The organism is Streptomyces sp. NPDC046215 (assembly GCF_040646215.1).
GTDB classification, from domain to species: domain Bacteria; phylum Actinomycetota; class Actinomycetes; order Streptomycetales; family Streptomycetaceae; genus Streptomyces; species Streptomyces stramineus.
The window spans coordinates 1-50222 of record NZ_JBEYZW010000051.1; the positions used below are offsets into that span (position 1 = coordinate 1).

The 50222-nt window shown below is 72.2% G+C and carries 46 protein-coding genes and 1 rRNA gene; 24 read left to right on the forward strand and 23 right to left on the reverse strand.

Annotated elements, in window-relative coordinates; all coding sequences use genetic code 11:
• Window positions 1–213: 213 nt before the first annotated feature.
• The 3 genes from ABZ951_RS21695 to ABZ951_RS21705 all read left to right on the forward strand — a co-directional run bounded on the left by ABZ951_RS21695 (window position 214) and on the right by ABZ951_RS21705 (window position 2720).
• The gene (locus ABZ951_RS21695; RefSeq protein ID WP_344086545.1) at window positions 214–1455 is read left to right on the forward strand and encodes a GNAT family N-acetyltransferase; all 1242 of its coding nucleotides are present in this window, start codon (window positions 214–216) and stop codon (window positions 1453–1455) included.
• A gap of 155 nt (window positions 1456–1610) precedes the next feature.
• Window positions 1611–2204 carry an NAD(P)H-dependent oxidoreductase gene (locus ABZ951_RS21700; RefSeq protein ID WP_344086542.1) on the forward strand — a complete coding sequence of 198 codons (594 nt, stop codon included), beginning with the start codon at window positions 1611–1613 and terminating at the stop codon, window positions 2202–2204.
• Window positions 2205–2372: 168 nt separating this feature from the next.
• Entirely contained in the window at window positions 2373–2720 is a 348-nt protein-coding gene (locus tag ABZ951_RS21705) for a helix-turn-helix domain-containing protein (protein ID WP_344086538.1), read from the forward strand.
• Window positions 2721–2750: 30 nt separating this feature from the next.
• On the opposite strand, the gene ABZ951_RS21710 is transcribed toward ABZ951_RS21705, so the two are convergent.
• Window positions 2751–3515, reverse strand: coding sequence for an SDR family oxidoreductase (locus tag ABZ951_RS21710; protein WP_344086535.1), 765 nt, complete (start codon window positions 3513–3515; stop codon window positions 2751–2753).
• Between the two features lie 136 nt (window positions 3516–3651).
• Here ABZ951_RS21710 and ABZ951_RS21715 point away from each other — a divergent pair, with 136 nt between their 5' ends.
• The gene (locus tag ABZ951_RS21715) at window positions 3652–6816 is read left to right on the forward strand and encodes a BTAD domain-containing putative transcriptional regulator (protein ID WP_344086532.1); all 3165 of its coding nucleotides are present in this window, start codon (window positions 3652–3654) and stop codon (window positions 6814–6816) included.
• Between the two features lie 304 nt (window positions 6817–7120).
• Here ABZ951_RS21715 and ABZ951_RS21720 read toward each other — a convergent pair whose 3' ends face one another.
• The 8 genes from ABZ951_RS21720 to ABZ951_RS21755 all read right to left on the reverse strand — a co-directional run bounded on the left by ABZ951_RS21720 (window position 7121) and on the right by ABZ951_RS21755 (window position 16141).
• Complete coding sequence (locus ABZ951_RS21720; protein ID WP_344086529.1) at window positions 7121–7663, reverse strand: hypothetical protein; 543 nt, start codon at window positions 7661–7663, stop codon at window positions 7121–7123.
• An 88-nt stretch (window positions 7664–7751) separates the two neighbouring features.
• Window positions 7752–8801: a methyltransferase gene (locus ABZ951_RS21725; RefSeq protein WP_344086526.1), complete on the reverse strand. Its 1050-nt coding sequence runs from the start codon at window positions 8799–8801 to the stop codon at window positions 7752–7754.
• Between the two features lie 170 nt (window positions 8802–8971).
• Window positions 8972–9808: an NAD(P)H-binding protein gene (locus ABZ951_RS21730; protein WP_344086523.1), complete on the reverse strand. Its 837-nt coding sequence runs from the start codon at window positions 9806–9808 to the stop codon at window positions 8972–8974.
• Between the two features lie 51 nt (window positions 9809–9859).
• A complete protein-coding gene (locus ABZ951_RS21735) occupies window positions 9860–10891 on the reverse strand; it encodes a histidinol-phosphate transaminase (protein WP_344086519.1) in 1032 nt (343 codons plus the stop codon).
• Between the two features lie 11 nt (window positions 10892–10902).
• Complete coding sequence (locus ABZ951_RS21740; RefSeq protein WP_344086516.1) at window positions 10903–12483, reverse strand: FAD-binding oxidoreductase; 1581 nt, start codon at window positions 12481–12483, stop codon at window positions 10903–10905.
• A gap of 37 nt (window positions 12484–12520) precedes the next feature.
• Window positions 12521–14287, reverse strand: a complete 1767-nt coding sequence (locus tag ABZ951_RS21745; RefSeq protein ID WP_344086513.1) for a thiamine pyrophosphate-binding protein — start codon at window positions 14285–14287, stop codon at window positions 12521–12523.
• On the reverse strand, window positions 14274–14990 hold the full coding sequence (locus ABZ951_RS21750; protein WP_344086510.1) for a hypothetical protein: 717 nt from the start codon (window positions 14988–14990) through the stop codon (window positions 14274–14276). The genes ABZ951_RS21745 and ABZ951_RS21750 overlap by 14 nt, the downstream gene beginning before the upstream one ends.
• Window positions 14991–15163: 173 nt before the next feature.
• Entirely contained in the window at window positions 15164–16141 is a 978-nt protein-coding gene (locus tag ABZ951_RS21755) for a 3-oxoacyl-[acyl-carrier-protein] synthase III C-terminal domain-containing protein (protein WP_344086507.1), read from the reverse strand.
• A 266-nt stretch (window positions 16142–16407) separates the two neighbouring features.
• On the opposite strand from ABZ951_RS21755, the gene ABZ951_RS21760 reads away from it, so the two are divergent.
• Complete coding sequence (locus ABZ951_RS21760) at window positions 16408–17439, forward strand: helix-turn-helix transcriptional regulator (RefSeq protein ID WP_344086504.1); 1032 nt, start codon at window positions 16408–16410, stop codon at window positions 17437–17439.
• Between the two features lie 165 nt (window positions 17440–17604).
• Here ABZ951_RS21760 and ABZ951_RS21765 read toward each other — a convergent pair whose 3' ends face one another.
• Window positions 17605–18459: an alpha/beta fold hydrolase gene (locus ABZ951_RS21765; RefSeq protein ID WP_344086501.1), complete on the reverse strand. Its 855-nt coding sequence runs from the start codon at window positions 18457–18459 to the stop codon at window positions 17605–17607.
• A 430-nt stretch (window positions 18460–18889) separates the two neighbouring features.
• On the opposite strand from ABZ951_RS21765, the gene ABZ951_RS21770 reads away from it, so the two are divergent.
• The 3 genes from ABZ951_RS21770 (at window position 18890) to ABZ951_RS21780 (ending at window position 20401) form a co-directional block, all read left to right on the forward strand.
• Entirely contained in the window at window positions 18890–19267 is a 378-nt protein-coding gene (locus tag ABZ951_RS21770) for a helix-turn-helix transcriptional regulator (RefSeq protein ID WP_344086498.1), read from the forward strand.
• 17 nt (window positions 19268–19284) lie between these two features.
• The gene (locus tag ABZ951_RS21775; RefSeq protein WP_344086495.1) at window positions 19285–19935 is read left to right on the forward strand and encodes a hypothetical protein; all 651 of its coding nucleotides are present in this window, start codon (window positions 19285–19287) and stop codon (window positions 19933–19935) included.
• A 118-nt stretch (window positions 19936–20053) separates the two neighbouring features.
• Complete coding sequence (locus tag ABZ951_RS21780) at window positions 20054–20401, forward strand: DUF2516 family protein (RefSeq protein WP_344086492.1); 348 nt, start codon at window positions 20054–20056, stop codon at window positions 20399–20401.
• Between the two features lie 65 nt (window positions 20402–20466).
• Here ABZ951_RS21780 and ABZ951_RS21785 read toward each other — a convergent pair whose 3' ends face one another.
• Window positions 20467–21858: a fused response regulator/phosphatase gene (locus ABZ951_RS21785; RefSeq protein WP_344086489.1), complete on the reverse strand. Its 1392-nt coding sequence runs from the start codon at window positions 21856–21858 to the stop codon at window positions 20467–20469.
• A gap of 169 nt (window positions 21859–22027) precedes the next feature.
• Between ABZ951_RS21785 and ABZ951_RS21790 the strand changes: the two genes are divergently transcribed.
• On the forward strand, window positions 22028–22579 hold the full coding sequence (locus ABZ951_RS21790; protein ID WP_344086486.1) for an O-acetyl-ADP-ribose deacetylase: 552 nt from the start codon (window positions 22028–22030) through the stop codon (window positions 22577–22579).
• Between the two features lie 400 nt (window positions 22580–22979).
• Here the strand turns inward: ABZ951_RS21790 and ABZ951_RS21795 are convergent, their stop codons facing one another.
• Window positions 22980–24134 (reverse strand): NlpC/P60 family protein, encoded by a 1155-nt coding sequence (locus ABZ951_RS21795; protein ID WP_344086483.1) that lies wholly within the window; start codon window positions 24132–24134, stop codon window positions 22980–22982.
• Window positions 24135–24462: 328 nt separating this feature from the next.
• On the opposite strand from ABZ951_RS21795, the gene pstS reads away from it, so the two are divergent.
• The 4 genes from pstS to pstB all read left to right on the forward strand — a co-directional run bounded on the left by pstS (window position 24463) and on the right by pstB (window position 28625).
• Window positions 24463–25593: a phosphate ABC transporter substrate-binding protein PstS gene (gene pstS, locus ABZ951_RS21800; protein WP_344086480.1), complete on the forward strand. Its 1131-nt coding sequence runs from the start codon at window positions 24463–24465 to the stop codon at window positions 25591–25593.
• A 124-nt stretch (window positions 25594–25717) separates the two neighbouring features.
• Window positions 25718–26710, forward strand: a complete 993-nt coding sequence (gene pstC / locus ABZ951_RS21805) for a phosphate ABC transporter permease subunit PstC (RefSeq protein WP_344086477.1) — start codon at window positions 25718–25720, stop codon at window positions 26708–26710.
• Window positions 26707–27780 carry a phosphate ABC transporter permease PstA gene (gene pstA / locus ABZ951_RS21810; protein WP_344086474.1) on the forward strand — a complete coding sequence of 358 codons (1074 nt, stop codon included), beginning with the start codon at window positions 26707–26709 and terminating at the stop codon, window positions 27778–27780. The genes pstC and pstA overlap by 4 nt, the downstream gene beginning before the upstream one ends.
• 65 nt (window positions 27781–27845) lie before the next feature.
• Window positions 27846–28625, forward strand: coding sequence for a phosphate ABC transporter ATP-binding protein PstB (pstB, locus tag ABZ951_RS21815; RefSeq protein WP_344086471.1), 780 nt, complete (start codon window positions 27846–27848; stop codon window positions 28623–28625).
• Window positions 28626–28756: 131 nt separating this feature from the next.
• Here the strand turns inward: pstB and ABZ951_RS21820 are convergent, their stop codons facing one another.
• Both ABZ951_RS21820 and ABZ951_RS21825 read right to left on the reverse strand, forming a co-directional pair.
• Window positions 28757–29755, reverse strand: coding sequence for an inorganic phosphate transporter (locus tag ABZ951_RS21820; protein ID WP_344086468.1), 999 nt, complete (start codon window positions 29753–29755; stop codon window positions 28757–28759).
• Between the two features lie 6 nt (window positions 29756–29761).
• Window positions 29762–30382 (reverse strand): DUF47 family protein, encoded by a 621-nt coding sequence (locus ABZ951_RS21825; RefSeq protein ID WP_344086465.1) that lies wholly within the window; start codon window positions 30380–30382, stop codon window positions 29762–29764.
• A 235-nt stretch (window positions 30383–30617) separates the two neighbouring features.
• Between ABZ951_RS21825 and ABZ951_RS21830 the strand changes: the two genes are divergently transcribed.
• Entirely contained in the window at window positions 30618–30992 is a 375-nt protein-coding gene (locus ABZ951_RS21830; RefSeq protein WP_344086462.1) for a metal-sensitive transcriptional regulator, read from the forward strand.
• A 215-nt stretch (window positions 30993–31207) separates the two neighbouring features.
• Here the strand turns inward: ABZ951_RS21830 and ABZ951_RS21835 are convergent, their stop codons facing one another.
• Together ABZ951_RS21835 and ABZ951_RS21840 are read right to left on the reverse strand one after the other, a co-directional pair.
• A complete protein-coding gene (locus ABZ951_RS21835; RefSeq protein ID WP_344086459.1) occupies window positions 31208–31396 on the reverse strand; it encodes a hypothetical protein in 189 nt (62 codons plus the stop codon).
• Between the two features lie 112 nt (window positions 31397–31508).
• A complete protein-coding gene (locus ABZ951_RS21840; RefSeq protein WP_344086456.1) occupies window positions 31509–32423 on the reverse strand; it encodes a hypothetical protein in 915 nt (304 codons plus the stop codon).
• Window positions 32424–32512: 89 nt separating this feature from the next.
• On the opposite strand from ABZ951_RS21840, the gene ABZ951_RS21845 reads away from it, so the two are divergent.
• Complete coding sequence (locus tag ABZ951_RS21845; protein WP_344086453.1) at window positions 32513–32713, forward strand: hypothetical protein; 201 nt, start codon at window positions 32513–32515, stop codon at window positions 32711–32713.
• A 39-nt stretch (window positions 32714–32752) separates the two neighbouring features.
• The gene (locus tag ABZ951_RS21850) at window positions 32753–34321 is read left to right on the forward strand and encodes an FAD-binding oxidoreductase (protein WP_344086450.1); all 1569 of its coding nucleotides are present in this window, start codon (window positions 32753–32755) and stop codon (window positions 34319–34321) included.
• An 18-nt stretch (window positions 34322–34339) separates the two neighbouring features.
• On the opposite strand, the gene ABZ951_RS21855 is transcribed toward ABZ951_RS21850, so the two are convergent.
• A complete protein-coding gene (locus ABZ951_RS21855) occupies window positions 34340–35068 on the reverse strand; it encodes a phosphatase PAP2 family protein (RefSeq protein WP_344086447.1) in 729 nt (242 codons plus the stop codon).
• A gap of 193 nt (window positions 35069–35261) precedes the next feature.
• A complete protein-coding gene (locus tag ABZ951_RS21860; RefSeq protein WP_344086444.1) occupies window positions 35262–36272 on the reverse strand; it encodes a bifunctional lytic transglycosylase/C40 family peptidase in 1011 nt (336 codons plus the stop codon).
• Window positions 36273–36499: 227 nt separating this feature from the next.
• Here ABZ951_RS21860 and ABZ951_RS21865 point away from each other — a divergent pair, with 227 nt between their 5' ends.
• Window positions 36500–36703, forward strand: coding sequence for a DUF397 domain-containing protein (locus tag ABZ951_RS21865; protein WP_344086441.1), 204 nt, complete (start codon window positions 36500–36502; stop codon window positions 36701–36703).
• Window positions 36704–36724: 21 nt separating this feature from the next.
• On the opposite strand, the gene ABZ951_RS21870 is transcribed toward ABZ951_RS21865, so the two are convergent.
• Window positions 36725–38140 carry a serine/threonine-protein kinase gene (locus tag ABZ951_RS21870; RefSeq protein ID WP_361280492.1) on the reverse strand — a complete coding sequence of 472 codons (1416 nt, stop codon included), beginning with the start codon at window positions 38138–38140 and terminating at the stop codon, window positions 36725–36727.
• Between the two features lie 406 nt (window positions 38141–38546).
• Between ABZ951_RS21870 and ABZ951_RS21875 the strand changes: the two genes are divergently transcribed.
• The 6 genes from ABZ951_RS21875 (at window position 38547) to ABZ951_RS21900 (ending at window position 45744) form a co-directional block, all read left to right on the forward strand.
• Window positions 38547–38858, forward strand: a complete 312-nt coding sequence (locus ABZ951_RS21875; RefSeq protein ID WP_344098015.1) for a hypothetical protein — start codon at window positions 38547–38549, stop codon at window positions 38856–38858.
• Between the two features lie 228 nt (window positions 38859–39086).
• On the forward strand, window positions 39087–39956 hold the full coding sequence (locus ABZ951_RS21880; protein WP_344098014.1) for a hypothetical protein: 870 nt from the start codon (window positions 39087–39089) through the stop codon (window positions 39954–39956).
• Entirely contained in the window at window positions 39946–41298 is a 1353-nt protein-coding gene (locus ABZ951_RS21885; protein ID WP_344098013.1) for a hypothetical protein, read from the forward strand. The genes ABZ951_RS21880 and ABZ951_RS21885 overlap by 11 nt, the downstream gene beginning before the upstream one ends.
• 2 nt (window positions 41299–41300) lie before the next feature.
• Window positions 41301–42854: an SCO6880 family protein gene (locus ABZ951_RS21890; RefSeq protein ID WP_344098017.1), complete on the forward strand. Its 1554-nt coding sequence runs from the start codon at window positions 41301–41303 to the stop codon at window positions 42852–42854.
• A 10-nt stretch (window positions 42855–42864) separates the two neighbouring features.
• Window positions 42865–44283 (forward strand): ATP-binding protein, encoded by a 1419-nt coding sequence (locus tag ABZ951_RS21895; protein WP_344098012.1) that lies wholly within the window; start codon window positions 42865–42867, stop codon window positions 44281–44283.
• A gap of 3 nt (window positions 44284–44286) precedes the next feature.
• On the forward strand, window positions 44287–45744 hold the full coding sequence (locus ABZ951_RS21900; protein ID WP_361280495.1) for a type VI secretion protein: 1458 nt from the start codon (window positions 44287–44289) through the stop codon (window positions 45742–45744).
• A gap of 28 nt (window positions 45745–45772) precedes the next feature.
• On the opposite strand, the gene ABZ951_RS21905 is transcribed toward ABZ951_RS21900, so the two are convergent.
• From ABZ951_RS21905 to ABZ951_RS21915, 3 genes are all read right to left on the reverse strand, one after another.
• Window positions 45773–46948, reverse strand: a complete 1176-nt coding sequence (locus ABZ951_RS21905; RefSeq protein ID WP_344098106.1) for a serine hydrolase domain-containing protein — start codon at window positions 46946–46948, stop codon at window positions 45773–45775.
• A 101-nt stretch (window positions 46949–47049) separates the two neighbouring features.
• Window positions 47050–47736, reverse strand: a complete 687-nt coding sequence (locus ABZ951_RS21910; RefSeq protein WP_344098107.1) for a response regulator transcription factor — start codon at window positions 47734–47736, stop codon at window positions 47050–47052.
• On the reverse strand, window positions 47733–48974 hold the full coding sequence (locus ABZ951_RS21915) for a histidine kinase (RefSeq protein WP_344098109.1): 1242 nt from the start codon (window positions 48972–48974) through the stop codon (window positions 47733–47735). The genes ABZ951_RS21910 and ABZ951_RS21915 overlap by 4 nt, the downstream gene beginning before the upstream one ends.
• Before the next feature lie 21 nt (window positions 48975–48995).
• Between ABZ951_RS21915 and ABZ951_RS21920 the strand changes: the two genes are divergently transcribed.
• Window positions 48996–50054 carry a hydroxyacid dehydrogenase gene (locus ABZ951_RS21920; protein ID WP_344098111.1) on the forward strand — a complete coding sequence of 353 codons (1059 nt, stop codon included), beginning with the start codon at window positions 48996–48998 and terminating at the stop codon, window positions 50052–50054.
• 80 nt (window positions 50055–50134) lie between these two features.
• Here ABZ951_RS21920 and rrf read toward each other — a convergent pair.
• Window positions 50135–50222: ribosomal RNA gene (rrf, locus tag ABZ951_RS21925) — 5S ribosomal RNA — on the reverse strand; the annotation flags it as partial.

Genomic DNA, 50222 nt, shown 5'->3' on the forward strand with positions numbered 1-50222 from the left:
AGACGCCCGCGAGAGCGATGTCGGCTTCCGCAGATCGGCGGATCCAAGGTACTGACCGGCGGTGAGGCCGTCGCCGGCTCGGAGACGCGTTCGGCGACAACCCGCCCCCGCAGCCCCCCCCCGAACATTGAAAGCCCCGCGCAGCGGACCGGCACCGGCGGACCCGGCAAAAACCACATGCACACACCACAGGCCAGCGCCTAGCGTCCCCGCATGAGCCCCGACATCCGCACCGTCACCCCCTCCGACCTCCCCGACTGGGTCCGGGCGATGCGCACCGCCTTCCTCCAGCCGCCCGCCCCCTCCAAACAGGAGATCGAGACCCGCGCCGCGCACTTCGTGCCGGACCGTTCGCAGGGTGCGTTCGACGCCGGCCGCTGTGTGGCGACGTTCCGCAGCTTCGCCCAGCGGCTCACCGTCCCCGGTGGCGCCCAGGTCGACGTGAACGCGATCTCGAACGTGACGGTCGCGCCGACGCACCGCCGGCGCGGCCTCCTGAGCCGCATGATGGCGGCCGACCTGCGGGCCGCGCAGGAGCGGGGTGACGTCGCCGCCACGCTCATCTCGGCCGAGTACCCGATCTACGGCCGCTACGGCTTCGGCCCGGCCACCTCGACGACGGAGTGGGAGGTGGAGACAGCCCGTTCCGGCCTGGACCGGCGGGGCGCGGGCCCGGCGGACGGCGGCCGGGTGGATCTGGCGGACGCCGCGGAGGTGCGGCGGCTGGGCCCGGCCCTGCACGAGGAATTCCGGGCGCGGCAGCCCGGCGCCATCGACCGCAACGAGCTGTGGTGGCAGCAGTACACCGGCGAGGTGCCGCGGGGCGGCCGGCCCTGGGCCGAGCCCTTCTTCGCCGTGTACCGGTCGCCGGACGGCACCGTGGAGGGCCTGCTGACGTACACCTCGGACGAGACCTGGGAGGCGAAGCTTCCGCAGCACACCCTCAGCGTCACCGACCTCCTGGCCGTCTCGCCGACCGCCGAACGCGCCCTGTGGCGCTACCTGTTGTCGGTCGATCTGGCGGCCCGGATCCGGACGGGGCTGCGCGCCCCCGACGACATCCTGCCGCTGCTGCTGCCGGAACCGCGGGCCGCCCGGATCGTCACGCACGCGGACTTCCTGTGGGTGCGGCCGCTGGACGTGCCGCGGCTGCTGGCGGCCCGGACGTACGCCACCGCCGGTTCGCTGGTGCTGGAGGTGGCCGATCCGGCCGGCCCGGCGGGCGGGCGGTTCCTGCTGGAGGCGGGGCCGGACGGCGCCGCTTGCGCCCCCACGACCCGTTCGGCGGATCTGGCGCTGGGCGCGGGCGAGCTGGGTTCGGTGTGCCTGGGCGACGAGGCCGTCTCACGGCTGGTCGCGCTGGGCCGGGTCGCCGAGGAGCGGCCGGGCGCGGCGGCTCGCGCGGACTCGCTGCTGCGCACGCCGCGGCGCCCGTGGTGCCCGGACTCCTTCTGAACACCGGCGGGCGCCGCCCCTTGACGGTGAGTCATGGATCACAGTTGACCTCAAGCATGCTTGAGGATGCAAGCTTTTCCTCAACGGCACACAGGCCCGCCACCGACGGCGGCGCGCTCCTCCGCCGACATCTCCCGGAACAGGAAAGGGACATCATGTCCGAGACCCCGTACCGCCTCGCCGTCATCATCGCCTCCAACCGCGAGGGCCGGTTCGGCCCCACGGTGGCCAAGTGGTTCACCGCGCAGGTCGCCGAGCGCGGTGACATCGAGTTCGACGTCGTCGACCTCGCCGAGCACCCGCTGCCGGTGAGCCTGAGCAGCGACCCGGGCCCGGAGGACGCCGCCGCCCTCGCCACGATCACGCCGCGGCTCGCGGAGGCGGACGCGTTCGTCGTCCTGACGCCCGAGTACAACCACAGCTACCCGGCTACTCTGAAGAACCTCATCGACTGGCACTACACCCAGTGGCAGGCCAAGCCGGTCGCGTTCGTCTCCTACGGCGGTCTCTCCGGCGGTCTGCGCGCCGTCGAGCACCTGCGCCCGGTCTTCGCCGAGCTGCACGCGGTCACGATCCGCGAGACGGTCAGCTTCCACAGCCCCTGGGGCAAGTTCGACGACGAGGGCGTCCACCTGGACGAGGCGGCGGGCACCGCGGCCTCCGGTGCGGCCAAGACCCTGCTCGACCAGCTCGGCTGGTGGGCCGTCTCCCTGCGCGAGGCCCGCGCCAAGCGCCCGTACGGCGCCTGAGACCCCGCCCGTCCGCCACCGGCCCACCCCTCGCGGGGCCGGTGACGGACGCGGCTCCCCTCGCCGGCGCACTTCATTAAGCTGGAAGGCGTCAGGGGACGTGATCGGGCCGGAGCCACCGCGCGGGACGTGCGGGGCGCCCCGGCGGGTGACCAAGGGGGCGGGCTCGTGAAGGCACATCCGTACACGTGCGGGATCGACGCTGCCATCGACGTGATCGACGGCAAGTGGAAGGTCCTGATCCTGTGGGCCCTGCACGACCGCCCGCACCGATTCGGCGAGACGCGGCGCAACCTGCCGGGCATCAGCGAGAAGGTGCTGGCCCAGCAGCTGCGCGAGCTGGAGGCGGACGGCATCGTCCACCGCGAGGTCTTCGACGTGATCCCGCCGAAGGTCGAGTACTCGCTCACCGCGCAAGGCCTGGCCCTCAACGCGGCCCTCGCCCCGCTCGCCGCCTGGGGCAACGAGCGCATCGCCCGCCTCGTGGCGGAGGCCGCGGCGACCGCGGCGGCGTGAGGCCGGCCGCGTGCGCCGGCCGCGTGGACGCTACGCCGCCGGAACCGCGACGTGCTGCCCGAGGCCACCGTCAACCGGCAGCTTCACCCCCGTCGTGAACGTGGCGTCCGTGGCCAGGAACAGCGCGGCGCGGGCGACCTCGTCGGAGGTGGCGTGGCGCCGCATCGGCGTGACCGCGTCACCGAGGGCGCGGAACTCCTCCCGCTCCGCGTCGGTCAGGTCCGCGGCGCCCATGGACGGGGTGTCGGTGAAGCCGGGGCTGACGGCGTTGACGCGGATGCCGCGGCCGACCAGCTCGGTGGCCAGCACCTGGGCGAAGGACCACAGGGCCGCCTTCGACCCGGAGTAGACGCCCATGCCGGCGTTGCCGGTGGAGTCCGCCACGGAGGTCGTGAAGACGATCGAGCCGCCGTCCCGCAGCAGCGGGATCATGCGCTGCACCGTGAAGAAGGCGCCCTTGGTGTTGATCGCGAACTGCCGGTCGTAGGACTCCTCGGTGACCGTCTCGACGGGGCCGAGTTCCGAGATCCCGGCGTTGACGAAGAGGTGGTCGACGTGACCGAGCGTCCCCGTGACGGTTCTGCCCAGGGCGGCGATGTCGGCCAGACTCGCGGTGTCGGACCGCACGACGTGGGCCGAGGGGCCCAGTTCGGCGCGCGCGGCCTCCAGGTTCTTCTCGTTGCGGCCCGTCAGCAGGACCTCGGCCCCGCCCTCGACGAGGCGCTTGGCGACGGCGAGGCCGATCCCGATCGTGCCACCGGTGATGACGGCCTTCTTGCCCGCGTACTTGCTCATGTGCTGGTGCTCCCTTGCCCGTTCCCGGTGTGTGTTCCGGTGTGACCACTGTGCCGATCGGGGCTGATGGTCGGCTGATGGGCGGCTGAGGGTTCGCTGACCGTCGATGCCGGCGCACTGAGTTACGGTTTTCGGCATGCGGTTCGGGGTGCTCGGCCCACTGGTGGTGTGGGACGCCGAGGGGAAGCCGGTCAGGGTGCGCGAGGCGAAGGCCCGGGCGCTGCTGGCCGATCTCCTGGTGCACGAGGGCCGGACGGTCTCCGCCGACCGGCTGGTGGACGACCTGTGGGGCGCCGAGCCGCCCGCCCGTACCGCCAACGCCCTCCAGGCCAAGGTGTCCGTGCTGCGCCGCTCCCTCGGCCGCGACCGGGTCGTCCACCAGCGGCCCGGCTACCGGCTGCGGCTGGAGCCGGGCGAGACCGACGCGGACCGCTTCGAGGAACTGGTGCTCCGCGCCCGCGCCACCGGCGAGCCGCGGGCGCGCGCCGCCCTGCTGGCGGACGCCCTCCGGCTGTGGCGCGGCCCGGCCTACGCCGACTTCGCCGACGAGGAGTTCGCCCGGGCGGCGGCGCGCCGCCTGGAGGAGCAGCGGCTCACCGCCCTGGAGGAGCAGGCCGAGGCGCGGCTGGCGGCCGGCGAGGGTGGCGGGCTCGTCGCGGAGCTCACCGCGCTCGTGGCCCGGCACCCGCTGCGGGAGCGGCTGCGCGCGGCCCAGGTGCGGGCGCTGTACCGGGCGGGGCGGCAGAGCGAGGCCCTCGCCTCGTACGGCGAGCTGCGCGACCGGCTGGCGGAGGAGCTGGGCCTGGACCCCGGCCCCGAGCTGGCGGCCCTGCACCGGTCGGTCCTCGTCCAGGCCCCGGAGCTGGCGCCGGGCGAGGACGCGAGCCCGGCGCGGCCCCTGACGAACCTGCCCGCGCCGCTGACCGAGCTCGTCGGCCGGGAGCGGCCGGTGGCCGAGGTGCGGGAGCTGCTCGCGCGGTGCCGGCTGGTGACGCTCACGGGCCCGGGCGGGGTCGGCAAGACCCGGCTGGCGGTCGAGGCGGCGGGCGGGCTCCTGGAGGCGTTCCCCGACGGGGTGTGGCTCGTGGAGCTCGCCGGGCAGCGCGGCTCGGCAGCGGCCCTCACGGAGGTCGTCGCGGCCGTCCTGGGCGTGCGGGACGACGGCCCGGGCGGCGGGGGTCCGGGCGGTGTCCGGGAGCGGCTGGCGGCCGCCCTGCGCGACCGCCGCGCCCTGCTGGTGCTGGACAACTGCGAGCACGTCGTCGAGCCGGTCGCCGAGCTCGCCGGGGCCCTGCTGGGCCGGGCGCCGGGGCTGCGGGTCCTGGCCACCAGCCAGGAGCCGCTGGGCGTGCCCGGGGAGACCGTACGGGCCGTGGAGCCGCTGCCGCCGGCCGACGCGGCCCGGCTGTTCACCGCCCGCGCGGCCGCCGCCGCGCCCGGCCCCGGCGGGAGCCTCTCCGATCCGGCCGACCGCGAGGCGGTGGACGTGATCTGCCGGCGGCTCGACGGCATCCCGCTCGCCCTGGAGCTGGCCGCCACGCGCGTGCGCGCGCTGGGCGTCCGCGAGCTCGCCGACCGGCTGGGCGACCGCTTCCGGGTGCTGGCGGGCGGGCACCGGGGCGCCCCCGCGCGCCAGCAGACGCTGCGGGCCGTCATCGACTGGAGCTGGGAGCTGCTCAGCGCCCCCGAGCGGATCGTGCTGCGCCGGCTCGCCGTGCACAGCGACGGCTGCACGCTGGAGTCGGCGGAGGCGGTGTGCGCGGGCGAGGGGGTGGCGGCCGAGGAGGTCCTCGGGCTGCTGGTCCGCCTGGTCGACCGGTCCCTCGTGGTGATGGCCGACGGCCCGGAGGGCCCGCGGTACCGGCTGCTGGAGTCGGTGGCCGCGTACGGTGTCGAGCGCCTCCACGAGATGGACGACTTCGCGCCCGTGCGGCTGCGGCACCTGCGGCACTGCATCGAGTTCGCCGAGCGAGCCTGCCCGCACCTGCGGGAGGCCGGCCAGCGGGTGTGGCTGCGGCGCCTCGACGCCGAGACCGCCAACATGCGGGCGGCCCTCGACACCGCGGTGTCCGGCGGCGCGGCGGAGGAGGCGCTGCATCTGGTCTCCGCCCTTTCCTGGTACTGGTTGATGCGAGGGCGCCTGGCGGAGGCGCGCCGGTCGATGGAGAGCGCGCTGTCACTGCCGGGCGCCGTCCGGTCGGGCCTGCGCGCTGAAGTGCGGGCCTTGCACGGGGGTTTCGCGCTCATGGCCGGTGTGCGGACGCCCCCGTCACCCCTCTCCGCGTTTGAGGAGATCGAGGACGCCGGGTGCCGGGCCCGGGGACAGTGGTTCCACGCCTACGCCCTGTTCAACACCGGCGACATGGCCACCAGCATCGAGCTCACCGGCCAGGCGCTGGCGGGTTTCCGCGAGCGGGGTGACACCTGGGGAGTCGCCGCGGCCCTCGCCCTGCGCGCCATGCACGACCTGGTGCGCGGCGACGCGGCGGCGCTCCGCCGGCACGGCGAGCGCAGCGCGCAGCTCTTCCGTGAACTGGGCGACGACTGGGGCCTGTTGCGGTGCGTCCATCCGCTCGCCTCCCTCGCCGAGATCGACGGGGATTACGCGGAGTCCGCCCGCCTGCTGCGGGAGGGCCTGGGCATCGCCGAGCGGCTGGGGCTGGCCATCGAGGTCTCCTCGACCCTCTCCGCGCTGGGCCGGCTCGCGCTGCTGGGCCGGGAGTGGGGCCGGGCGCGGGAGCTGCACGGCGAGGCACTGCGCCTGGCCGCCGAGCAGGGCTTCAAGTTCGGCGAGGTCCACGCCGAGCTGGGCCTGGCCCTGGGTGCCCGCCGGGAGGGCGACCTCGCCCGCGCCGAGGCCCTGCTGCTGCGCATCCGCGACTGGTACGGCACGGCGTCCGAGGGCGGGGGCAACGCCCTGGTCCTGGCCGAGCTCGGTTTCGTGGCGGAGCTGCGGGGTGATGCGGAGGCCGCGCGCGCCCGCCACCTGGAGGGCCTGTCCCGGGCCCGCCTGTCGGGCAGTGCCCGGGCCCTGGCCCTGGCACTGGAGGGCCTCTCGGGCGCGGAGGCCCTCGCCGGGCGCGCGAAGCCGGCAGCCCTGCTCCTCGGCGCCGCGTCCGCCGCCCGCGCCTCGGCGGGCGCCCCACTGCCGCCCGCGGAGCGCGGTGACGTGGACCGGATAGCGCAGTCGGCGAGGACGGCCCTGGGCGAACGGGCCTTCGCGGGGGCGTTCACCGACGGCGAGGGCCTGAGCCCGGAGCAGGCGGTGGCCGCGGCGGGGCTCGCCGGGGGTGGCTCGTAAGGGGGCGCGCCCCGGCAGCGCGGTCGGCGGCGGCCCTGGGGCAAGCTGACACGGCGGAAGCCTCACCCGGCCGACGGGCCTCGACAGAAGCGGCTCGTGGAGCGACGGCGGGCCCGGGAACGGCGTCGGCGAGGACGGCCAGGCCCTCACCGCGCGGGGCCGTCACCCCGGCACAGGCCGTAGTCCCGCCCCAGCCACGGCCCGTAAAACGGCCGCACGCCCCGCGAGCGGAGCCGGCCGGGCGTGCGGGCCCTCACCGCGGCGGGTCACCCCCGGCAGCCCCCACCAAGGACCGCTCGCAGAGCTACCGGCACCGCCGCACGTAGTACGCGTAGGTCAGGGCCAGCACCAGCGGTCCCCACAGCACGATCAGCCCGCTGACCACGTTCGCCAGCGTCTCCCACCAGATGTTCGAGAAGCCGCCGTTGGTGAAACCCGCGATGCCGAAAGTGGTGAGCGTCCAGTCCACCAGCAACCCGGTGAAGAGCAGGCCGCCCAGTGTCGCGGGCACGATGACCGCGAACGGGGGGACGGCCCTGCCACCGATCACCGGCACCCAGCGGGGCACGACCTCGCCCCACCCCCGCACCAGCCCGAGGCACAGCAGCGCGAACGCCTCGGACAGCAGGCTGAGCGTGAAGACGTAGGGCACGGTCACCCACAGGCCCTGGGTCACGCCGCTCTGGTCCAGCCCCATGCCGAAGCCGAAGCCGATGGGCAGCCGCCACAGACACACCGGGAGGCCGAGCAGCGGCAGGGCACGAGCGGCTCGTTCCGCCCAGCGCGGAACGGGCCGCTCGGTGCCCGAAGGTGTCACGGCGGGGCGGGAGATCGCGGTGTTCGTCATGCCCCCAGCCTCGTCGGACCAGGGTGGCGGGCCGTCCTCCCAGGGCACCGGCCGCCTCCGCCGGAAGGCTGATTGCCGGCCCCTGCCGTCAGGGCTTGTGGGCGATCAGCGCACCGTTCGCCAGGGGCGCGTCGAGGGCGAAGCCGACGCGGCGGATGTCCGTGAAGCCCGCCGCGGACAGCATCGCCTCGTACTCGGCGCGGCTGCGGTTCGCGCCCTCGGCGGTCTCGACCAGCATGTTCAGACCGGCGACGGCTCCCGCCACCGGGCCGGTGCCCTCGTCGTCGAGGAACGCCTCGCCGATGATGACGGCACCGCCGCTGCCGAGCGCGGTGTGGCACTTGCGCAGGAGCTGTGCGCCCTGCTCCTCGCTCCAGTCGTGGAGGATGTTGGTCATCAGGATGGCGTCGTAGCCGGTCGGCAGGTCGTCCGCGAAGAAGTCGCCGCCGATCGCGTCGATCCGGTCGCCCAGCCCGGCCTCGGCGAGGCGCCGCTCGGCCTTGTCCGTGACGAACGGCAGGTCGTAGACCGTCGCCTTCAGGTGCGGGTGGTGGGCGCACAGCTCGCCGCAGAACGAGCCGAGCCCGCCGCCGACGTCGAGGAGCCGCCGGTAGGCGCCGAAGTCGATGGACAGGGCCATGGCCCGTGCGGTGAACACGGCCCCGGAGTGCGCCGCCTTGGGGAAGAGCTCCGCCATCTCCTCGTCCTGCGGGTCGAAGAGTGTCTCCTCCGTCTCCGGGTCCCAGGTGGTCGGCCGGTTGGTGCGGACGGCTTCGCCGAGCCTGCCCCACGCGTCGTACTCGCGCCGGTCGGTGAAGGTGACGAGGTCGCCGAAGAAGTACCGCTTCCCGCGGACGAGGAACTCCTCGGACAGCTCGGTGTTGACGTAGCGGCCGTCGCGCTTGCCGAGCAGCCCCAGCGAGGCGCACGCCGTCAGCAGCAGCCGGGCGGGCCGCTCGGCGATGCCCTCCTTGCCGGCCAGCTCGGCGGGGGTGATGCCGCCGGTGCCGCTGACCTTGGTGAACAGGTCGAACTCCAGCGCCGTGGCCAGGACCTTGGCGACGCGGAACCCGTCCGCCATCGCCATCAGGGGCGCGGGGGTCAGCGGCTGAACCCCGGTGTACGAGGTGTTGTTCATCGGGCCTCCCCGAGGGGCCGGCACCCGTGAGGTGCCGGCCCCTCGCATCTGTGGACGTGCTCAGTCGGACGGAAACAGGCGGTCTGGGTCAGAGCGATCTGCTCAGGCGTTCTGCGTCAGGCGGCCTGCGTCAGGTGGACGGAGACCGCCGCCGGCGGGCTCGCGCGGGATCAGCTGGTGCCCGCCCACACGCCCGTCTCGGCGCTCCCGCGCACGTAGGTGTCGAAGTCGCGCGGCTCGCGGCCCAGCGCGTCCTGCACACCGGTGCTCAAGTGCGCGTCCCACCCGTTGCGGATGGCCGTGAAGAGACCCAGCAGGATGCCGGCGTGCTCCTCGGGGACACCGGCGGCCACCGACCCCTGAACGAAGGCCTCGCCCTCCAGGTCGATGAAGCGGATCTCCCGGCCGGCGGCCGCGCCTATGCGGGCGGCGGCCTCGGCGAACGACAGGGCCTCCGGGCCGGAGAGCTCGTAGATCTTGCCGTTGTGGCCGGATCCCGTGAGCGCGGCGGCCACCACGTCGGCGATGTCCTCGGCGTCCACGAACGGCTCCTTGCCGTCGCCCGCGGGCACCGCGAGGACGCCTTCCAGGATCTGCGGGAGGAAGAACGCCTCGCTGAAGTTCTGCGCGAACCACGTCGGCCGCACGATGGTCCACTCCGCCCCGGACTCCTGGACCGCGCGCTCGGAGGTCAGCAGCTTCTCGTCGCCCGCCGCGTCGATGCCGCGCGCGGACAGCAGCACCAGCCGCCGCACGCCCGCCGAGACGGCGCGCTTCACGAACTGCGGCACCACCTGCCGAGCCTGGCTGGGCAGCGTCGGCGGAATCACGTAGACGGCGCGGGCGCCGGTCAGCGCCGCCGTCCACGTCGACTCGTCCTGCCAGTCGAAGCGCGTCGCTCCGCCCCGCGCGGCGGCCCGCACCTCGTGCCCGGCCTCCTGCAGCCGGGCCACTACCCGGCGGCCCGTCTTGCCGGTGCCGCCCAGCACCAAGAATGTCTCGCTCATCATGTCCTTCCCACGGTGTGTACAGGTCCTTGCGTTCTAACGCGGCTGGGGTCAGCCGGCCATCGTCGGCGCTCCTTTCGCCGTGGCGGACGGTACGGATCCGGCCGCGCGCAGAACGAGGTCGTCGGCCTCCCGCGAGCCGACGGTCAGGCGCAGCCCCTCGTCCGGGTAGCAGCGCACGAGCGCGCCGGCCCGGGCCAGCTCCGCGGCCAGGACCTCGCTGCGCGAACCGGCGTCGATCCACAGGAAGTTGGCCTGGCTGGGGAAGGTGTGCCAGCCCAGGCGGGCCAGCCCGTCCCGCAGCCGGTCCCGTTCGGCGACGATCGCGTCGACGCGTGCGGTGAGCTGCTTCTGCGCGCGCAGCGACTCGGCCACGGCGACCTGCGCGAGGTGGCTGATGCCGTACGGCAGCGACCTGCCCCGCACGCGCCCGGCCACGACCGGTGCCGCGACGCAGTAGCCGACGCGGAGGGCGGCCAGTCCGTACGCCTTGGAAAAGGTGCGCAGGACGACGAGGTTGGGGTGGGCGGCGAGGTGCCGCAGGCCGTCGGGCAGCCCGGGGTCGCGGCCGAACTCGTGGTACGCCTCGTCGAGGATCACCGTGATCCGCTCGGGGAGGGCGCCGAGGAATTCCTCCAGCGCGTCCCGGCCGATCACCGTGCCCGTCGGGTTGTGCGGGTTGCACAGCACGACGACCCTGGTCCGCGGGGTGACCGCGGCGAGGATGCCGGGGAGGTCCTGGTGCCCGGCGGCGGTCAGCGGGACCTCGACGGACTCCGCCCCGGCCATCTCGGTGATCAGCGGGTAGGCGTCGAAGGACCGCCACCCGTACACCACCTCGTCGCCGGGCCCGGTGCACAGGTCGAGGACGTGCAGGGCGAGGCCGACGGAGCCGTTGCCGACGGCCACGCGGTCGCGGGTGACGCCGAGCCAGTCGGCGACCATGCCGATCAGGGTGTCGGGGGTGAACTCGGGGTAGCGGTTCACCGCGTCCAGCTCCGCCGCGAGGGCCTTGCGCACCTCCGGCAGCGGCGGGTAGGGGTTCTCGTTGAGGTGCAGCCGGAGTTCCAGTTCTGACGGCATGTCGCCGGTCCTCATTTCACCGGGAGGGACTGCGTATGGCGGAAGACGTCGTGCGGGTCGAAGGCGGCCTTCGCCGCGACGAGCGCCTCGTAGTTCTCCCCGTAGTAGAGCCGGTGCGCGGAGACCCCCGACCGGTTGTACGTGTAGTCGTCGAGGTCGACGTCCGGGTAGTTGAAGTAGCAGCCGTCGGTGTCGTCGTTGGTGAGCGGCACCCCGCCGGTGTCCCCGTAGACCGCCGCGTAGAAGTCGCGCAGCCACTGCACGTGGGGGGCCTCGTCGGCCTCGGGCGCCCAGGCGGTGACGTAGTGCATCTCCATGACGGAGTCGCGGTGCGCGAAGGCCGTGGCCCGCCGGGACACGGCGTTGGTCCTGCCGCCGAAGCCGATCATCAGCAGCCGGGCGGCGGGGTTCGGGTACTCGACCTCCGACAGGTGCCGGTAGATGGCCTGGATCTGCCGGTCGGGCAGCGCCCGGCGCTGGTAGGCCGACTTGGCCTTGAAGCTGAACGTCGGGGTGTTCGGCCCGGCGAGGCCCGGCCACCCCGTGGCGTGCAGCCACGGCAGGCGCATGGTGTCGATCCGCGGGGTGACGCCCACCCCCTCGCCGACCGCCGCGAAGAACTCGTTCAGCAGCCGCTCCGCGTCGGGCCCGGTCGCGTCGAACTGCGCGACCATGCTGAAGGACCCGGCGGCGCGCGGTGTCGGCTGGAACTGGGTGTAGAGGCTGTCGTAGGGCGTGCCCGCGGCGCGGTACCGCTCGCACCAGGAGCCGAAGTTCTTCACCAGGCGGGTGAACGCGGCCTCGTCCACCTCGTACCAGGGCCAGGTGACGGTGGAGACGAACACCTGCCCCGGCGGCTTGGGCAGCAGCTTCGTGGGGTTGCTGCCCCGGCTGCCGGGCGTGCGGAACCAGTACTTGGTGACGATGCCGAAGTTGCCGCCACCCCCGCCGGTGTGCGCCCACCACAGGGCGCCCTTGGGCCGCTTCTGCAGCCAGTCGTCCCGGGTGGCGACGGTGGTGATGACCCGCCCGGCGGCGTTGACGGTGACCACCTCGACCGCGTGCAGATAGTCGGTGGTCAGCCCGTGCAGCCGGGACAGCGGCCCGTGGCCGCCGCCGACGACGTGCCCGCCGATGCCGACCGAGGGGCAGGCGCCGCCGGGCAGGGTGACGCCCCACGTCTCGTACAGGGCCTCGTAGACCTCGCCGAGCGTCGCACCGGGCTCGACGGCGAACGCGCCGCGCTGGCCGTCGAAGGTCACGGTGTTCATGTTGGAGAGGTCGATGAGGATCTGCCCGTCGGTGCCGAAGCCCTCGTAGCAGTGCCCACCGCTGCGGACGGCGATCCGCTTGCCCGCCCGGACCGCCTCGCGGACCGCGTCCTCCACCTGGCGCCGGGACTGCACGAGGCGGATCGCCTCGGGGCTGTGGACCCAGCGCAGGTTGTAGCCGCGCGTCAGGTCGGCGTACCGAGGGTCGGTGGGTGTGACCGTGACCGCCGGGGTGCTCGCGGCGACCTCCGGTGCGGCGGTGGTGTCATCAGGGGTGCCGACGGCCTCGACGAGGCGGGCACCGCTGGTGTCTTGCTCCATGTTCTTTTCCCCCTGGTTGTTCTGGTGCTTCTCGTGCTCAGCCGGTGAGAACCCGGCAGTCGGCCCGGCGCGCTACGGCGTATGTCGGCTCGTCCTCCGGCAGGAAGCCGGCGAACGGCGGCACTTCCTCGGCGGGCAGCCGCAGTTCGAGGACGCCGGGCAGGTGTTCGTGGGCGTCGTGGTAGTCGGCGAGCCGGCCGCGCAGCTCGTCGGGCGTGCCGGCGGTGCCCACCCAGAGCCGGTCCGGGCCGCCCAGCCCGTACGCGACCGTGGCCACGTCCAGCGGCGGGTACTGCACGCACTCCAGCCGCGAGTCGAAGAACGTCTGCTGGCGGGTGACGCACATGCCGTGCATGTTGTTGTTGAAGACGACGTACAGGATCGGCAGCCGCTCGGCCACCGCGGTGTGGACCTCGAAGCCGTTCATCAGGAAGGCGCCGTCCCCGCACAGGACCACGGTGCGGGTGTCGGCGGGCGAGCCCAGCTGGGCGCCGACCGCGGCGGCGATGCTGTAGCCCATGCCGCCCATGCCGAGGGCGATGGTCGACGAGGCGCCTTCGGGCACCTGGGCCAGGTGGATCGCGGCCGAGGCGCAGTTCCCGGCGTCCAGCAGGATGTTGCCGCCCCGCGGGAGGTAGCCCTCGATGATCCGGATGGCCTCGCTCTGGCGCAGGGTGTCGCGCGCCGTGCGGGGCCCGGGCTCCGCCGGCGTGGGTGCCGCGAGGCGCGGGCGGTACCTGCGCAGCTCGTAGCCGTCGGGCGGTGGCGCGGTGAAGGGTTCGGCGTCGAGGAGACCCAGGAGGGCGCGGAACGCCGCCCCCGCGTCCTCCGCGACGACGATGCCGGGCGCGGTGGCCCGTTCCGCCTCGCCGGGGTCGATGTTGACCACGGCGAGGCGCGCGGGGTCCAGCCGGCCGAGCGGCGCCCGGGTCATGACGCCGAGCCCGGTGCCGACGGCGACGACGAGGTCGGAGTCCTTCAGGAACGCGTGCGCCGACGGGTGGCCCGCGGCGCCCGTCACGCCCAGGAACAGCGGGTCGTCGTTGGGGAACTCCCCGCGGGCCGCCATGGTGGCGGCCACCGGGATGCCCGCCCGGCGGGCGAAGGAGGTCACCTCCGCGGCGGCGTCGCTGCGGCGGACGCCGTGGCCGATGAGCAGGGCCGGACGGCGGGCCGCACGCAGGGCGTCGAACAGCGGGCGGACGGTGTGCGGGGTGACCTCCCCGGGCGTGGGCAGTGCGGCCAGGTCGGCCGGCCAGCCCGCGGGCCGCGGGCCCACCGGCAGGTCGAAGAGGTCGCGGGGCACGAGCAGGGCGACCGGGCCGGGGCGGCCGGTGAGGGCCTCGACGGCGGCGGCGCGCAGTTCGGTCCAGAAGTCGGCCGGGTCGTCGACGCGGGCGACGCGCTTGGTGGTGGCCCGCAGCATGCCGACCGCGTGGACGGTGCGGCCGATGCCGGAGGAGTCCTGGAAGGCGCCGCGCCCCTCGAACTGCCGGGGCGGCTGGCCGATGAGGGCCAGGACCGGGACGGACTCGGCGTAGGACTCGGCGAGCCCGGCGATGAGGTTCACCATCCCGCCGCCGGAGGTCGCGCAGCAGACGCCGAGCGTGCGGTGGACGCGGGCCCGGCCGTCGGCCATGAACGCGGCGCCGTCCTCGCGCCGGGCCATGACCGACCGCAGCCGGCCGTCGCCGAGGCGGTGGATGGCGTCGTGGACGTGTTCGATGTTGGCCCCGCTGACCCCGAAGACGTACCGGACGTCCCAGTCCCGGAGCGTGGTGACCAGCGCGTCAGCCAACCGCATCGGTCTGTCCTGACGCGGTGCCGGGGCCGGAGCGGGCCGGGCCGACGGATCCGGTGGCGTAGCGGTGTTCGAGGATGCGCTTGAGGTTGGCCATCTCCACCTTGTGGATGGCGTCGAACTGGGGCCAGATGTCCCCGACCCAGTACCGGTCGGTGCGCGCCCGGCCGGCGGCGATGTACTCCGGCACGTCCGTGACCTCGCGGTCGTAGTAGGGGTGCCGGCAGTTCGTCCAGGTGATGACCGTGCCGGGGCGGCGGAGCGTGCGCCAGGCGTCGGTGATCGTGAAGTAGTAGCGCATCCACAGCTCGTCGCCCTGGTCCCAGGCGCAGGGCCAGACCACGAGCCCGTGCTCGGCGCCCTTCAGCACGTCGGCCCGGACGAATATCTCGGTGTCGGGCTGGATGGCCTCGCGCCCGCGGTACAGCCCGCCACCGATATGGCGGAGGTTCCGCATGCTGTACGTCCACTCCTCCAGGGAATGGATGTCGGCGAGGTAGTCGAACACCACGTTGTACGGGACATTTATGTGCTCGCCGAGCGAGCAGAAAGGCCCGAACACTTCTTCGTGCGCGTAGGTGTCCTTGGTCATGTCGACCATCATTTTGTGGATGTCGTCCTGGCTGGTGTTCTCGCACCGGATGAGATCCAGTGCGGCCAGATCGGAACGGTCCAATGAGGCGGAATTCTCTGACTCAGGCGTCATGACGCCTCCCCCTGAATGCGGTGAATGAAGAACGTGCGGAAATGCGGGAACCACGCTCCGGCCCCCCTTGGGCACGGCCGGGGCCGGCCCGGTGCCGGGGCGGCGGCAGGGCCCGGCCGAAGGGCGTCCGCGCGCGGGCGGGCGCGAGGATCACCGGCGGATCCGTGGCCGGATCACACCCGGGCGGTGGGCCAGCGCAAGGTGGTCGCGCTGACCATGTCCCCGCCGTTGGAGAAGGTGCCGAGCGCCAGGACGTCGCCCGGCTTGACCAGGGAATGGTCCAGGGCGTCGGCCAGGGTCACCGGGATCGAGCCGGCGAACAGGTTCCCGTACTTGGCGAGCGTGTCGTGCGCGCGCGACGGGTCGATGCCGCAGCGCCGGCGCCACTCGGTGAGGTACTCCTCGTTCGGCTGGTGGGTGATGAGGAGCGAGACGTCCCGGCTGTCGAGCCCGGCCCGGTCGAGGCTGATCGCGACGGCCTCGGGCACGAGGCTCATCGCGTTTTGGCGCAGCGCCTCGATGCGCTCGCGCGTGAAGTTGACCGTGATGGGACCGCAGCCGCGCTCCCAGTATTGCTTGAACTGCCCGTCGATCAGGTCGGGTTCGAAGCGGAGCAGCCCGTAGTTCTCCCCGTGCGAGCGTTCGTAGGTGGACAGAATCGTCCGCTCCCCGGGCGACAGCAGCGTGGCGGTCGCTCCGTCGCCGAGGACGCGCGAACGGGCCGACTTCTGGAACTCCGGAAGCCGGGAGATGAAGTTGGTGACGGTGAGTACCACGACGTTCCGGTGCTGCCCGGATTCGATGAAAGCGGCGGCCGTGCGGAGCGCGGACAGCCAGGAGCAGCAGCTGGTGTCGACCTGCATGATCGCCGCCCGGCCGGCGCCGACGCGGGACTGCACCGCGGGCCCGATGCCCGGCCAGAAGGTGTCGTTGAAGACGCAGTTGTAGAGGATCAGATCGATGTCCCCGGCGGCCAGGCCGGTGCGGTCGAGCAGCTTCTCGACGGCCCGGGCCCCGAGCTCCGCGGAGGTGTAGTCGGGCGAGGCGAAGCGGCGCTCCGCGACTCCCCTGAAGAACGCGTCCTCCCCCAGCTCATCGCCGGCCTCTTGCGAACCATTGGTGACGACGCGCTCCGGCAGAAAGCTGGTCACGTCGATAATCTGGGCAAACCTCGCCCCGTTGTTGTGCACCCCGTTGTCCCCCCTTGAAACACTTGAGCCGTCGCGGGCACGGTGCGGCGTACCGCTCCGCCGTCCACGACGAGTCGAGTATGCGCGGGACGGCAACCGCCGGACCACAACTCCCCGGTGTCCTAAAGTGGCCTGGCAAGAACTGGAAAGGGGTGCCCTATAGTGACCCCACGGGTGCCGGAAAGCGTGGGAGCGAAGAAGGGCATCCGCAAAGCCGGGGGGCACAGTTGACAGAGCTGGATTCGACCTGCGTTTCCGTCTACACGCTGGCGCATCGGCACGGCTCTTTTCACGACGTCACGATCTTGGAAACGCTCGGCATCCCGCCCGCCGAGCTGGCGCGGGCCCGCGACACCCTCCTGGGCCTGGGCCTGCTCTCCTCGGCCGGCGCCGGCCATCCGCTCGTCGCCGTGCATCCGGAGGTGGCGGAGGCGATCGCCTGCGGCCCCTTCGAGCGGGACATCCACGAGCGGGAGGAGCGCGTGGCGCGGATGCGCAGCCAGTTGCACGCGCTGGTGCCGCTCTACGTGGGCAGCGCCGGGGCGCCGCCGTCGCCCGACAGCACCCCCACCATCGAGGACCCGGCGGAGGTCCGGCGCCGGATCGCCGCGGCGGCCCGGCGCTGCCGCCGCGAGGCGGTGGCCATCCAGCCGAGCGTCGGCCGGGACGCGGACACCGTCGAGCACACCCGCGCCTGGAGCCTGGACCTGCTGCGCCGGGGGGTGCGGATGCGCATCGTCTACCAGCACGCGGAGCGGGCCAGCCTGGCCACGCGCGCCTATGTGTGCCAGGCGGCCGAGTCCGGGGCAGAGGTGCGCACCAGCGCCGAAGTCTGCGAGCACGTCGTGGTGTTCGACGGCGCGGTGGCCTTCGTGCCGCAGGCGCCGGCGGACGGGGCGGGGAGCGGTGCGGCGCTGGTGACGAACACGACGGTCACCGGGTTCCTGTACCGCCGCTTCCAGGACGTCTGGACGGTCGCCCAGCCGTTCGACCCCCAGGAGACCCGGTACGAGAAGGTCACGGACGAGCTGAACCGCACCGTGCTGCGGCTGATGGCCGCGGGGCTGAAGGACGAGGTGATCGCGCGCCGCCTCGCCATCTCGACGCGGACGTGCCGCCGGTACATGAAGGCGGCCATGGCGGAGATCGGCGCGGTCAGCCGCTTCCAGGCCGGGGCCCGCGCGGCCCAGCTCGGCCTGCTGGGACCACCCCCGCCCGGCGGCCCCGAGGAGCCCGTCGCGGCGGCCCGCGCGAACTGACGACCCGCGCCCTGGCCGAGGCCGTCACGGGCAGGCTCACCCCACTGTCCTGTCCCGGATAACTGTGGGCATGGTGGGGCTCTGACCTGCGGTGCTCACGGTCGAGTGGGACGAGCGGGCTCCTCCTGTCCCGCTCGACCGTAGGTAGCCGCCTCCGGGGGTGCGTCAGCGCGCCGCGAGATTTGCGAGCAGCTCGGCGGCGGGCTTCGGGTGGACGAGCCAGTGCAGGTGGCTCCCCTTGAGCGTCCGGACGTCGAAGGGGTTGTCGGGCGTGAGCGCGTCGGCTTCGCGAATCATGCGGTCCTGCGCGGCGAGCGGAATGCTGGCATCGGCCGCCAGGCGCACATAGGTCTTGGGAATCCGGCCCCAGGTCGTGGCCTGTGCCCGGTCGGCGGACGTACCGGCGTCGAGGTTCTCATCGGGCTGGAAGGTGTTCAGGAAGGCCCGGAACTCGTCATCGGTGAGGTCGGCGGCGAACGCTCGCTTGAACGCGGCGAGCGCCGCCGGCTCGGCGGTGCGGAAGTTGGATCGGAGCAGACCGAGTTCGGACGGGTTTCCGACAAGCGTGGCAGCGAAGGCTCCCGCGTCGACGTCCGCCATCTCCGGCTGGGCGTAGTAGTCGCTCACGTCCAGATCGACGGGGCACCAGGCCGATACGTAAACGATCCGGTCGATCAGCTCGGGCCGGGCGTTGGCGACGGCGGTGGCCGTGATGCCACCCCTGCTGTGGGCGACGAGAATGGTGGGGCCGTTCTGCTTGGCCCGTTCGAGGACTTCGATCACGCGGGCGGCGTTGTCGGCGAGCGTGACTCCCTTGATGCTCCCCGGTTCCGCGGCGAGTGCGTCGAGGATCTGGGGAGCCTGGTAGGCCGCGGGGAAGGTCGCCTCGAATCCGTGCCCGGGAAGGTCGACGGCGGCCGAGCGATGCCCGAGCAGTGCGAGCTCGGCCAGCAGCGGCGCGAACGAGAACGAATTGGCGAAGGCCCCGTGAACAAAAACGAAGGTCGGCAGATTCTGCATGCCTCAGCCTCCAACAGAACGATCTTCTGAGCAAGATCAAGATTTCCAGTGGGCTTCAAGACGCCTGGCCGCGGCTTCGACAGTGACGCTGAGCCATGTGCGGCTGGTGCCTCGTAGGGGCGCCTGCATCGGGAAGCGGCGGTGAAATGCGGCGAGGGCCTGCGGGACGACGAGGAGGTCGTCGCCGTCAGGGGAGGGTACTCGGGCTATGGGAGTAGTCGGGACGCCGGTTGCCCGGCGCACGTGAGCGCCGGGTCAGCGCGTCTGCGGCCTCAAGGCGATCCGGGAAGGCAGGATGGCAGCGGCACGACAGCTGTCCTGCAAAGACGCCACCTATCGCGCTCAGGCTCAGAGGAGACGGCCGGGCGCGGGAGACACTTTTGCAAGCGGGTGCTTGCAAAAGTTAGCAACGTGCGGCAGGCTCGTCCACATGGCATCGCTCAACGTCGGCAATCTCGGTGAGTACCTGCGGGAGCAGCGCCGCAGCGCGCAGCTCACGCTGCGGCAGCTCGCCGATGCCGCCGGGGTGTCCAACCCGTATCTCAGCCAGATCGAGCGCGGCCTGCGCAGGCCGAGCGCCGAGATCCTGCAACAGCTGGCCAAGGCGCTGCGGATCTCGGCCGAGACCCTGTACGTCCAGGCCGGGATTCTCGACGAGCGGGACCGGGACGAGGCCGAGGTCCGCAGTGTGATCCTCGCCGACCCCTCGATCAACGAGCAGCAGAAGCAGGTGCTGCTCCAGATCTACGAGTCCTTCCGCAAGGAGAACGGGCTCGCGACGGACGACGACAGCAAACCTTCGAGTTGATCCGGGAGACCATCGCCATGGCCACCACGCAAGACATCCGCAAGGTCGCCACCGACACCGCGTACGCCGCTGCCGGTGCCGCCGACCTCACCGCCGAGAAGATCGGACAGCTGGTCGCGGAAGCCCCCGAGCGCTTCGGCCAGCTGCGGAAGACCGACCCGAAGGCCGTGCAGGAGAAGGTGACGCTCCGGGCCAAGGAGGCCCAGGCCACGGTGTCCGCGAAGTTCACGGTGCTCGCCGAGGCCCTCGACTCCGACCTCAAGAAGCTGAGCCAGACCGCCCAGGACCTGGCGCTGCAGGGCGTCGGGCAGGCCGTCGGCTACGCGGCCAGGGCCGGCGAGCAGTACGAGAAGCTGGCCGAGCGCGGCAGGGTGGCCGTGAAAACCTGGCGCAACGAGGCCGCCGAGGAGGTCACCGAGATCGCCGTGGCCATCGAGCCGGAGAGCGCGCGGGCCGCCCAGGACGGGCCCGCCGGGGGCACGGCCGCCCGGGACGAGGCTCCGGCCGGCGCTCCGGCCGCCGACGAGACCGCCACTGACGAAGCCGCCACCGGCGAGACCGCCACTGGCGAGAGCGCCGACGCGGAGGGCGCCGCCAAGCCCGCCGCGAAGAAGACCACCGCCCGCAAGCCCGCCGCGAAGAAGACGGACGCCAAGAGCGCCGAGTGAGCCGAGCGACGTGAGGGTCCGGGCACCATCCGGGTGCCCGGACCGTTATCCGGGTACGGTGGCGGCGAGCCGCCGACCGCGGCCCTGACGACGACCGGCAGAGCAAGAGGTGGGCGACGTGTTGGTGGAAGCCTTTGGCGAGGCCCTGTACTGGGTGTCGGTGGGCCTGCTCCTCTTCACTCTGTTCGCGTTCCTCAACGCCGCCGTGCACCGTGAGGACGCCTACCGCGCCGCCGACAAGCAGTCCAAGCCGTTCTGGCTGATCATCCTCGGCATCGCCGTGGCGGTGAACCTGTTCCTGGGGATCTTCAGCTTCCTGCCGATCCTCGGGCTGATCGCCACGATCGTCTACATCGTGGACGTCCGGCCCGCGCTCAAGCAGGCCGGCGGCGGGCGCGGCCCGCGCCGCCGGGGCGGCGGCTCCAGCTCGGACGGCCCCTACGGCCCGTACAACGGCCGCCGCTGAGGCCACCCGGCCCGGCCCCGTCGTCTTGCCGCCCGCGGCGGCGGGCGCGTCCTCAAGCCCCCCGGCTACCTCCCCCAGGAGGTGGCCCCGGACGGGCCTGCAATCGCTGAGCTCAGCCCGATCAGCCCGTCCGGCGATTGAGGACACCGCCGCGCAGCGGTGGTGCGCTCCCCCGACCCGCAGGCCCGGTCGCGCTGAGCCGAGCGGTCACCGCGGTCGAGCAGCAGGACCGCGAGGTCGTCCGTGAGGTCCCCGCCGTTCAGGGCCCGCACCTCCGTCACCGCGGCGTCGAGGAGCTCCTCGCCCCGCAGCCCGCCGCGCAGTTGACGGGCGATCAGCTCGACCATGCCGTCCTGCCCCAGGCGCCGCGGCCCGTCACCGACCCGGCCCTCGATGAGGCCGTCGGTGTACATCATCAGGCTCCAGCTGCCGCCGAGTTCGACCTGGCGGCGCGGCCAGCGGGCACGCCGCAGCAGCCCGAGCGCGGGGCCGCCGTCCTCCTGCGGCAGCAGCCGCGGCGCCTGCCCGGGCAGCACCAGGAGCGGGGCGGGGTGCCCGGCCAGGCTCAGGCCCGCGCGCCGCCCGTCCGCCGATATGTCGACGGCGCACAGCGTCGCGAAGGTCTCGTCGTCCGCCCGCTCGTGCTCCAGGACCTGCTGGAGGGTGGCGAGCAGCTCGTCACCGCACAGCCCCGCGAAGGTCAACGCCCGCCAGGCGATCCGCAGTTCGACACCCAGGGCCGCCTCGTCGGGGCCGTGACCGCTGACGTCGCCGATCATCGCGTGGACGGTGCCGTCCGGCGTGCGGACGGTGTCGTAGAAGTCGCCCCCGAGCAGGGCGCGGCTGCGACCGGGCCGGTAGCGGGCGGCGAACCGCAGGCCCGAGCCGGCCAGCAGCGGGGTGGGCAGCAGGCCGCGCTCCAGCCGGGCGTTCTCCTGGGCGCGCAGCCGCGACTCGGTGAGCTGCCGGTGGGCCACGTCCGCGCGCTTGCGTTCGACGGCGTAGCGGACGGCCCGGCTGAGCACCGGCCCGTCGAGCTCGTCGCGGAAGAGGTAGTCCTGGGCGCCGGCCCGTACGGCCTCGGCGGCCCGCTCGGCGTCGGCCTCCCCCGTCAGGGCGAGAACGGCATGGCCCGGGGCGATGCGCAGCACCTCGCGCAGGACGTCCAGGTGGTCCGGTGCGTCGGGGGTGGTGCCGTCGGGGCAGGCACCGTCGGTGACGGGCAGGGCGAGGTCGAGGAGAACGCAGTGGACGTCGTCGGTGAGCAGCCGCTGGGCCTCGGTGAGGTTGCGGGCCGTGCGGATGCGGACGGGGCGGCCCGCCGCCCCCGACATCTCGATCAGATCCGGTACGGAGAGGGAGCCGCCGGGGTCGTCTTCGATCACCAGCAAGGTCAGCTGCCCGGCGTCGGGCGGTGCGGCTGACGGCTCCGCGGACCTCGGCGCGGGTACGGACATGGTGAAGGCTTCCTTCCGTTCCCCCCCGGAAACACGGCACCCACCGACCGGTAGGTACCGAACGCGACCCTAGCGTCAGGCACGGTCGAACGGAATGGAACGGAGCCACTCGCCCCTGTCATATGCCCACTCGGGGGCGGCATTTGGCGCGGTGCGGGAGAATCACGAAATGACAAACATCACGCTGGTGCGGGGCGATATCACCGAACAGGAAGTCGACGCCGTGGTGAATGCCGCGAACAGTTCCCTGCTGGGCGGCGGCGGTGTCGACGGGGCCGTCCACCGGCGGGGCGGGCCCGAGATCCTGGCGGCCTGCCGCGAGCTGCGGGCCGGGCACTACGGGCGCGGCCTGGCGGCGGGCGCGGCCGTCGCCACGACGGCGGGCCGGCTGCCCGCGCGCTGGGTGATCCACACGGTGGGCCCCGTCTTCTCGGCGGAGGAGGACCGCTCGGCGACCCTGGCGTCCTGCTACCGGGAGTCACTGAGAGTGGCGGACGAGCTGGGCGCCCGCACGGTCGCCTTCCCGGCGATCTCGACGGGCATCTACCGCTGGCCCATGGCGGACGCGGCCGACATCGCCCTCCGCACGGTGGCCACCACACCCACCGAGGTCACCGAGGCACGGTTCGTCCTCTTCGACGAGAAGGCGTACGACACGTTCAGGGCGGCCCTGCCGGGTGGCCCTGCGGGCGGCACGGCGGACGGGGGGCCTGAGCGCTGATCGCGCCCGGGCGGGTCACTGCCGTGGGGCCCGTATCCGGCACGAACGAAACCGGCCCGGCCCCTTCGCGTCCTCGGCCGCAACCCCACCACGGCCCCGGCGCCGGCCCCGCGCCGGGGCCCGAGGCCCGCCGGCCGGGGCAAGCCGACGCCGTCCGCGCGAAACGGCCCGCACCAGGCCGGATGCCCCCACACCGACCGGGCCGGGCCGGGATCAGACCCGGCCACCGCCGCCGGCACCCCGCACGGGTGGAACCCGTCCGCGACCCGCCGCCCACGGCCTCGCGGCGCCGGCCGGCGGACCCACCGGAATCCGCCGCGCCCGGACGCCACCGCCGTAGGCACGCGCCATGCCCGGCCCCTTAAGAGCCCGCCCGTTAACGCCGTTAAGAGCCCGCCCCTTAACCCCGCCCCCCGCCGGAGGCGCCCGGCCGGACGACTCCCAGAATCGGCATCGAGCCCGCCCCCGCCCGCGTGATCTGCCGGCCCGGCCGCGGCGCGTGCACCATCGTGCCGTCGCCCACGTACATGCCCACATGGCTCGCGTCGGCGAAGTAGATGATCAGGTCGCCGGGGCGCATGTCCTTCACCTCGACCTTCGGCAGCTGCCGCCACTGCTCCTGCGAGGTGCGCGGTATCGCCCGCCCGGCGGCCCCCCACGCCTTGAGCGTCAGGCCGGAGCAGTCGTAGGTGTCCGGGCCCGTGGCGCCCCACACGTAGCTCTTGCCGATCTGGGCCGTCGCGAAGGCGACCGCCTGCCCGCCGTCGCCGGTCGCCGCGCCGGACGTCTTGAGGGTGACGCCCTTCACGGCGTCGGAGGCCAGCCACTTCGCCTGTTCCCGGCGGGCCCGTTCCTCCTCGATCTGCCGCAGCCGCTCCTTTTCCTTCTCCTCCAGGCGCGATTCGAGCGCCTTGGCGGCCGCCAGCTTCGCCTCGATCTCCTTCTTCGCGCTCTCCTTCTTCTTCCGCTCGGCGTCCAGCACCTTCCAGCGCTCGCCCGCGGCCTTCGCGTAGCCGTCGAGGGCCTTCTGCGTGGCGGCCGCCTGGGCGATCAGCCCGCGCGTGGCGGCTTCCCCCTTGTGGGCGAGGGCGGCGCCCTCCAGGTAGCTCTCGGGGGAGGAGGAGAGGAGGAGCCGAGCCCTGGGCGGCATGGTGCCGTCGCGGTACTGCGCGCGGGCGAGGGCGCCGGCCTGTCCCTTGAGCCGGTCCATCCGCTTCTCGGCCTCGGCCGCCGACCGCGCGATGTCCACGATCGACTTCTCCTGCTCGCGCTGGGCCTCGTTCGCGGTGTTGTACGCCTCGGTGGCGGTCTCCGCCTGGCGGTAAAGGCCCTCCACCTCCTTGTGGATCTCCTCCAGGCTGCGCGGCGGCGCGGGCGCCGCCCAGGCCGCGCCGGGTACGGCCGCCGCCCCGGCCACTCCGGCCAGGCAGACCAGCGCGGTCGCGACGAGCAGGCTCCGGCCTCTCGCCCGGGCGCCCGGCGGGGGTGCGACGGCCCCGTCCGCCGGAGCGTTACCGCCCGCATTACCGCCCGTACCCCTGCCGTTCCGCCTCACAGGCCACCTCCGCGGCTTCCGCCCCCGGTCTGACTTGCCGTCACGCAAGGATCGGATGCTGCCACGTCAGCTCATAAATCGACAGAGACCTACGTCACACTCGACACAAACGATCGCGAGGCCGGGCCACCACCCTGACGGCCGAGGTTCACCCTCCGTTCACTCCACCCGTTCGACCGCTTCACCTGTTCTGCCTAATTTCGCCAATAGAGGGTGCGGGCCACACCGCCCACGGAGGCCCGAGCCCCACCTTCAAGATCGAGTAGGAAAGCACCGCACACCTCTCGCACGCCGCCCCAGCGGCGGCTCCTGGAAGGAACACCCGAAAGTGAAGCTTCAGCGCAAGAACCGGCTCCGCGCCGTCGCCTTCGGTGCCATCGCCGTCTCCGGCGCCCTGGTCCTCACGGCGTGCGGCTCGGACGACAACAGCGGCAGCGGCAACGGTGGCGGCGACTCCACCAAGGCCGCCGGCAACATCAAGTGCGAGGGCAAGGGGCAGCTCCTGGCCTCCGGCTCGTCCGCGCAGAAGAACGCCATGGACCTGTGGGTCAAGAACTTCACGGCGGCCTGCAAGGACATCCAGATCAACTACAAGGCCACCGGTTCGGGCGCGGGCATCCAGGAGTTCCTCCAGGGCAAGACCGCATTCGCGGGCTCCGACTCGGCGCTCAAGCCCGAGGAGGTCACCAAGTCCAAGGAGGTCGTCAAGGGCGGTCAGGGCATCAACCTGCCCCTGCTCGGCGGCCCGATCGCCATCGGCTACAAGCTCCAGGGCGTGGACGACCTCGTGCTGGACGCCGACACCCTCGCCAAGATCTTCGACGACAAGATCCAGAAGTGGGACGACGAGGCGATCAAGAAGCTCAACCCGAACGCCAAGCTCCCGAGCACCAAGATCCAGGCGTTCCACCGCTCGGACGAGTCGGGCACCACGGACAACTTCACCAAGTACCTCAAGGCCGCCGCCGAGAAGTCCTGGCCGCACGCCCCGGGCAAGGCGTGGGCGGCCAAGGGCGGCCAGTCCGCCGACGGCTCGGCCGGCGTCTCCTCGCAGGTCCGCCAGACCGAGGGCGCGATCAGCTACTTCGAGCTCTCCTACGCCACCGCCAACAAGATCGACACGGTGAAGCTGAACACCGGCGCCGCGGCCCCGGTCGAGGCCACCTCCGAGAACGCCTCCAAGGCCATCGCCGAGGCGAAGATCACCGGCACCGGCAAGGACCTCGCCCTCAAGCTCAACTACGCCACCAAGGCCGAGGGCGCCTACCCGATCACCCTGGTGACGTACGAGGTCGTCGGCGACAAGGGCAACAAGGCCGCGACCCTGCCCGCCACCAAGTCCTTCCTCACCTACATCGCCGGCGAGGACGGCCAGTCGGTCCTGAAGGACCTCGGCTACGCCCCGCTGCCCGCCGAGATCGCCACGAAGGTCCGCGAGACCATCGCGAGCCTGTCCTGACCCGCGTGCGGCCGGGGCTCCGTGGCCTCGAAGGACCCCGGAGCCCCGGCCGCACCGTCCGGTGCACCGCCGCGCCAGGAGCGCCGGCCGAACGACGGCCCGCTCCGCAGACCGGAGAAACCCCATGGACATACCCACTGCCACAGCCGCAAGCCCACCGCCCCCGCCGGCCGCGCCGCTCTCGACCGGGCAGGCCAGGGGCGCCACCCGCGCCGGTGACCGGATCTTCCTCGCGTTCTCCCGGGGCTCCGGCATCCTGCTCCTGGTGATCATGGCCGCGATCGCGGTCTTCCTCACCGTGCGGGCCGCGAACGCCCTCTCCCACAACGAGGGCAACTTCTTCACCACCTTCGAGTGGAGCGCCAACGCCACCCCGCCGGTCTTCGGCATCGGCGTCCTGGCCTTCGGCACGGTCGTGAGCTCGCTCATCGCGATGGTCATCGCGGTGCCCGTGGCGATCGGCGTGGCGCTCTTCATCTCGCACTACGCGCCGCGCAGGCTCGCCACCCCGCTCGCGTACGTGATCGACCTGCTCGCCGCCGTCCCGTCCATCGTCTACGGCCTGTGGGGCGCCCTCTTCCTGGTGCCGCACCTGGGCGGCTTCTACAGCTGGCTGGACGACTACTTCGGCTGGACCGGCGTCTTCACCTACCAGGACGGCGCCGCCCGCTCGCTCTTCACCATCGGCATCCTGCTGGCGATCATGATCCTGCCGATCGTCACCAGCGTCAGCCGCGAGGTCTTCCTCCAGGCCCCGAAGATGCACGAGGAGGCCGCGCTCGCGCTCGGCGCGACACGCTGGGAAGTCATCCGGATGTCGGTCCTCCCCTTCGGCCGGTCGGGTGTCATCAGCGCCTCGATGCTGGGCCTGGGCCGGGCGCTCGGCGAGACGATGGCCGTCGCGACCGTCCTCTCCCCCAGCTTCGTGATCAACACCAGCCTGCTCGACCCGGGCGGCGGAACGTTCGCTCAGAACATCGCGAGCAGCTTCAAGGAGTCCGGCGAGATCGGCAAGGACGCCCTGATCGCCTCCGGCCTGGTGCTGTTCGTCCTGACCCTGCTGGTCAACGGCGCGGCCCGGATGATCATCGCGCGCCGCAAGGAGTACTCGGAATGAGCGACGTGATGACGGACAAGCCGCAGGTCACCAACCGGCCGCTGCCGAGCGCCGGACTCCGCCGGCCCCGCCTGCCCCGCTGGGCCCCGGCCGCCTGCGCGCTCGCCGCGGCCGCCGTGGGCATCGGCATCGGCGCCGGCGCCGGGCTGAGCAGCAGGATCCAGTGGGGTCTGATCGCCGCGGTGCTCTTCGTCGGCGGGATGTACGCGCTCGCCGCGCGGGTCGAGGGCCGGCGCCAGGCCAAGGACCGCCTGGCCACCAGCCTGGTGTGGGTCTGCTTCCTGATCGCGGTCGTGCCGCTGATCTCCCTGATCAAGGAGACGGTCGGGCGCGGGATGAAGGTCCTGGACGGCGGGTTCCTCACCCACTCGATGTCCGGAGTGCTGACGATCCAGCCCGGCGGCGGCGTCTACCACGCGATCATCGGCACCCTGGAGCAGGTCGGCATCGCCACCGCCGTCGCGGCCCCGGTGGGCCTGCTGACGGCGATCTACCTCGTGGAGTACGGGCGCGGCCGGCTCGCCAAGGTCGTCACCTTCTTCGTGGACGTCATGACGGGCATCCCGTCGATCGTCGCGGGCCTGTTCATCCTCAGCTTCTGGATCCTGATGCTGGACTTCGGCTACTCCGGCTTCGCCGGTGCGATGGCCCTGGCGATCCTGATGATGCCGGTGGTGGTCCGCTCCACCGAGGAGATGCTCAAGCTGGTGCCGAACGAGCTGCGTGAGGCGTCCCTCGCCCTGGGCGTGCCCAAGTGGCGCACGATCCTCAAGGTGGTCCTGCCCACCGCCATCGGCGGCATCGCCACCGGTGTGACGCTCGCGGTCGCCCGCATCGCGGGGGAGAGCGCCCCCATCGTCCTCCTGGTCTTCGGCTCCCAGGTGATCAACAACAACCCGTTCGACGGAGCGCAGTCCTCCCTGCCGTACTACATCTACGAGCAGTGGGCCGCGGGCAACGAGGCCAGCTACGACCGCGCCTGGGCCGCGGCCCTGGTCCTCATCGCCTTCGTCATGATCTTGAACCTGGCGGCCCGCGGCGTAGCCCGCTGGAAGGCCCCGAAGCACTGACCTGCGGCCCCGCCGCACGGCCGGCTGCTGACGCGGCCGACTCCCGGAAAGAAGTAGTGATCCCCATGGCCAAGCGCATCGACGTCGGCGGCCTCAACGCCTACTACGGCACCCACAAGGCCATCGAGGACATCTCGATGACCGTCGAGCCCCGCTCCGTGACGGCCTTCATCGGCCCGTCCGGCTGCGGCAAGTCCACCTTCCTGCGCACCCTGAACCGCATGCACGAGGTCACCCCCGGCGGCCGGGTCGAGGGCAAGGTGATGCTGGACGACGAGAACCTCTACGGCGCCGGCGTGGACCCGGTCTCCGTGCGCCGCACGGTCGGCATGGTCTTCCAGCGGCCGAACCCCTTCCCGACCATGTCGATCTACGACAACGTGGCCGCCGGCATCCGGCTCAACGGCGGCCGCGTCCGCAAGGCGGAGCTGGACGAGGTCGTCGAGAAGTCCCTCAAGGGCGCCAACCTCTGGAAGGAGGTCAAGGACCGGCTGAACAAGCCGGGAGCGGGCCTCTCCGGCGGCCAGCAGCAGCGCCTGTGCATCGCCCGGGCGATCGCCGTGGAGCCGCAGGTGCTGCTCATGGACGAGCCCTGCTCGGCCCTCGACCCGATCTCCACACTCGCCATCGAGGATCTGATCGGGGAGCTGAAGGAGCGCTTCACGATCGTCATCGTGACGCACAACATGCAGCAGGCCGCGCGCGTGTCGGACCGGACGGCCTTCTTCAACCTGGCGGGCGTCGGCCAGCCGGGCAAGCTGGTGGAGATCGACGACACGGAGCGGATCTTCTCCAACCCCTCCGTCCAGGCGACCGAGGACTACATCTCGGGCCGCTTCGGCTAGGGCGTGCCCGACGGACGCCCCCGCAGACCGCCTGCGGTGCTGCATGGCGGTGCCACCGCACGGCGAAGGGCCCGCCCCCTGTGACTACCAGGGGGCGGGCCCGTCCGTTCGTGCGGTCGTCCTCGCGGTGGCTAGCCGAAGGCGAGGAGCACGATCCAATAGCTGAACGCGGCGACCAGCGCCGCGGCCGGCATGGTGATGAACCAGCCCATCACGATGTTCTTCGCGACCCCCCAGCGCACCGCGCGCGAGCCCTTGGTGGAGCCGACGCCCATGATCGCGGAGGTGATGACATGGGTGGTCGAGATCGGCGCGTGGAACATGAACGACGCCGAGTACATGACCGACGCGGCCGTGGTCTCCGCCGCGAAGCCCTGCGGGGGGTCCAGCTCGATGATGCGGCGCCCGAGCGTCCGCATGATCCGCCAGCCGCCCGCGTACGTACCGAGCGAGAGCGTGATCGCGCAGGAGAGCTTGACCCACAGCGGGATCTCGTCGTCCATGCCCTGCACATCGCCGATGACCAGGGCCATCACCACGATGCCCATGGTCTTCTGGGCGTCCTGCAGACCGTGGCCGAGCGCCATGCCCGCGGCCGAGACCGTCTGGGCGATCCGGAAGCCGCGCTTGGCCTTGTGCGGGTTGGCCCTGCGGAACATCCACATGATCGCGACCATCACCAGATAGCCGATGATCAGGCCGACGAACGGCGAGAGGAACATCGGGATGACGATCTTCTCGATGACGCCCGACCAGATGACGGTCGTGCCACCCGCGAGCGCCGCGCCCACCATGCCGCCGAACAGGGCGTGCGAGGAGGACGACGGGAGCCCGAAGTACCAGGTGATCATGTTCCAGGCGATGGCGCCGATCAGGGCGGCGAAGAGGATTCCCATCCCCTTGTCGCCCACCGGCGTCTCGATCAGGCCCTTGCTGACGGTCTTGGCGACCCCGCTGCCGAGGAAGGCACCCGCGAGGTTCATCACCGCCGCCATGGCGAGGGCCGCGCGCGGGGTCAGCGCCCGCGTGGAGACCGAGGTCGCGATGGCGTTCGCGGAGTCGTGAAAGCCGTTGGTATAGGTAAAACCGAGCGCGACCCCGATGGTCACGACGAGAGCAAAGGTGTCCACCGGGGGTCAGGACTCCTTGACCGCGATGGTCTCGATGGTGTTGGCGACGTGCTCGAACGCGTCGGCCGCCTCTTCCAGCACATCGACGATCTGCTTGAGCTTGAGAACCTCGATGGCTTCGTACTTGCCGTTGAAGAGCTGGGCGAGGAGCTTGCGGTGAATCTGGTCCGCCTGGTTCTCCAGCCGGTTCACCTCGATCCAGTACTCCGTGAGGTTCGTCATGGTCCGCAGGTTCGGCATGGCCTCGGCGGTGAGCTCCGCGGCCCGCGCGAGGACCTCGATCTGCTGCTCGACGCCCTTCGGCAGGTCCTCGACCTGGTAGAGGACGACCAGGTCGACGGCCTCTTCCATGAAGTCCATGATGTCGTCGAGCGAGGAGGCGAGGTTGTAGATGTCCTCGCGGTCGAACGGCGTGATGAAGGACGAATTCAGCTGGTGGAAGATCGCGTGGGTCGCGTCGTCACCCGCGTGTTCCGCTGCCCGCATCCGCTCGGCGATCTCGGCCCGGGCGGACGCATCCGCTCCGAGCAGTTCCATCAGGAGCTTGGAGCCCGTGACGATGTTGTCCGCGGAGGCGGCGAACATGTCGTAGAAGCTCGTCTCCCTGGGGGTCAGACGAAAGCGCACGTGGGATCCTCGGGGTGCAGCGGATTCGGTCTCGTTGATGCTAGGCGCATCATCCGGCCACAGCTAACTGGCATTCCCTCAGTGTCGCCCATCGGGCAGAGTGCTCACCAAGGCAGGTACCCCGCCGCGGGCGTCAAAATTCGGTACCATATACCCGCCAGGGGTATACGAGTGGGGTATACGCACCCGGGCGAGGGAGAGCAGACCGCGCCACAGCGGGACGACGGAGGACGCCATGACGACCACGGAAGCCGGAGTGCCGGGCACCACCGACCCGGCCGCGACGTCCTGCCACGGCGCCCCCGCCTCGCCCGCGGCGCCCGGCGGCCCGCACGGCTACAGCAAGCAGAAGGACCAGCACCTCAAGCGCCTGCGCCGGATCGAGGGCCAGATCCGCGGCCTCCAGCGCATGGTCGAAGAGGATGTCTACTGCATCGACATACTCACCCAGGTCTCCGCGAGCACCAAGGCCCTGCAGTCCTTCGCCCTCCAGCTCCTGGAGGAGCACCTGCGCCACTGCGTGGCGGACGCGGCGCTCAAGGGCGGCGAGGAGATCGACGCGAAGGTGGCGGAGGCCAGCGCGGCCATCGCCCGCCTCCTGCGCACGTAGCGGTAGCCCCTACCCCTTACCGGCGGGCTGGCTTCCGCTGAGCTCAGCCACTACCAGCCCGTCCGGGGGCACCTCCCGGGGGCACCCCTGGGGGCACCCCCAGCGGTAGCTGGGGGAGGTAGCCGGGGGAGTGCTTGAGGACGCGCCCGCCGGGCGCTCGCCGCCGCAGGCGGCGACGACGGACCGTGAACAGGCCCGCTCAGCGGCCCACGACCCTAGCCGCCCCCGCCCCCCTCCGCAGAGGACTCGGGCCTCGGCACGACCCGCAGCACCTCGTCGATACGGTCCGCGCTGAGCCGCTCCTCGTCCGCGCTCGACGCGGCGATCATCAAATCGCCGTAGAGATCGATCTCGATGAGGGCCACGGGATCCGGCCCGCCGGACGAACCGCGTCGCGAAACCACGTGATTCACCTCCTCGGGTCTTTCGTTCCTCGAAATACCAGCGTAGTGATCGGTACACATGGCGCGCATGGCACAGAAGGACCATTTCCATGGCCAACTACGCCGTGCCGCGCTATTTCCGCGGCGAACCGACCGTGCCCGCATAGATATCGGCGGCAGCCGGCAGGGGGACATCGACATCGGTCCCGAAGTCCTGGAGTTCGACGGTGGAGACCACCGTCATGGCGGCGGCCACGGCCTGCTGCCCCTGCCCCTCGACGCTGAACCGGTGGCGCACCCGGCGCGGCCGGCCCGCGTCGTCGAGGAAGACATCGAACGCCACCGTCCCGCTGGAGAACCCTTTCGCCGCCACGGTCAGGGGCCGCCGGTCCCGCGCGGGCGCCACCCGCGCGGCCTGCCCGAGGTCGATGGTGCCCCAGTAATGCTTGACGCGCACCCCGTCTACCCACTCGTCCCGCAGGTATGTCACCTCCCGTGCGCCGCCGAGCAGTTCGGCCGCCGCGAGGGGATCGGTGGCACCGTTGGTGAGGAGATTTCCGTCCGCGAGCGAGGAGGTGGCGAGCCGTACCCATTTGTCGTCGGGCACCCCGGCCCCGCGGTTCTTCATGAACAGCTTTCCGGGCCGGAAGACCTGGGTGATCGGCCGGTGCCCGGCGGCCCCGGCCACGTCCTCCGGCATCATCACCGTGAGCTGTCCGACGGGCCGCGCGAAGTCGTATCCCCCCGTGCCGTGAATGGTGAGCCGGGTGCCGCCGCTGACCGTCTCCATGGACGTACGGACCCGGGCGCCGCCCGCCCGGGCGAGGGTACGGGCGGCGCGGCGGACCGCCTCCCGCGCCCGGCCGGGGTCGGCGCTGTCGCCGGCGGGCCGGGCCTGGCTGCTGAGGCTCTTCAGATCGCCGCGCAGCTCACGCGGCCCGGGGGCGGGGTGCGCGGCACAGCCGGACAGCAGCAGCCCGAGGGTGAGCCCGCCGGCCACCGTGCCGACGAGGGCCGCGCCCGTGCGTCCGTGCCGCCGCACCACCATGACTGCCAGCCCCCTGCCACCGCGCTGTGGAACCCGTTACGGTCAACGACCGCGCCGGGGTCACCGTCACGGCCCGGTAGCGTGGTCACGTGTCCGATCCCTCCGCCCGCGGGCCCGCCGCGGCCCATGCCACCAGCACCAGCGAGCGCGGCTCCTTCTGCAGTGCCCGCTGCACCTGCGGCTGGCGCGGCCCCGCCCGCCGCGCCCGGTCCCTCGCCCGCGAGGACGCCGCCGCCCACCTCCTCGGCACAGGTGAAGGAACCCCGTATCCGGGTACGCCATCTGTCTAGGCAGCACAGCGGCCGGCAGTAGTGGGGTGGCGGAGCACGATGGACAGGCGGCATCTTCTGACCGTGGGGACGGGGCTGGCGGCAGCCGGCGTCTGGGGCACGGCCTGCGGTGACAGCGCCGGCGGCGCCACGCGCTCCGGCCGCGTCCCGGGCGCCAGGCGGCCCGGCGGGGCACCCACCAAGGCCGCCGCGGCCGACTGGTCCGCCCTGGGCAAGGGCCTCTCCGGCGGCCTCATACGCCCCGGTGACGCCGATTACCCCGCGGCCCGGCAGCTGTACAACACCCGCTTCGACGGGCTGCGCCCGGCCGCCGTCGCCTACGCGGCCTCCACCGGTGACATCGCCGAGTGCCTCGCCTTCGCCCGCCGGCACACCACCCGCGTAGCGATACGCAACGGCGGTCACAGCTATGCCGGCTGGTCCAGCGGCACCGACCGGCTCGTCATCGACGTGTCCCGGCTCTCCTCCGTCCGCTTCCCCTCGGGTTCCGCCGCCGCGGTGGGGGCCGGGGCCAAGCTCATCGACGTCCAGACGCGCCTGGCCGCGCGCGGCGTCACCGTCCCGGCGGGCTCCTGCCCCACGGTGGGCATATCGGGCCTCACTCTGGGCGGCGGACACGGCGTCACTTCCCGTGCCTACGGTCTGACCTGCGACAGCCTCACGGGCGCCACCCTCGTGACCGCGGACGGCAGGACCGTGGAGTGTGACGCCTCCCGGCGGCCGGACCTCTTCTGGGCGCTGCGCGGCGCGGGCAACGGCAATTTCGGGGTGGTGACCGAGCTCCGGTTCCGTACCCGCGAGGCGGTGGACGGCGTCAGCGGCTACGTCTCCTGGCCCTGGGCGAAGGCCGCCGCCGTCCTGCGGTCCTGGCAGGAGTGGGGGCCCGGCCTCCCGGACGAGATCTGGTCCTCGTGCGACCTGTCCGCCGTGGCGGGCGGCACGCCCCGCGTCTCCGTCAGCGTGTACTCGCTCGGCACCTACGGCGACCTGGAGAACGCTCTCGACCGGCTGGTCGGCACGGTGGGCGGCACGGCGAACGGGCCGCGGCTGCGGCGGCGCTCCCACCTGGACATGGTCCGCGGCTACGCGGGCTGCGCCGAGAAGTCCACCGAGCAGTGCCACCTGCCGGGCACCACCCCCGGCCGCGACACCGCCGGGACGCTGGCGCGCGAGACCTACGCGGCGCGCTCGGACTTCTACGACCGCTCACTGACGGCGGCCGGGATCCGGACCCTGACCGACCAGATGGAACGTTTCAGCCGCCAGGGCGGCAGCGGTGGCGCCTCGGTGCAGCTGGCGGCCCTCGGCGGCGCGGTCAACCGCGTCCGGCCCCTGGCGACCGCCTTCGTCCACCGCCGGTCGCGCTTCCTCGCCCAGTACCTGACCAACTGGGCCGCGGGCGCGCCGGGCACCGCCCAGACCTCCTGGCTGGACGGCGCCCACGCCGCCATGCGCCGCCACGCCTCGGGCGCGGCCTACCAGAACTACACCGATCCCGGCCTGACGGACTGGCGGCGGGCCTACTACGGCGACGCCGCGGGCCGCCTCGCCGGGATCAAGGGGAAGTACGACCCCGACAGGCTCTTCGACTTCCCGCAGGCGCTGTAAGGGCGCGCGGGGCAGGGGTCAGGCGGCGAGGTCGTTGTCGCGGTGCAGGGGCTGCTCGGAGACGCCCCTGCCGGGCGCCCCGGGCCCGGCCATGACGGGCGCCACCGTCCGCCGGGAGCGGACGAGCCACCCCGCCCGCGTGCCCCCCACCACACGGGCCAGCGGCGTGAGCAGCATCATCGCGAGGGGCGCCAGGAGCAGCGCGACGGCGGTGCCGAGCGCCAGGCCCCCGACGACGTCCGTCGGGTAGTGCACCCCCATGTAGACCCGGCAGAAGCCCTCAAGGAACGCGAGGCCGATTCCGATCAGGCCGTACTTGCGGTGGGCGACGAAGAGCCCTACGCCCAGCGCCATGGTCAGCGTCGCGTGATCGCTGACGAAGGAGTAGTCGGTCTTGCCCTTGACCAGGACTTCCAGGCCGGCGTGGTCGACGAAGGGCCGGGGGCGCTTGACGAATTCGCGGATCGGGATGTTGACGAGCAGGGCGATGCCGGCGGCGAGCGGCGCCCAGGCCAGCGCGGCCACGGCCGACGGGGCGTCACCCCGCTTGCGGACGCTCCACCAGGCGCAGAGCATGAGCACGCCGAACCCGAGGACGATCCCGAACTCGCCGATGAACTCCATGGTCCGGTCGAGCCAGTTGGGGGCGCTCCGGGCGATGCCGTTGATGTCGTACAACGTGCTCGTATCGGGGTTCGACCCACCCCTGGCCTCCGACATGGGGTGCCCCACCGCGAGTCCAGCCATCTGTCGTGGCCCCTTATCTGTCGCCTGTTGCTACGTCCAGCTGCCGACCCCCGTGGTCCGTGCGCGTGTGTAGCGACGCTGCTTTCCCACTCCCATGGAACGCCCCACTCCGGCGGGGCGTTCCACTCTCCACCCAATGATCACCAGGACGTTATCGAAGGGTGACCCATGGTCGCATTTCAGGGTCTCCCGTTCATACGCCGTTCGTCCTGGGCAACGCTTTCGCGCCATCCTGAGTCACTCGGGTGGCCCCGATGTAGTCCGGCGTGTCGATCTTGTCGAAGCGGATCACGGCCCCCGTGTACGGCGCGTTGATCATGTGGCCGCCTCCGACGTAGAGCCCCACATGGTGGATGCTCCTGGGATCCTTCAGGTCGTACGCGAAGAAGACCAGGTCACCGGGGAGCAATTCGTCGCGCTTGGGGTGGGCGCCCGCGTTCCACTGGTCGTTGGCGACGCGCGGCAGGGTGATCCCCACCGATTCGTACGCGGCCTTCGTCAGCCCCGAGCAGTCGAACCGGCCACGGTCTTCGGCCGTGCCGTCACCGCCCCACAGGTACGGCGTGCCGAGCTTCTCCTGCGCGTAGTAGATCGCCCCGGCCGCCTGCTGCGAGGGCGCCACCCGGCCGACCGGGCGGGCGAAGCTCTTCTCCAGGGTGCGGATGGCCTTCACATAGCCCTGGGTCTCGTCGTAGGGCGGCACGCCCCGGTACCGGATGACGGCGTAGGAGCCGGCGTTGTACGAGGCCAGCATGTTGTCGGCGAGGTCGCCGGGGACGTTCTTGACGTACTTGGCGAGCTCGCAGTCGTAGGCCGCGGCGGACGGGATGGCGTCCTGCGGATCCCAGATGTCGCGCTTGCCGTCCTTGTTGGCGTCGATGCCGTGCGTTTCCCAGGTGCCGGGGATGAACTGGGCTATCCCCCGGGCGTCCGCCGGGCTCACGGCCTTGGGGTTCCAGGCGCTCTCGGAGTAGATCTGCGCGGCGAGGATCGCCGGGTTGAGCGCGGGGCAGAGATTTCCCCAGTCCTGGACGAGCTTCTGATAGGCCGCCGGCACCGCACCCTGGGCCAGCCCGACCGACGCTCCGCCGCCGGCGCCCGCGACCAGGTTCGAGGCGACCGTGTACACGCCGAGGACGAGCATCCCGACGAAACACAGGCACATCCCGATCCCGACACCCACGCCCACCCAGAGCTTTCGCACCCCGCGATCCTCCCCCACGAGTCCGTCGAGTATCCATGCGACGACGTTGCCTGTCGGCCCGTCAGCGTACGGGGAGCGCGGGGCGGTCGACCACCGTGAACGGGGTCGGCTTGTGCGACCGGAGCGAACTCGCGCTCCCCGCCCGCACGCGCGGCCGCTCCTCTATCGTGGACGCCGGGCGGCCCTGCCGCTCACCCCATGTCCGCACGTTCCACGAGGGGGGACGCGTGCCAGAGCTCAACTGGATTCCGGCGACCGAGGGCGATGAGACCGAGTACCTCGAGGTCGCCTTCGGGGACGACGGCAACGTCTACATCCGGGAGAACCACAAGCCGGATGAGATCGTCGTGACGACCGACGCCAAGTGGGACGCCTTTGTCCTGGGCGTGAAGGCGGGCGAGTTCGACCACTTCGTGGAGGGCATCGACTGACCCGCCGGACGGCGTGGCCGCTCAGTCGTCGCCCTTGTCGTCCTTCTTCTCGCCCTTGCTGTCCTTGTCTCCCCTGTCGTCCTTGTCGCCTGTTCTCGGCTTCTCCGACGTGCTCGGCCTGGTCTTGGGCTTGGACCGCTCGGACTGCGACGGGCGGGGCGTGGCGACGGCCGACGCGGACGCCTCGGCGGGGACCACGCGCGTGGTCTCGTCGGCGGCGCCGGGGCCCTGACCGGCAGGCCGGTTCGTCCCCTGGCCGGGCTCCCGGAGGGCCGACTCCGACGGCTGCGCCTCGGGGCGCTGCGTGTCCTCCCCGCCTTCCGCCGCGAACACGGACGCGCCGATCAGCGCCGCCACCACGAACGCCACGGCCCCGGCCGCCACGGTGATCAGCACCCGGGGGCTCCGTATCCCCCGGGAGGCCCCGCCCTTGCGCCGCGCCGCCGCCGGCCGGCTCGCGGGCGCGGGGACCGGGGTGGTGGGCGGGCCGTGCCGCCGGGCCGCGGGCGGCATCTGCGCGGGGGCGGGCACGGCAGCGGGGACGGTCATGGGCGCGGGCCCGGGCGGGGGCGCGGGCGCCGGCTGCGCCGCGGGCGCGGGCATCGGCACGGCGGCCGGGCGGGGCGCCTCCCGCCAGGACGTCCCGGCGAACCAGTCCGCCACTTCCTGGGCCGAGGGGCGCTCCTCCGGCTGCTTGGCCAGCATCCGCAGCAGGTACGCCTCGAAGGCCGGGGGCACATCGGCCCGGTGCTGCCGGGGCGGCACCGGCGCGGCGTCGACGTGGAGGTAGAGCAGGGCCGTGGGGCTGTCCGCCCAGAAGGGCGGCTGCCCGGCCAGGAGCTGGTAGAGCACGCACCCCAGCGCGTACACGTCCGACGCGGGGCCGGCCATCCGGCCGAGGGCCCGCTCCGGGGCGAGGTAGGTGCTGGTGCCGACGATCTGGCCCACTCTGGTGAGCGCGGTGGAGGTCTCGTCCACGAAGCGGGCGATGCCGAAATCGCCGATCTTCAGGGTGCCGTCGGCGTCCAGCATCAGGTTGCCCGGCTTGACGTCCCGGTGGACCACTCCCTGCCGGTGGGCCGCCGCGAGACCGGCGGCGGCCTGCGCCGCCATCCCGGCGACCCGGTCGGGGGCGAGCGTCCCGTACGTGGTCAGCTCCTGGGCCAGGCTCGGGCCGCGGACCAGCTCCATGACGAGGTAGAAGCGCCCCTCCCAGGCGCCGAAGTCGTAGACCGCGACCACCTGAGGGTGATTCAGGCGGGCGGCCGTCTGCGCCTCCAGCCGGAAGCGGCTCGCGGCCGATTCGTCGGCGTCGTCCCCCAGCAGGAGCTTGACGGCCACCTGACGGCCCAGCACTTGATCCTGGGCCTGCCAGACTTCGCCCATGCCGCCGCGGCCGAGGAGCTCGCCCAGCAGGTACCGATCGGCAACCAGCACCCGAACCACCCTTGATCTCGACGCCCCCGATGCGCCGGACACAGGCGATGAGTGCGATGCATGCGATGAACCGGCCCCGAGGCCGCACGGCCCGGTGGTCACCCGGGCGGCGCACACCCCAGCGTACCGACCGAACACATTGTCGTCTGAACATCCCCACGGCCCCCCGCTCCGCCAGTCATTGCCCGGCGTCCATGCGCGTGATACACAGAGTCACCATAGGGCTCCCCACTGACAATGCCCCGCGCCGCAGGTCAGGCCGGTGCCGAGGGAGACGCGTACGGGTTCGGGCAAAAATTGACGCCAAGTCGACATGCTTGGGCGGGATCATCAGCCAAGATAGGTCCCGACCTTTGCCGCGCGGCGAGGGGCGAGAGAACAACCCATAAGGGGCGGTGAGTTACAAATGTTTATGGCAGCCGGCGACAAGGGCGACATCAACACCATCATTGGCGGGATCGCCCCCAACTGGGGCCCGTTCAGCAACCTGGGCAAGGAAGCCCAGATCATGGTCGAGGTCGTGATGGCCGTGGCCATCCTGCTCTGCCTCGCCATCGCGATCTGGGGCGCGGCGAAGCAGCGGATCGGCGCGACGGCGCTGCGGGACACCTTCAGCGCGGAGCAGGGCAAGGGTTTGATCGTCGCCGGCCTGACCGGTGTGTTCATCATCGGCTCGCTCGGCACCCTGTTCACCATCGTCTACGGCATGGCCATCTGACCCGTTCAGCCCGGCCGGCCCACCGGCCCCCGACCGGCCCGCGCGCCACCCGACGCGCCGCGCATCATCCCCGCGCAGACCCTCTCGTCCCCGAGTCCCCCCGCACCGAGGCTGCCACCTGATGCCCCCTCACACCCCCTCGTACACCTCCCCCCAGAACCCCTTCGCGCCGCTACCGTCATATGCGGGTGCCATTCCGGCGACGATGCATGAGGGGACGTGCGCGCGATGAGCCTCGGAGACGACGGCTACGGCAACGGCCAGGACACCGGGCGTCCGGGTGGTGACCACCGCGACTACGGCGGGGACCGCCACCTGACGCGCACCCGCCTGCCGGAGGGCGAGGGCGAGTCGCACCCGTCCCGGCGCGGCGGCCGCCCGCTGTCCAGCCGGAATCTGGTCACGGTCGTCGGTGTGATCGTGCTCCTCATCGCGGCGATCGCCTTCGCGAATAGAGGAGGCGGCGATTCCGCATCGGATGAGGCGGGTGGGGGCGGAGGGGCGAGTGCGCAGCCGACCGCGCCGACGGGGACGAGACCTGTGGACGGGAAGGCGGGGGGAATCGCCACCGGGTTCGCCCGTACGGAGCAGGGGGCGCAGTCCGCGGCGGCGAACTTCGCGGTGGCGCTCGGCGGGGACGGGATGTTCAAGACGGAGTCGCGTCACGCGATCGTGGACACCGTCTATACGGCCGATGCCGCACCGGCCCTCCAACGGGAGCTGGACAAGGCATACAGCCCGAACTTCTTCCAGAACGTCGGGCTCGGCGCGGACGGCAAGGCTCCCAAAGGTCTGACCTTTATCTCGCGCACGATCCCGGTCGGGACAAAGGCCGCCTCCTACAGCGACACCGAGGCCACGGTCGAGGTCTGGTGCACGGGCATGGTGGGGCTGGCCGGGCAGGGTTCGACGAAACCGGTCACTCAGACCTGGTTCACCATCACGCAGAAGCTTCACTGGGTGAACGACGACTGGAAGATCGCTTCCTCCCAGCAGAAGCAGGGGCCGGCGCCCATCAGCGGTGATGTTCGCGCCTCGGCAGCCGACGAGATCACCAACGCCGTCAACGGGTACGGAGGGTTCACTTATGCCAGGTAGCCGCCGTCACCGTGGCCTCTCGATCACGGCGGCACTGGTGTCCGCCCAGTTGGCGGTGCTCACGCTGGCCTCGAAGGCCGCCGCGGCACCGTCGCCGACACCTACCCCTGCGCCGACGCCGTCGACAGCGCCTTCCGGCGCCCCCTCGCCTTCACCGAGCGTGAGCCAGGGCAAGGATCCGTGCGAGCTCATCGTGGGGCTGGCAAAGAGCTACTGCCAGGGCAAGGACGGCGAGAAGAGCCCGTCGGCCCCCACCCCCGACACCCAAACCCCCTTAGACCCCGCCGTCTCCCTGGCAAAAGGCTGTGCCGACGCCGCCTCCTGGATCATCCGGCAGCTCTCCAAGGCCGTCCACGCCACCAGCAACGTCGACTTCACCAACGGCACCTTCCTCCGTCAGTACGCCGTCGTCTTCGCCGCCTCCACCATCCTGACCCTCGTCCTGTGGCTGCTCGCCGTCGCCAAGCGCGCCGTGCGCGGCGTGCCGTTCACCGAGGCGCTGACCGAGGCCATCGGGTTCCTGTGGCTGACCGTGCTGGCCTCCGCCTTCACCCCGCTGGTGCTCTATACGCTCGTCTCGGCCACCGACGCCGTCACGGAAGTCATCTCCAAGGGCACCAACGCGGACAACGAGGCGTTCTTCACCGCCTTCGCTGACGCCCTGAAGAAGGGGGACGACATAGGGGGCGGCCCGATCATGCTGATCGTGGTGTCCCTCGTCTCCGTGCTCGCCGCCGGCGTCCTGTGGCTGGAGCTGGTGATCCGGGCCGCCCTGCTCTACGCGGGGGCGCTGCTCGGCACCGCCGTCTACGCGGGGCTGGTCGACAAGAACATGTGGGGGCACGTCCGCCGCTGGGCAGGCATCATGATCGCGGTGCTCCTGGTCAAGCCGATCATCATGATCGTGCTGGGCCTGGCCGGCGCCCTGTCCGGTGACAAGGGCCCGAACTCCTTCTCCGCCGTCGTGTCGGGGCTCGCGATCATCATCCTCGCCATCTTCGCCAGCGCGATGATCTACCGCTTCGTCCCCGGGTTCGGCGACGAGATCGTCAGCACCCGCGGGGCGAGCAAGGACGCGGCGTCCCGCCAGTCCGCCGCCGTGATCTCCTCACCGGCCGCCCTCGTCAAGCAGGGCATCACCACCCACTCCGCCCGCGGCGGCCAGGGTGGTGGCGGCGGCAACGGCCAGAGCCGCCCCACCCACTCCGTCTCGGGAGGCGTCGCCGCCCACAGCACGCGCGCCCCGGCCCGCGCGGACGGCGGTGGCGGAAGCGCCAAGCCCGGCGTCCCCGCGCCCCGCGCACAGAACCGCAGCAATTCGCCAGGAGGTGAGCGGAGTTGACGATCCAGGCCCAGTCCCAGCCGGTCGCGGCCCGCCGGACGTATCTGATCGGCCGCGCCCGCCCCAACGCGGTCGTCGGCAAGAACCGGGAGACCGGCGAGATCGCGCTGATCATCGCCGGGGCCTTCCTCGGCATGATGAGCGGCCTCCTGGTGCCCGTCCTGCCCCTGCGGATCCTGTCCCTCACCGGCTTCCCGCTGCTGGCGCTCGCGGCCGTGTACATCCCGTACAAGGGCCGCACGTTCTACAAGTGGTTCGAGATCAACCGCACGTACAAGCGCACGCTCCGCCGCGGCACCACCTACCGTTCGACGGCCTCCGAGGCCGGTACGCGCCTGGACGGGCGCGAGGTCGAGGTCGGCCCGCCGCCGGGCATCGGGCGGATCAGCTGGCTGTCGGCGCCCTTCGGGCCGGACGAGATCGCCGTGCTGCTGCACGCCGACCGCCGTACCGTCACGGCCGCGATCGAGATCGAGGGGCCGGGTGTCGGCCTGCGCGACTCCGAGGACCAGGAGGCCCTGGTCGACCGGTTCGGGACGCTCCTCAAGCACGTCGCCAACGGGGACGGCTACGTCACCCGCCTGCAGATACTGGCCCGGACGCTCCCCGCCGACCCCGACGCGCACGCCAAGGACGTCGAGCGGCGCGGTGACGGCAAGTCGCCGCAGTGGCTGAAGGACTCCTACGACCAGCTGCAGTCGATGGTGTCCACCTCCTCGGAGCAGCACCGCGCCTACCTGGTCGCCTGCATGCACTACACCCGTGAGCTGGCCTCCGAGGCGCAGGCCATCGCCCGCGCCTCCCGGCACGACGGCGGCAAGCGGAAGCTGGACCGCGACGGCGGCCTGGCCGTCGTCATGGCGCGCGAGCTGACCGACATCTGCGCCCGGCTCGCCGAGGCCGACATCCGGGTGCGGCAGCCGCTGGGCCAGGGGCGGCTGGCGTCGCTCGTGCACTCCATGTACGACCCGGACCACCCCATCGACCACATCCAGGCGATGACGCAGCGGAACGCCTGGCCGGCCGAGCTGGACGCCATGGAGCCGAACTACCTCCAGGCCAAGACCCGCGAGTCGTCAACACGCGCCCCCTGGTGCCACTCCACCGCGTGGGTGAAGGAGTGGCCGATGACGCCCGTGGGCGTCAACTTCCTCGCCCCCCTGCTCGTCCACACCCCGGACGTGATCCGGACGGTCGCGGTCTGCATGGACCTGGAGCCGACCGACGTGGCCATCGAGCGGATGCTGACCGAGAAGACGAACGACGACGCCGACGCCTCGCGCGCCGCCAAGATGAACCGGGTCGTCGACCCCCGGGACGTCGCCCACCACTCCCGGGTCGACCAGCGCGGCGAGGACCTCGCCAGCGGCGCGGCCGGGGTGAACCTCGTCGGGTACATCACCGTGTCGTCGCGCTCGCCCGAGGCGCTCGCGCGCGACAAGCGGACCATAAGAGCCGCGGCCGGCAAGAGCTATCTCAAGCTGGAGTGGTGCGACCGCGAGCACCACCGGGCCTTCGTCAACACGCTGCCGTTCGCGACCGGCATCCGACGATAGGGGCAGTGCCGTGCTCGATCCGCTCGCCGCTCTGACCGAGTCCTTCACGAGCTTCCTGTTCGGGAAGGTGGAGACGACCCGGCTGCCCGTCCGGACCTCCACCGGCCAGGCGCAGGCCGTCTACCTCCCGACCGCGGCGCCCGGCCTCGGCGACTCGGGTGTGATCATCGGCCGTGAGGTGTACTCCGGAAAGGGGTACATCTACGACCCCTTCCAGCTGTACGGGCAGCAGTTGCCGGCCCCGCACTGGCTGGTCCTCGGCGAGTCCGGCAACGGCAAGTCCGCCCTGGAGAAGACGTACGTCCTGCGGCAGCTGCGCTTCCGCGACCGGCAGGTCGTCGTCCTCGACGCCCAGGGCGAGGACGGCGTCGGCGAGTGGAACCTCATCGCCCAGCAGCTCGGAATAACCCCCATCCGCCTGGACCCCACGGCCGCCCGCAACGGCGGCATCCGGCTCAACCCGCTGGACCCCTCGATCACGACGACGGGTCAGCTGGCCCTGCTCCGCACGATCATCGAGGTCGCGATGGGCCGCGGCCTGGACGAGCGGTCGGGCTTCGCGCTCAAGGTGGCGCACGCGTACGTGAACGAGACCATCCTCGACCGGCAGCCGGTGCTGACCGACATCGTCGAGCAGCTCCGGCACCCGGAGGCCGAGTCCGCGGAGTCGATGAATGTCGACATAGACGACGTACGGGCCTGGGGCCTGGACGTCGCCCTGGTCCTGGACCGGCTGGTCGACGGCGACCTCCAGGGCATGTTCGACGGGCCGACCACGGCGGGCATCGACCTCGACGCCCCACTGATCGTCTTCGACCTCTCCCACATCGACCGCAACTCCATCGCCATGCCCATCCTGATGGCGATCGTGGGCGTCTGGCTGGAGCACACCTGGATCCGCCCCGACCGCAAGAAGCGGATCTTCCTGGTCGAAGAGGCGTGGCACATCATCAACTCCCCGTTCGTCGCCCAGCTGTTCCAGCGGCTGCTGAAGTTCGGCCGCCGGCTCGGCCTGTCGTTCGTGGCAGTGGTCCACCACCTGTCCGACGTGGTCGACGGGGCGGCGGCACGGGAGGCGGCCGCCATCCTCAAGATGGCCTCCACCCGGACGATCTACGCCCAGAAGGCCGACGAGGCCCGGGCGACGGGCCTGGTCCTGGGCCTGCCGCGGTGGGCCGTCGAGATCATCCCGACCCTGACGCCCGGCATCGCCGTCTGGGACGTCAACGGCAACGTCCAGGTCGTCAAGCACCTCATCACCGATGTCGAACGCCCGCTGGTCTACACCGACCGCGCCATGACCGAGGACGGCGACGACCTGGCCCGCGAGCTCGCGGACGAGGCGGCGGCGGCCGAGCGCGCGGCCGCCGCGATGGAGGTCCACCTGGCCGACGGGGCCTTCGGCTCCTCCGAGTCGACGGTGGCCTGACCGGTGGCCCGTTCGCGTTCCATAGCCGACGAGCGACCCGAACGCGGCAATCCTGATGTGCTGCTGCTCGGCGGCATCGTCGCCGTGCTGGTGCTGACGCTGCTGGTGTGGGTGACGACGGGTTTCGCGGCGCTCCTGGCGCACGGCTCCCTGCCGGACGGCGTCACCCTCGGGCGGACGCCCGCCGCCATGCGGCACCTGGCGACCCAGCCGGCCGACATGGCCGCGGCCTGGCCGGCCACCGCACCCGGCGCCCTCGCGAGACCGGGGCTGTTCTGGGGCATCCTCGTCAGCGAGATCCTCGTCTTCATCGTCCTCGCGGTGTTCGTCATCGGCACGCTGCTGCGCTGGCGGGCCGTTCGGGCCCGGCGCAAGGAGGAACGGCTGGCGGCCCGCCGGGCCTCCTGGGAGGCCGACCGGGCCGCGCATGCCGATCAGGCCGCGCATGCCGGGCACGAGGCGGCGGCGCCCCCGCCCACCGCGCCCCCGGCCGTGCCACAGCCCCCCGCCGCGGCCGCCGTGCCGGCTCCCCGCGCCCCCGTCACCCCGCGCGTCGTCTACGGCGCCGACCGCGGCGACACCGCCCTGCGCGCCGTCCTCGAAGCGGCCGGCCCGGTCCTGGTCACCACCAGCGACCCGGCCCTGTGGGCCGACACCAAGGACTCCCGCGCCAAGCTGGGCCCCGTCCACGTCTTCGACCCGGGCCACCTCCTCGACACCCCGGCCCGGTTGCGCTGGTCCCCCACGACCGGTTGCGCGTCCCGCGACACGGCAGCGGCGCGCGCCACCGCGCTGCTCGCTCCCGTACGCCCCCTGAGCGCCCTGGACTCGGCCACGGCCGACACCGCGGAAACCCTCCTGCGCTGCTGGCTGCACGCCGCCGCCGTGGACGGCCGCCCGTTCCGCCAGGTACACCGCTGGGCCCAAGGGGCGGCGGCGCACGAGCCCGTACGGATCCTGCGCACCCACCCCAAGGCGGCCGGCGGCTCGGCGGGCGAACTGGAATCGGCGCTCACCGGACACCCGGAGCGGCGCGACATGGCACAGGAGCTCACGGCCCGCGCGCTGCGCGCCCTCGCGTCCCTCCATGTGCGGGACGCGTGCAACCCGAATCGAGCCGATTCCCTCGCGTGGGAATCATTCATCGCCGAAGGGGGAACGCTCTACGTGATGGGTGAGGCGATTGAGGATCCCCGGGCCGCCCCGGGCACGATGCCTCTGCTGACCGCACTCGTCTCAAGCGTGGTCGAGCGCGGCCGGGGCATGGCCGAAGGGTCATCTTCCGGTCGGCTCGACCCACCACTCACCTTCGTCCTGGACGACGTGGCCGCCGTGGCCCCGCTCCCCACCCTCCCGGAGCTGCTCACGGACGGCCCGGACCAGGGCCTCCCGGCCTACGCCCTGATGCGCTCGCAGGAACAGGCCCGCACCCGCTGGCCCCACCGCGCTCTGACGCCCTGACCCGTGGCGAGCCTCCGGCCGGCCGTCCTCACTGCGCCGGCCGCAGGCCGAAGGCGGTCGCGATCCGGACCATCGTGGGGTTGGGCTTCTCGGCCTTGGCCTCGGTCGCGTTGACGGAGTAGGTGAGGGTGCGGGAGAGGTCGCGCGTGGCGGCGAAGCCCGCGAGGTAGCCGTAGCGGCTGCCGGTCTTGCCCCACACCTCGGCCCCGTCCACCGTCCCCAGCAGGGTCAGCCCGCTGGAGTACACGGCTTTCTTCTTCTCGTTGGCGGGGTCGGTCACGTCGTAGGCGGGGACGGCCGGTGTCGTGAACATCAGCTTCAGCTCCGGCTCGGGCACGATCCGGCCGCCGAAGAGGGCGGTCATGAAGCGCTCCAGGTCCGCCGTGGTGCTGACGAGATCTCCCGAGGCCCAGGTGCCCGACTGGCTCCACTCCGTCACGTCCACCAGCCGGTTCTTCTCCAGCTGATAGCCGCGTGTGTGCCGACCGTGGATCTTCGGGTCATTGCCGGGGCTGTAGGTCCCCTTGAGGCCGTTGGGCTTGATGACGCGGTCCCGTACCTCTTGTTCGTACGAGCGTCCGGTGACCTTCTCGATCAGCAGCCCCAGCACGTTGTAGCCGATGTTGGAGTAGTGCTGTCTCGATCCGGGGGTGAACATCATGTCCGCCGTGACACTGCGCCGCACCAGCTCGCGGTGGCCCCACGTCGTGTACCGGTGCTCGTCGAAGCCGCCCTCTACGGGAACGGTCGGCAGGCCGCTGGTGTAGTTCAGCAGTTGCTCGACCTTGATGTCCGGGTAGCGCGTCGGCAGCAGCCCGGGGAGGTACTGCTGAACCGTCCCGTCCAAGCGCACCTTGCCCTCGTGGACGAGCTGGAGAGTGACGGCCGCCGTGAACGCCTTGGTGACGCTCCCGGCGCGGAAGCGCCCGTCGCCCCTGGGCGCCCGGCCCGTGCGGCGGTCGGCCACGCCCGCGGTGCCCTGCCGGCACCCGCCGCTGCCGCCCATGCGGACCTGTGCGCCGGTCGCGTCGGCCGCGGGCAGGCCGCTGATCGCCTGCTGCACGAGCTCGGCGGCCGGGGCCGTCCGGCAGACGGTGTGCCCCCGAGGGGCGGCGGTCGCGGCGGCTCCTCCCCCGGCCGTTCCCATGGCTATGGACGCGGCTACGGCCACGGTGACGGCGATGCCCGCGCGGCTGACGTACATGACGGTTCCTCCGATGGTCGGCGTGAGCGCTCCCGGCGCCCTCCCATCCTGGTGAGCCGCGCCGCCCGGCGGATCGCCGACGCGAGGGGTTTCCGCGGGCTTCAGACTCCCTCGCGCGAGGGAGTCCCGTCCGGGACGCCGGGCGCGATGAGCCCGGTCTCGTACGCGCAGATGACCGCCTGGATCCGGTCCCGCAGCCCCAGTTTCGACAGCACGTTGCTCACATGGGACTTCACCGTGTGCTCGCTCACCACCAGCGCGGCCGCGATCTCCGCGTTCGACAGCCCCCGCCCCAGCAGGACGAGCGTCTCCCGCTCCCGCGCGGTGAGCACACCGAGCCGGGCGTCCACCCCCGCGGCGGACGCTCCGCGCCGGGTGCAGTCGGCGACCAGCCGCCGGGCCACCGAAGGGGCGAGCAGCGAATCGCCGGCGACGACCACCCTCACCGCGTGCACCAGATCGGCGCGGCGCACGTCCTTGAGGAGGAAGCCGCTCGCACCGGCGTGCAGCGCCTCGTACACGTAGTCGTCCTGGTCGAAGGTCGTGAGCATGATGGCCTTGCAGGCCGTCTCCGCGCACACCGTCCGGGCCGCCTCGATGCCGTCCATCCGCGGCATCCGGATGTCGAGCAGCACCACGTCGGGCGCGTGCCGTCGCACCGCCTCGACCGCTTCGGCGCCGTCCCCCGCCTCCGCGACGACTTCGATGTCCGGCTGGGCGCCCAGAATCATCGCGAAGCCGCCCCGCACCAGCTCCTGGTCGTCCGCCACCACCACACGGATCGTCAACTCGCCACCTCCGCCGCTGAGCAGACCATGTCCGGCAGTTCCAGGGCAACGCGGTACCCGCGCCCGTCCGGGAGCGGGCCGGCCGAGGCCCGCCCGCCGTGGGCGGCGGCGCGTTCCCTGATTCCGACCAGGCCCCGCCCATCGCCGCCCGGGCCCCCGCGCCCGCCGGTACCGTCGTCGACCACCGTCACGGTGAGGCCGTCCGGCCGCCACAGCAGCCGGACGGACACGGTCTGCGCGCGGGCGTGCTTGATGACGTTGGTCAGCGCCTCCTGCACCACCCGGTAGACGGTCACCTGGGCATCCGGCGCGAGCTGCCGCACCTGCCCTTCCCTTCGGAGCCGGACATCCAGGCCGGTGCGCCGGACCTCGGCGACCAGGGCGTCGAGGCCGGACAAGGTCGGCTGCGGGCTGCGGGTGGCGTCCGGACCGTCCTTGAGGACGCCGAGCATCCGCCGCAGCTGCACCATGGAGTCGCGGCCCGCTTCCGCGATCGCGTCGAACGCCTGCTCCGCGCGGTCGGGATCGGACCGGACGACGAGCGGCCCGGCCTCCGCCTGAACGATCATCAGGCTCACGGCGTGCGAGAGGATGTCGTGCATCTCCCGGGCGATGCGGGCGCGTTCCCGCTCGGCGGCCCGCTCCGCCTCCGCCTGCTGTGCCCGCTCCAGCTCCGCGGCCCGCGCCTCCACGGCCTTCGTGTACGCCTGCCGGGTGCGCGCCAGCACCCCCAGCGCGTACACCATGCCGAAGAGGAAGAACGAGGACAGGTACTCCCGTGCCGTATTGGTGTGCAATGCGGTGCTGACGACGATCAGCGGCAGGCCCAGGCAAAGGGTGACCCGGCGCTGCCACACCCCGGCCTGGGCGGCGACGGTGAAGAGCGCCACCAATGGGTTGTAGGGCAGCGGCTGGCCGGGGCCGTCCATCGGCAGGTACGCGAGCCCGGCGACCGTGATCGAAAACAGTGACAGCAGCGGGGCCCTGGTGCGCCACAGCAGGGGCACGACGGCGAGCGTCGTCATCCCGTAGGAGGGCCAGGTGGCGGGCGGCACGTCGGGGGCACGGGGCACGACGAAGGGAATGGTCACGGCGGCCTGGACCAGCACGGTGATCAGGGCGTCGACGGCGAAGGGACCGGCCGAACGGAACCTGCGGAAACCCGCCTTCAGGGGGCGGAGCGGAAGCGTCGCGGCGTGTCTCCGGGAGGCTCGTACGGGTCTGCTGGTGCTCTCCATCCGCTGATGATCACTCACGGCATGGTGGGGGCCAAGGCGTTTCGTCCCACCCGGCCCGGGCATGGGCCGCACGTGGACGGTGAGCGGTCGGCGGTCGTGGTGGTGGCCATGGGGGCCGACGCGGCCGCGGCCGTTCTGCCCGCGGAATTGCGGACGCGTCTGGGGGAGTGCGCTGAGCCGTTTCCCGGGGTGTTCACGGGGCCGCTGACGACGCCGGAGGCGCGGGTGGCGCTCGGCGGGGCGGGCATTCTCCTCACCGGGTGGGGGTGCCCGGCGCTGACGGAGGACGTGCTGGGGGCAGCTCCGCGGCTGTGGGCCGTGGTCCATGCCGCGGGGTCGGTGAAGTCGTTGGTGACCGAAGCGGTTTGGGGCCGGGGGATCGTTGTTTCCTCCGCGGCCGATGTCAACGCGGGTCCGGTCGCCGATTTCACGCTGGCCGCGATCGTGTTCGCCGCGAAGGGCGCTCTGCCGACGGCCGCGGCCTACGCGAGCGGCTGGCCGGCCTTCCGTGACCGGCAGGGCGCGGATTCCCGCACGATCGGGGTGATCGGTGCCTCACGGGTCGGACGGCGCGTCATGGCCGGGCTGCGGGCTTCCGCGGCCGGTTTCCGGATCCTGCTGCACGACCCGTACGTATCGGCCGCCGAGGCGGCCGCCCTGGGCGCCGAGTCCGTGTCCGCGGCGGATCTGTGCCGGTCGGCGGACATCGTCACGGTGCATGCTCCGGAGACGCCCGAGACCCGGCATCTGCTGGGCGCGGGGCAGTTGGCGCTCATCCGGGACGGTGGCACGGTCATCAATACGGCGCGGGGTTCGCTCGTCGATACGGAGGCGCTCACCCGTGAGTGCGCCGCGGGCCGGCTCGGTGCATTTCTGGATGTCACCGATCCGGAGCCGCTGCCGGCGGGGCACCGGTTGTTGTCGCTGCCGAATGTTCTGGTGACTCCGCATATCGCGGGCGCGCAGGGCAGCGAGGCCCGGCGGCTGGGCGCGTTCGCCGTGGAGGAAGTAGCCCGGCTGGTGCGGGGAGAGCCGCTGCTGGGACAGGTGGTGCGGGATGACCTGGGGCGCCTGGCGTAAAAGCCTTCGCCTGTTTTACCGGGAAATGCAGAAAGCCCCGGTAGGAACCGAAGTTCCCACCGGGGCTTTCATCAAAATTTGTTCGGCGGCGTCCTACTCTCCCACACGGTCCCCCATGCAGTACCATCGGCGCTGAAAGGCTTAGCTTCCGGGTTCGGAATGTTACCG

What these genes read in the sequence shown, in the direction of transcription:
- ABZ951_RS21750 (WP_344086510.1), bottom strand. Translation starts at nt 14,990, where the DNA reads ATGACGCCTGAGTCAGAGAATTCCGCCTCATTGGACCGTTCCGATCTG.
- ABZ951_RS21850 (WP_344086450.1), top strand. Translation starts at nt 32,753, where the DNA reads ATGGACAGGCGGCATCTTCTGACCGTGGGGACGGGGCTGGCGGCAGCC.
- ABZ951_RS21840 (WP_344086456.1), bottom strand. Translation starts at nt 32,423, where the DNA reads ATGGTGGTGCGGCGGCACGGACGCACGGGCGCGGCCCTCGTCGGCACG.
- ABZ951_RS21730 (WP_344086523.1), bottom strand. Translation starts at nt 9,808, where the DNA reads ATGAGCGAGACATTCTTGGTGCTGGGCGGCACCGGCAAGACGGGCCGC.
- ABZ951_RS21905 (WP_344098106.1), bottom strand. Translation starts at nt 46,948, where the DNA reads ATGTACGTCAGCCGCGCGGGCATCGCCGTCACCGTGGCCGTAGCCGCG.
- ABZ951_RS21720 (WP_344086529.1), bottom strand. Translation starts at nt 7,663, where the DNA reads ATGACGAACACCGCGATCTCCCGCCCCGCCGTGACACCTTCGGGCACC.
- ABZ951_RS21830 (WP_344086462.1), top strand. Translation starts at nt 30,618, where the DNA reads ATGACGACCACGGAAGCCGGAGTGCCGGGCACCACCGACCCGGCCGCG.
- ABZ951_RS21885 (WP_344098013.1), top strand. Translation starts at nt 39,946, where the DNA reads ATGCCAGGTAGCCGCCGTCACCGTGGCCTCTCGATCACGGCGGCACTG.
- ABZ951_RS21710 (WP_344086535.1), bottom strand. Translation starts at nt 3,515, where the DNA reads ATGAGCAAGTACGCGGGCAAGAAGGCCGTCATCACCGGTGGCACGATC.
- ABZ951_RS21855 (WP_344086447.1), bottom strand. Translation starts at nt 35,068, where the DNA reads ATGGCTGGACTCGCGGTGGGGCACCCCATGTCGGAGGCCAGGGGTGGG.
- ABZ951_RS21700 (WP_344086542.1), top strand. Translation starts at nt 1,611, where the DNA reads ATGTCCGAGACCCCGTACCGCCTCGCCGTCATCATCGCCTCCAACCGC.
- ABZ951_RS21770 (WP_344086498.1), top strand. Translation starts at nt 18,890, where the DNA reads ATGGCATCGCTCAACGTCGGCAATCTCGGTGAGTACCTGCGGGAGCAG.
- ABZ951_RS21745 (WP_344086513.1), bottom strand. Translation starts at nt 14,287, where the DNA reads ATGCGGTTGGCTGACGCGCTGGTCACCACGCTCCGGGACTGGGACGTC.
- ABZ951_RS21915 (WP_344098109.1), bottom strand. Translation starts at nt 48,974, where the DNA reads ATGGAGAGCACCAGCAGACCCGTACGAGCCTCCCGGAGACACGCCGCG.
- ABZ951_RS21695 (WP_344086545.1), top strand. Translation starts at nt 214, where the DNA reads ATGAGCCCCGACATCCGCACCGTCACCCCCTCCGACCTCCCCGACTGG.
- ABZ951_RS21875 (WP_344098015.1), top strand. Translation starts at nt 38,547, where the DNA reads ATGTTTATGGCAGCCGGCGACAAGGGCGACATCAACACCATCATTGGC.
- ABZ951_RS21790 (WP_344086486.1), top strand. Translation starts at nt 22,028, where the DNA reads ATGACAAACATCACGCTGGTGCGGGGCGATATCACCGAACAGGAAGTC.
- ABZ951_RS21880 (WP_344098014.1), top strand. Translation starts at nt 39,087, where the DNA reads ATGAGCCTCGGAGACGACGGCTACGGCAACGGCCAGGACACCGGGCGT.
- ABZ951_RS21740 (WP_344086516.1), bottom strand. Translation starts at nt 12,483, where the DNA reads ATGGAGCAAGACACCAGCGGTGCCCGCCTCGTCGAGGCCGTCGGCACC.
- ABZ951_RS21725 (WP_344086526.1), bottom strand. Translation starts at nt 8,801, where the DNA reads ATGAACAACACCTCGTACACCGGGGTTCAGCCGCTGACCCCCGCGCCC.
- ABZ951_RS21765 (WP_344086501.1), bottom strand. Translation starts at nt 18,459, where the DNA reads ATGCAGAATCTGCCGACCTTCGTTTTTGTTCACGGGGCCTTCGCCAAT.
- ABZ951_RS21785 (WP_344086489.1), bottom strand. Translation starts at nt 21,858, where the DNA reads ATGTCCGTACCCGCGCCGAGGTCCGCGGAGCCGTCAGCCGCACCGCCC.
- pstA (WP_344086474.1), top strand. Translation starts at nt 26,707, where the DNA reads ATGAGCGACGTGATGACGGACAAGCCGCAGGTCACCAACCGGCCGCTG.
- pstB (WP_344086471.1), top strand. Translation starts at nt 27,846, where the DNA reads ATGGCCAAGCGCATCGACGTCGGCGGCCTCAACGCCTACTACGGCACC.
- ABZ951_RS21775 (WP_344086495.1), top strand. Translation starts at nt 19,285, where the DNA reads ATGGCCACCACGCAAGACATCCGCAAGGTCGCCACCGACACCGCGTAC.
- ABZ951_RS21735 (WP_344086519.1), bottom strand. Translation starts at nt 10,891, where the DNA reads ATGCCGTCAGAACTGGAACTCCGGCTGCACCTCAACGAGAACCCCTAC.
- ABZ951_RS21715 (WP_344086532.1), top strand. Translation starts at nt 3,652, where the DNA reads ATGCGGTTCGGGGTGCTCGGCCCACTGGTGGTGTGGGACGCCGAGGGG.
- pstC (WP_344086477.1), top strand. Translation starts at nt 25,718, where the DNA reads ATGGACATACCCACTGCCACAGCCGCAAGCCCACCGCCCCCGCCGGCC.
- ABZ951_RS21920 (WP_344098111.1), top strand. Translation starts at nt 48,996, where the DNA reads ATGGTGGGGGCCAAGGCGTTTCGTCCCACCCGGCCCGGGCATGGGCCG.